At 69.4% G+C, this 56,435-nt stretch carries 52 protein-coding genes (1 of these 52 running past the window's edge); 33 read left to right on the forward strand and 19 right to left on the reverse strand.

Annotation, left to right across the window (positions count from 1 at the left end):
* Window positions 1–676: 676 nt before the first annotated feature.
* The 3 genes from ACIQBL_RS00005 to ACIQBL_RS00015 are packed head-to-tail and all read left to right on the forward strand — an operon-like array spanning window position 677 to window position 2,411.
* Window positions 677–1,006, forward strand: coding sequence for a hypothetical protein (locus ACIQBL_RS00005; protein ID WP_401935103.1), 330 nt, complete (start codon window positions 677–679; stop codon window positions 1,004–1,006).
* Window positions 985–1,620 (forward strand): hypothetical protein, encoded by a 636-nt coding sequence (locus ACIQBL_RS00010; RefSeq protein WP_401935105.1) that lies wholly within the window; start codon window positions 985–987, stop codon window positions 1,618–1,620. Before ACIQBL_RS00005 ends, ACIQBL_RS00010 begins: the two co-directional genes overlap by 22 nt.
* A complete protein-coding gene (locus ACIQBL_RS00015) occupies window positions 1,617–2,411 on the forward strand; it encodes a hypothetical protein (protein ID WP_401935107.1) in 795 nt (264 codons plus the stop codon). Before ACIQBL_RS00010 ends, ACIQBL_RS00015 begins: the two co-directional genes overlap by 4 nt.
* Before the next feature lie 11 nt (window positions 2,412–2,422).
* Here ACIQBL_RS00015 and ACIQBL_RS00020 read toward each other — a convergent pair whose 3' ends face one another.
* A complete protein-coding gene (locus ACIQBL_RS00020; RefSeq protein ID WP_401935108.1) occupies window positions 2,423–3,595 on the reverse strand; it encodes a thiolase C-terminal domain-containing protein in 1,173 nt (390 codons plus the stop codon).
* 76 nt (window positions 3,596–3,671) lie between these two features.
* On the opposite strand from ACIQBL_RS00020, the gene ACIQBL_RS00025 reads away from it, so the two are divergent.
* Together ACIQBL_RS00025 and ACIQBL_RS00030 are read left to right on the forward strand one after the other, a co-directional pair.
* Complete coding sequence (locus tag ACIQBL_RS00025; RefSeq protein ID WP_401935110.1) at window positions 3,672–4,862, forward strand: acyl-CoA dehydrogenase family protein; 1,191 nt, start codon at window positions 3,672–3,674, stop codon at window positions 4,860–4,862.
* Window positions 4,859–5,344, forward strand: coding sequence for a nitroreductase family deazaflavin-dependent oxidoreductase (locus tag ACIQBL_RS00030; protein ID WP_401935112.1), 486 nt, complete (start codon window positions 4,859–4,861; stop codon window positions 5,342–5,344). Before ACIQBL_RS00025 ends, ACIQBL_RS00030 begins: the two co-directional genes overlap by 4 nt.
* 62 nt (window positions 5,345–5,406) lie before the next feature.
* On the opposite strand, the gene ACIQBL_RS00035 is transcribed toward ACIQBL_RS00030, so the two are convergent.
* Window positions 5,407–6,054: a TetR family transcriptional regulator gene (locus ACIQBL_RS00035; protein ID WP_401935114.1), complete on the reverse strand. Its 648-nt coding sequence runs from the start codon at window positions 6,052–6,054 to the stop codon at window positions 5,407–5,409.
* A 122-nt stretch (window positions 6,055–6,176) separates the two neighbouring features.
* On the opposite strand from ACIQBL_RS00035, the gene ACIQBL_RS00040 reads away from it, so the two are divergent.
* The 3 genes from ACIQBL_RS00040 to ACIQBL_RS00050 all read left to right on the forward strand — a co-directional run bounded on the left by ACIQBL_RS00040 (window position 6,177) and on the right by ACIQBL_RS00050 (window position 9,957).
* Window positions 6,177–6,899, forward strand: a complete 723-nt coding sequence (locus tag ACIQBL_RS00040) for a VOC family protein (RefSeq protein ID WP_401935116.1) — start codon at window positions 6,177–6,179, stop codon at window positions 6,897–6,899.
* Window positions 6,900–7,078: 179 nt separating this feature from the next.
* Window positions 7,079–9,424, forward strand: coding sequence for a PQQ-binding-like beta-propeller repeat protein (locus tag ACIQBL_RS00045; RefSeq protein ID WP_401935117.1), 2,346 nt, complete (start codon window positions 7,079–7,081; stop codon window positions 9,422–9,424).
* A gap of 35 nt (window positions 9,425–9,459) precedes the next feature.
* A complete protein-coding gene (locus ACIQBL_RS00050; RefSeq protein ID WP_401935119.1) occupies window positions 9,460–9,957 on the forward strand; it encodes a hypothetical protein in 498 nt (165 codons plus the stop codon).
* Between the two features lie 3 nt (window positions 9,958–9,960).
* On the opposite strand, the gene ACIQBL_RS00055 is transcribed toward ACIQBL_RS00050, so the two are convergent.
* From ACIQBL_RS00055 to ACIQBL_RS00065, 3 genes are read right to left on the reverse strand one after another with little or no spacing between them, the layout of a single operon-like run.
* On the reverse strand, window positions 9,961–10,734 hold the full coding sequence (locus ACIQBL_RS00055) for an enoyl-CoA hydratase/isomerase family protein (protein ID WP_401935121.1): 774 nt from the start codon (window positions 10,732–10,734) through the stop codon (window positions 9,961–9,963).
* Entirely contained in the window at window positions 10,731–11,147 is a 417-nt protein-coding gene (locus ACIQBL_RS00060; protein WP_401935123.1) for a Zn-ribbon domain-containing OB-fold protein, read from the reverse strand. Before ACIQBL_RS00060 ends, ACIQBL_RS00055 begins: the two co-directional genes overlap by 4 nt.
* A gap of 18 nt (window positions 11,148–11,165) precedes the next feature.
* Window positions 11,166–12,314 carry a lipid-transfer protein gene (locus ACIQBL_RS00065; protein ID WP_401936942.1) on the reverse strand — a complete coding sequence of 383 codons (1,149 nt, stop codon included), beginning with the start codon at window positions 12,312–12,314 and terminating at the stop codon, window positions 11,166–11,168.
* Window positions 12,315–12,427: 113 nt separating this feature from the next.
* On the opposite strand from ACIQBL_RS00065, the gene ACIQBL_RS00070 reads away from it, so the two are divergent.
* Genes ACIQBL_RS00070 through ACIQBL_RS00080 form a run of 3 tightly spaced genes read left to right on the forward strand, consistent with a single transcriptional unit; the run spans window position 12,428 to window position 14,706 of the window.
* Window positions 12,428–14,008, forward strand: coding sequence for a FadD3 family acyl-CoA ligase (locus tag ACIQBL_RS00070; RefSeq protein WP_401935125.1), 1,581 nt, complete (start codon window positions 12,428–12,430; stop codon window positions 14,006–14,008).
* Between the two features lie 20 nt (window positions 14,009–14,028).
* The gene (locus tag ACIQBL_RS00075; RefSeq protein WP_401935127.1) at window positions 14,029–14,310 is read left to right on the forward strand and encodes a hypothetical protein; all 282 of its coding nucleotides are present in this window, start codon (window positions 14,029–14,031) and stop codon (window positions 14,308–14,310) included.
* On the forward strand, window positions 14,311–14,706 hold the full coding sequence (locus ACIQBL_RS00080; RefSeq protein ID WP_401935128.1) for a hypothetical protein: 396 nt from the start codon (window positions 14,311–14,313) through the stop codon (window positions 14,704–14,706). It abuts the gene before it with no gap.
* Between the two features lie 77 nt (window positions 14,707–14,783).
* On the opposite strand, the gene ACIQBL_RS00085 is transcribed toward ACIQBL_RS00080, so the two are convergent.
* Together ACIQBL_RS00085 and ACIQBL_RS00090 are read right to left on the reverse strand one after the other, a co-directional pair.
* Window positions 14,784–14,969 carry a hypothetical protein gene (locus tag ACIQBL_RS00085; protein ID WP_401935130.1) on the reverse strand — a complete coding sequence of 62 codons (186 nt, stop codon included), beginning with the start codon at window positions 14,967–14,969 and terminating at the stop codon, window positions 14,784–14,786.
* Window positions 14,970–15,182: 213 nt separating this feature from the next.
* A complete protein-coding gene (locus ACIQBL_RS00090) occupies window positions 15,183–18,137 on the reverse strand; it encodes a BTAD domain-containing putative transcriptional regulator (RefSeq protein ID WP_401935131.1) in 2,955 nt (984 codons plus the stop codon).
* A gap of 210 nt (window positions 18,138–18,347) precedes the next feature.
* On the opposite strand from ACIQBL_RS00090, the gene ACIQBL_RS00095 reads away from it, so the two are divergent.
* From ACIQBL_RS00095 to ACIQBL_RS00120, 6 genes are all read left to right on the forward strand, one after another.
* Window positions 18,348–19,592 carry an amidohydrolase family protein gene (locus tag ACIQBL_RS00095; protein WP_401935133.1) on the forward strand — a complete coding sequence of 415 codons (1,245 nt, stop codon included), beginning with the start codon at window positions 18,348–18,350 and terminating at the stop codon, window positions 19,590–19,592.
* Window positions 19,589–20,512: an LLM class F420-dependent oxidoreductase gene (locus tag ACIQBL_RS00100; RefSeq protein ID WP_401935135.1), complete on the forward strand. Its 924-nt coding sequence runs from the start codon at window positions 19,589–19,591 to the stop codon at window positions 20,510–20,512. Before ACIQBL_RS00095 ends, ACIQBL_RS00100 begins: the two co-directional genes overlap by 4 nt.
* 162 nt (window positions 20,513–20,674) lie before the next feature.
* Window positions 20,675–21,445, forward strand: a complete 771-nt coding sequence (locus ACIQBL_RS00105; RefSeq protein WP_401935137.1) for an SDR family NAD(P)-dependent oxidoreductase — start codon at window positions 20,675–20,677, stop codon at window positions 21,443–21,445.
* A 127-nt stretch (window positions 21,446–21,572) separates the two neighbouring features.
* Window positions 21,573–22,691 carry an LLM class flavin-dependent oxidoreductase gene (locus ACIQBL_RS00110; RefSeq protein WP_401935139.1) on the forward strand — a complete coding sequence of 373 codons (1,119 nt, stop codon included), beginning with the start codon at window positions 21,573–21,575 and terminating at the stop codon, window positions 22,689–22,691.
* Window positions 22,692–22,787: 96 nt separating this feature from the next.
* Window positions 22,788–24,509 (forward strand): amidohydrolase family protein, encoded by a 1,722-nt coding sequence (locus tag ACIQBL_RS00115; RefSeq protein ID WP_401935141.1) that lies wholly within the window; start codon window positions 22,788–22,790, stop codon window positions 24,507–24,509.
* Between the two features lie 14 nt (window positions 24,510–24,523).
* Window positions 24,524–25,987 (forward strand): aldehyde dehydrogenase family protein, encoded by a 1,464-nt coding sequence (locus tag ACIQBL_RS00120; protein WP_401935142.1) that lies wholly within the window; start codon window positions 24,524–24,526, stop codon window positions 25,985–25,987.
* Window positions 25,988–26,023: 36 nt separating this feature from the next.
* Here ACIQBL_RS00120 and ACIQBL_RS00125 read toward each other — a convergent pair whose 3' ends face one another.
* On the reverse strand, window positions 26,024–26,416 hold the full coding sequence (locus ACIQBL_RS00125; protein WP_401935144.1) for a nitroreductase/quinone reductase family protein: 393 nt from the start codon (window positions 26,414–26,416) through the stop codon (window positions 26,024–26,026).
* Between the two features lie 52 nt (window positions 26,417–26,468).
* Between ACIQBL_RS00125 and ACIQBL_RS00130 the strand changes: the two genes are divergently transcribed.
* Window positions 26,469–27,302, forward strand: coding sequence for an endonuclease/exonuclease/phosphatase family protein (locus ACIQBL_RS00130; RefSeq protein WP_401935146.1), 834 nt, complete (start codon window positions 26,469–26,471; stop codon window positions 27,300–27,302).
* Here ACIQBL_RS00130 and ACIQBL_RS00135 read toward each other — a convergent pair.
* Complete coding sequence (locus tag ACIQBL_RS00135) at window positions 27,299–28,858, reverse strand: CehA/McbA family metallohydrolase (RefSeq protein WP_401935148.1); 1,560 nt, start codon at window positions 28,856–28,858, stop codon at window positions 27,299–27,301. The two genes, ACIQBL_RS00130 and ACIQBL_RS00135, sit on opposite strands and share 4 nt — an antisense overlap.
* A 246-nt stretch (window positions 28,859–29,104) precedes the next feature.
* On the opposite strand from ACIQBL_RS00135, the gene ACIQBL_RS00140 reads away from it, so the two are divergent.
* From ACIQBL_RS00140 to ACIQBL_RS00150, 3 genes are all read left to right on the forward strand, one after another.
* Window positions 29,105–31,690, forward strand: a complete 2,586-nt coding sequence (locus ACIQBL_RS00140; RefSeq protein WP_401935150.1) for a bifunctional FO biosynthesis protein CofGH — start codon at window positions 29,105–29,107, stop codon at window positions 31,688–31,690.
* Window positions 31,691–31,770: 80 nt separating this feature from the next.
* Window positions 31,771–32,331 carry a hypothetical protein gene (locus ACIQBL_RS00145; RefSeq protein WP_401935152.1) on the forward strand — a complete coding sequence of 187 codons (561 nt, stop codon included), beginning with the start codon at window positions 31,771–31,773 and terminating at the stop codon, window positions 32,329–32,331.
* A 226-nt stretch (window positions 32,332–32,557) separates the two neighbouring features.
* The gene (locus ACIQBL_RS00150) at window positions 32,558–33,676 is read left to right on the forward strand and encodes an ADP-ribosylglycohydrolase family protein (RefSeq protein WP_401935154.1); all 1,119 of its coding nucleotides are present in this window, start codon (window positions 32,558–32,560) and stop codon (window positions 33,674–33,676) included.
* A 3-nt stretch (window positions 33,677–33,679) separates the two neighbouring features.
* Here ACIQBL_RS00150 and ACIQBL_RS00155 read toward each other — a convergent pair whose 3' ends face one another.
* Both ACIQBL_RS00155 and ACIQBL_RS00160 read right to left on the reverse strand, forming a co-directional pair.
* Window positions 33,680–35,257, reverse strand: coding sequence for a sodium:solute symporter family protein (locus ACIQBL_RS00155; protein ID WP_401935155.1), 1,578 nt, complete (start codon window positions 35,255–35,257; stop codon window positions 33,680–33,682).
* A 135-nt stretch (window positions 35,258–35,392) separates the two neighbouring features.
* Window positions 35,393–36,181: an SDR family oxidoreductase gene (locus ACIQBL_RS00160; protein ID WP_401935157.1), complete on the reverse strand. Its 789-nt coding sequence runs from the start codon at window positions 36,179–36,181 to the stop codon at window positions 35,393–35,395.
* 81 nt (window positions 36,182–36,262) lie between these two features.
* On the opposite strand from ACIQBL_RS00160, the gene ACIQBL_RS00165 reads away from it, so the two are divergent.
* The gene (locus tag ACIQBL_RS00165) at window positions 36,263–37,102 is read left to right on the forward strand and encodes a hypothetical protein (protein ID WP_401935159.1); all 840 of its coding nucleotides are present in this window, start codon (window positions 36,263–36,265) and stop codon (window positions 37,100–37,102) included.
* Here ACIQBL_RS00165 and ACIQBL_RS00170 read toward each other — a convergent pair whose 3' ends face one another.
* Both ACIQBL_RS00170 and ACIQBL_RS00175 read right to left on the reverse strand, forming a co-directional pair.
* Window positions 37,103–38,959 (reverse strand): MFS transporter, encoded by a 1,857-nt coding sequence (locus ACIQBL_RS00170; protein WP_401935161.1) that lies wholly within the window; start codon window positions 38,957–38,959, stop codon window positions 37,103–37,105.
* A 186-nt stretch (window positions 38,960–39,145) separates the two neighbouring features.
* On the reverse strand, window positions 39,146–41,773 hold the full coding sequence (locus ACIQBL_RS00175) for a D-alanyl-D-alanine carboxypeptidase (protein ID WP_401935163.1): 2,628 nt from the start codon (window positions 41,771–41,773) through the stop codon (window positions 39,146–39,148).
* Window positions 41,774–42,050: 277 nt separating this feature from the next.
* Here ACIQBL_RS00175 and ACIQBL_RS00180 point away from each other — a divergent pair, with 277 nt between their 5' ends.
* From ACIQBL_RS00180 to ACIQBL_RS00190, 3 genes are all read left to right on the forward strand, one after another.
* On the forward strand, window positions 42,051–42,803 hold the full coding sequence (locus ACIQBL_RS00180) for a GPP34 family phosphoprotein (protein WP_026150485.1): 753 nt from the start codon (window positions 42,051–42,053) through the stop codon (window positions 42,801–42,803).
* Between the two features lie 369 nt (window positions 42,804–43,172).
* Entirely contained in the window at window positions 43,173–44,030 is an 858-nt protein-coding gene (locus ACIQBL_RS00185; RefSeq protein WP_360070548.1) for a helix-turn-helix transcriptional regulator, read from the forward strand.
* Window positions 44,031–44,258: 228 nt separating this feature from the next.
* The gene (locus tag ACIQBL_RS00190) at window positions 44,259–44,450 is read left to right on the forward strand and encodes a DUF397 domain-containing protein (protein WP_401935164.1); all 192 of its coding nucleotides are present in this window, start codon (window positions 44,259–44,261) and stop codon (window positions 44,448–44,450) included.
* 118 nt (window positions 44,451–44,568) lie between these two features.
* Here ACIQBL_RS00190 and ACIQBL_RS00195 read toward each other — a convergent pair whose 3' ends face one another.
* On the reverse strand, window positions 44,569–45,417 hold the full coding sequence (locus tag ACIQBL_RS00195) for a helix-turn-helix domain-containing protein (RefSeq protein WP_401935166.1): 849 nt from the start codon (window positions 45,415–45,417) through the stop codon (window positions 44,569–44,571).
* A gap of 219 nt (window positions 45,418–45,636) precedes the next feature.
* Here ACIQBL_RS00195 and ACIQBL_RS00200 point away from each other — a divergent pair, with 219 nt between their 5' ends.
* The 3 genes from ACIQBL_RS00200 to ACIQBL_RS00210 are packed head-to-tail and all read left to right on the forward strand — an operon-like array spanning window position 45,637 to window position 46,641.
* The gene (locus ACIQBL_RS00200; protein WP_401935168.1) at window positions 45,637–45,948 is read left to right on the forward strand and encodes a hypothetical protein; all 312 of its coding nucleotides are present in this window, start codon (window positions 45,637–45,639) and stop codon (window positions 45,946–45,948) included.
* The gene (locus ACIQBL_RS00205; RefSeq protein WP_200716965.1) at window positions 45,945–46,142 is read left to right on the forward strand and encodes a DUF397 domain-containing protein; all 198 of its coding nucleotides are present in this window, start codon (window positions 45,945–45,947) and stop codon (window positions 46,140–46,142) included. The genes ACIQBL_RS00200 and ACIQBL_RS00205 overlap by 4 nt, the downstream gene beginning before the upstream one ends.
* A 55-nt stretch (window positions 46,143–46,197) precedes the next feature.
* Window positions 46,198–46,641, forward strand: coding sequence for a hypothetical protein (locus ACIQBL_RS00210; RefSeq protein ID WP_401935170.1), 444 nt, complete (start codon window positions 46,198–46,200; stop codon window positions 46,639–46,641).
* A 28-nt stretch (window positions 46,642–46,669) separates the two neighbouring features.
* Here the strand turns inward: ACIQBL_RS00210 and ACIQBL_RS00215 are convergent, their stop codons facing one another.
* From ACIQBL_RS00215 to ACIQBL_RS00225, 3 genes are all read right to left on the reverse strand, one after another.
* Window positions 46,670–47,563, reverse strand: a complete 894-nt coding sequence (locus ACIQBL_RS00215; protein WP_401935172.1) for a MerR family transcriptional regulator — start codon at window positions 47,561–47,563, stop codon at window positions 46,670–46,672.
* Between the two features lie 66 nt (window positions 47,564–47,629).
* A complete protein-coding gene (locus tag ACIQBL_RS00220) occupies window positions 47,630–48,133 on the reverse strand; it encodes a glutathione peroxidase (protein ID WP_401935174.1) in 504 nt (167 codons plus the stop codon).
* Between the two features lie 216 nt (window positions 48,134–48,349).
* Complete coding sequence (locus ACIQBL_RS00225; protein ID WP_401935176.1) at window positions 48,350–49,315, reverse strand: ArsR/SmtB family transcription factor; 966 nt, start codon at window positions 49,313–49,315, stop codon at window positions 48,350–48,352.
* A gap of 71 nt (window positions 49,316–49,386) precedes the next feature.
* Here ACIQBL_RS00225 and ACIQBL_RS00230 point away from each other — a divergent pair, with 71 nt between their 5' ends.
* From ACIQBL_RS00230 to ACIQBL_RS00250, 5 genes are all read left to right on the forward strand, one after another.
* Window positions 49,387–50,583 (forward strand): MFS transporter, encoded by a 1,197-nt coding sequence (locus ACIQBL_RS00230; RefSeq protein ID WP_401935178.1) that lies wholly within the window; start codon window positions 49,387–49,389, stop codon window positions 50,581–50,583.
* Window positions 50,584–50,720: 137 nt separating this feature from the next.
* Window positions 50,721–51,842, forward strand: a complete 1,122-nt coding sequence (locus ACIQBL_RS00235) for a GNAT family N-acetyltransferase (RefSeq protein ID WP_401935179.1) — start codon at window positions 50,721–50,723, stop codon at window positions 51,840–51,842.
* 181 nt (window positions 51,843–52,023) lie between these two features.
* On the forward strand, window positions 52,024–53,133 hold the full coding sequence (locus ACIQBL_RS00240; protein ID WP_401935181.1) for a DUF475 domain-containing protein: 1,110 nt from the start codon (window positions 52,024–52,026) through the stop codon (window positions 53,131–53,133).
* Between the two features lie 54 nt (window positions 53,134–53,187).
* Window positions 53,188–53,640 carry a helix-turn-helix domain-containing protein gene (locus ACIQBL_RS00245; RefSeq protein WP_401936944.1) on the forward strand — a complete coding sequence of 151 codons (453 nt, stop codon included), beginning with the start codon at window positions 53,188–53,190 and terminating at the stop codon, window positions 53,638–53,640.
* Between the two features lie 135 nt (window positions 53,641–53,775).
* The gene (locus ACIQBL_RS00250; RefSeq protein ID WP_401935183.1) at window positions 53,776–54,147 is read left to right on the forward strand and encodes a hypothetical protein; all 372 of its coding nucleotides are present in this window, start codon (window positions 53,776–53,778) and stop codon (window positions 54,145–54,147) included.
* A gap of 25 nt (window positions 54,148–54,172) precedes the next feature.
* Here the strand turns inward: ACIQBL_RS00250 and ACIQBL_RS00255 are convergent, their stop codons facing one another.
* Entirely contained in the window at window positions 54,173–55,906 is a 1,734-nt protein-coding gene (locus ACIQBL_RS00255) for a hypothetical protein (protein ID WP_401935185.1), read from the reverse strand.
* Window positions 55,907–55,917: 11 nt separating this feature from the next.
* A protein-coding gene (locus tag ACIQBL_RS00260) for a hypothetical protein (RefSeq protein WP_401935187.1) crosses the window boundary here: on the reverse strand, window positions 55,918–56,435 show its 3' portion. 127 nt of this gene lie beyond the right edge of the window; 518 of the gene's 645 nt are visible here — the last part of the coding sequence; the start codon falls outside the window, past its right edge; it ends in the stop codon at window positions 55,918–55,920.

A 56,435-nucleotide genomic window follows, 5' to 3' on the forward strand; every position in this document is an offset into this window, starting at 1 on the left:
GGTCATTTCTAACCGCTCACATGCCATGCCAGTGGTTAGTCTGACACCCGGCTTCCAGCAACCCCCCACCCCGTCCTTCTCCCACCCCACCCGCTACCCACTCGCGGTTGGCCGCCGAACCGGCCCGCCGTGCCGGCGAAACGCACACGCGCCCCACCCACCGGCCCCGCGCACGCAACGCAGCCCGGGCAGCCTCCCCGATACGGACGTCCCCACCAGCCGTTGGCCGCCCAGACGGCCCAGACGGCCCGGCGAAACGCACACGCGCACCACCCACCCGGCGTTGGCCGCCGAGACGGCCCGGCGTGCTGGCGAGACGCAGACGCGCCCCCGCCGCACCGGCCCGGGACGCAGCCCAGGCAAGGGGATACAGGCCCGGGCCCCCCGTCCTTCCGGGCCGCTCGCTCGCTTCTCCAACGGGCTGGAGCGGCCCGAGTCAAGGGTGACCCGAAGGGGCATCGCCGCAGGCGACGCGACCGCAGGGAGCGCCCTTTACTCGGGACGCGGAAGCCCGACACTGACAAAGAAGCGAGTGGCCCAACGGCAACTGCCAAGCGCCCCGGACCTCCCCTACGGCGCAAGGATCCCCGTCTGGGATTCAGGCCGCATCAACCTGTTCGGGAGGGCCGGACATGTTAGTGGGGTGGCCGTTTTGTACACGCTTGCTCTGCCGAAGATGGTGCTCATACGAACCGCGCAGACCGAAGCGGACGCCCGCACTCTGGCTCTGGCAGCACACATACCGCCGTGGACGATGGACAGCCCCGGCCCCGGCCCCGACCCCAGCGTTGCGAGCGAGTGCTTCCTGCGCGTCCTGGAACTGGCAGAGCACTACCGCGACGACCCGGACACCGTGCTGCGCGTGGGAACGGCCTTCGCGAACGGTCAACTGGGTATCTACGACTACCTGTTCAGCTCGGCACGCACCAGCGGCTCATCACCGGCACCGGGAGATACGTACCGCTGCCCGGCACCGAGCCGGACGTGCGCGTCGGTATCTTCCTGAACGAAGAGGAGCGCAGGGGGAAGGAGTTGGCGATTCAGATAGGCATCGCGGACGTCCTGTCCCGGGCCCGCTGGGCGACCGGCCGCCCGGTGAACGCCGTAGAGGTGACGCTCCGGCAGCGCGCGCCCCGAAGACGCACCTTCTTCGCCGACCTTCTGGGCACCACGCGCCTCACTTTCGGCGCCGATGTCGACAGCGTGCGGCTGCGTTCCGACGACCTGTCGCTGCCCCTGCGTACGGGAGACCCTGTGCTCGCCACCATCCTGAACCGTTACGCCGCCTCGCTGCCGCAGGTCCAGGAGCGGCCCACCACCTGGCCCGAGCACGTCCAGCAGACAATGGCCGTCGCGTTCGCGGAGGGTGACGTGTCGCTCGACTCCGTCGCCCGACGCCTGGCGATGAGCGCCCGTACGCTGCAGCGGCGGCTGGCCGAGGCCGGCACCACCTGGCGGCGCGAACTCGAGAACGCCCGCCGGCAACGACTCGACCGGCTGACCGGTCTGCCGGGGATCCCGACCCACCGGGCCGCCGAACTGCTCGGCTACTCCGACCCGCGCGCACTGCGCCGCGCCCAGCGGCGATGGGGCGAGCGGCGGAAGGGGGACCTGCTGTGAGGGCGAGCCGCACGGCCGGCGCCGGTGCGTCCGTCGCCCTCCTGTTCGCGACCCTCACCTCCTGCGGCGGCGCGGCAAAGACGCCCTCGATCACCGCGCCCGAGGTGTTCTACCTCCGACCCGTCGGCGACACGTCCGGCCCTCACGACAAGACGCCGTTCCACCTCTCCACCGACGACGGCACGGCGCACGCCGGAGGCAGAGGGACCGGCGGCCACACCCTCACCGCTGACGTACTGCCCGGCGCGGAGACCGCCGTCGTCCTGCGCAGGAGCGGGAACTGCACGGGCGGCCCCACCCACGTGACCTGTGAGGTCGGCCCCGAGTACGACAACTGGTCGGACGCCCCGCGCGTCACCCCGGTCGCGGCCAAGGTCAGCAAGCCGGGCGACGCGGGTGTCGTCCGTCTCGAACTCGCCGCGGGAGGGCTGGAGTTCGAGGAGCAGTACGCCAACTGCCGTTACCCGGACTTCTCCCACGGCCATATCGCCGTGTGCATGTTCCCGGACCTCCGCATAGCGCCGGGGCAGACCGTGGCCATACGTCCCGCCGTCCGCCTCCGCGTCCCGGAGGCGAAGATGTACGTCTCCGTCGGCAGCGACGTCAACGCCCTGGAACCCGGCGAGATCCAGACCTTCACGTGCACGATGCGCCTCGGCGACCCCGGCGAAGGCACCCTGACCCTCCAGGACAACGGCTCGACCGACGACTGGTACGTCGGCGACCGCGACCCGGACCCGCCAACGACAAGGGCGTCATCAGGGTCCGTTCCAAGGAAGGCCAGTAAATGACCTCGCCGGACTCACCCCCGGCCCAGCACCACCGTCCCCGAGGAGCAGAACCAGCCACCCGTCCCGGAGGCGACCCCGAGGCGCGGCAACTCCCCGTCCGCTCGCGTCACTTGACGCGCGCCGGCCTCTCCCCGCAACTGCCGTACCGCCTCCACCAGCAGGAACAGCCCCCGCATTCCCGGGTGTTGGGCCGACAGACCGCCCCCGTCCGTGTTCACGGGCAGCTCGCCGCCGACCACCCGCAAGCGTCCCTTCTCCACGAAGGCGCCCCCCTCGCCCTTCGCGCAGAAACCCAGGTCCTCCAGGGTCACCAACGTCATGTAGGTGAACGCGTCGTAGATCTCGGCGAAGTCGATCTCCTCCGGGCGGACCCCGGCCCGTTCGAAGGCGAGGCGCCCGCTCACCGCCGCCGGTGACACCGTGAAGTCGGGCCACTCGGACATCGCGGCGTGGGACACGGACTCCCCGGTGCCGAGCACCCATATCGGTGCGGTACGGCAGTCCCGTACGTACTCCTCGGCGGCCAGGAGTACCGCCGCGCCGCCGTCGGACCGTATGCAGCAGTGGAGTTTGGTGAAGGGGTCGGCGATCATCGGGCCGGAGAGCACGTCGTCCACGGTGATCGGGTCGCGGAACATCGCCTCGGGGTTGAGGGCGGCGTTGGCGCGGGCCTGTACCGCCACCTCCGCCAACTGCTCGATCGTGGTGCCGAATTCGAGCATGTGGCGGCGCGCGGCCATCGCGTACTTGGCGATCAGCGTGTGGCCGTAGGGGACTTCGAACTGGAGGGGGCCCCGCGCGCCGAAGGAGAGGTCGCCGGTTCGGCGGCCCGCCTTGATGTCGGCGCGGGCCGTCGAGCCGTAGACCAGCAGTACGGCGTTCGCGTGGCCCGCCGCTATCGCGTCCGCCGCGTGGGCCGCCATGACCTCCCAGGTCGAGCCGCCCACCGCCGTCGAGTCGACCCAGGTGGGGCGCAGGCCCAGGTACTCGGCCACCTCCACGGGGGGCAGGGTCCCCAGGCCCGCCGACGCGAAGCCGTCCACCACCTCACGGTTCAGGCCCGCGTCCGCCAGCGCGCGGCGGGCCGCCTGGGCGTGCAGGGCGTGGGGGGTCATGTCGTCGACGCGTCCGCAGTCGGACAGCGCCACGCCCACCACGGCGACCTTGCGGCTCCCCGGTGTCATGAGGGGCCTCCTCCCTCTGTGCATATCGTGCCCGGACTCCTAATATGACGGACCGTCAGATCTGGAGGGAAGTGCCATGGACGCCAGCTTCACCGCCGAGCAGGACGAGATCCGCCGTACCCTCCGCGAACTCCTCACCAAGCGCTGCGGGCCGGCCGAGTTCCGCGCCGCTCTCGACAGCCCCGCCGGGCATGATCCTGTCTTGTGGACCGCCCTTGCCGATCGGCTCGGTCTGCCAGGGCTCGCGCTTCCGGAGGCCTACGACGGGGTCGGCTGCACGCCCACCGAACTCGCCCTGGCCTGCGAGGAGACGGGGCGTTTCCTCGCTCCCTCTCCCCTTCTCGCCACCGCCGTACTCGTCGCTCCGCTCGTGCTCGCCCTCGGCACCGAGAGCCAGCGCGCCCGGCTGCTGCCCCGTATCGCCGCCGGTACCCTGACCGCCGCCCTCGCCGTACCCGGCACCGCCCTCACCACCGCCCTCACCCTCACCGGCGACAACGACGGGGAGTGGGCGGGGGGCGGGCGCGCGGGCGGGGTGCAGGCCAGGCCGGAGGGGGAGAGCGGGTGGCGGTTGTACGGGCAGGTCGGGCAGGTTCTCGACGGGCACAGTGCCGAGTTGCTGCTTGTCGCCGCCCATGCCGGAGGCTTTGCCCGGTCGCGGACTCTGCTGTTCCTCGTGGCGGGGGATGCCCTCGGGCTCGGACGGACGCGGCAGACCGCTCTTGACGCGACCCGGCCGCAGGCGCGGCTCGAACTGCGGGACGTAGAAGCCGAGTTGCTCGGTGCCGACGACAGTCCTCTCGTCCTGCGGGAGCTCTCCGCACTCGGCGACACCGCCGCCGCCGTGCTCGCCGCCGAGGCCGTGGGGGCCGCCGACCGCGCGTTGGAGCGGACCGTCCAACACGTCAAGCAGCGTGAGCAGTTCGGGCGGGCGATCGGGTCGTTCCAGGCGGTGAAGCACCGGCTGGCCGATGTGTATGTGCAGGTCCAGGCGGCCAAGTCGGCGGCCTACTACGCCGCTTGGGCCATCGGCAACGGGGAGCGGGTCGGTGGGCTCGCCCTCGCTCAGGCCCTGGAGGCGCTGCGGGGGGCTGCCGCCGAAGGGATCCAGCTGCACGGCGGGATCGGGTTCACCTGGGAGCACGAGGCCCACCTCTACTTCAAGCGCGCCGCCGGCGACGAACTGCTCTTCGGGCCGGTCCACCGGCTGCGAGCGCACGCCGCCCAGGGCGCGCACCTCTTCGAGAGCCGCGAGGTGACGGTGTGATCGGTGTGCGTGCGGTGCAGAAGGTGTCGTCGACCCGGGCGTTCGCGCGGATCGCCCCTCATGTCATTCCCGGCCTCGACCGGGCCGTGCACCGGCTCACGCGCGGGAAGGTGCTGCTCAGCGCGCAGATGCTGCCGGGGGTGATCCTGACCTCGACCGGTGCCAGGAGCGGACAGCCGCGCCGCAGTCCCCTCGCCTGTATGCCGGTGGAGGACGGCTGGATTCTCATCGGGTCCAACTTCGGGCGTACCGGCAACCCCGCCTGGACGCACAACCTCATCGCCCATCCCGACGCCGAGGTCAGTTGGAAGGGTGAGGAGATCCCGGTCAGCGCCCGGCTGTTGGAGGGCGAGGAGCGGGCCGAGGTGTGGAAGGCGGCGCTCGCCTTCTGGCCGCCGTACGCCACGTACCAGCAACGGGTGGAGCGGGAGATCCGGCTGTTCCGGATCACACGCAGGGCAGGCGACGGTCCACCTGGGTGAACCGCCGCCCGCGAGACAGGACTTGGGGACCTGAGAAGTCGGAGCCTGGGAAGCGGGAACTCCTACTTCGTCGGCTTCTTGCCGGTCACGCCCAGGTGGACCAACAGCGCCAGGTTCGGCTTGAGTTCAGCCTGCTTGACGCCCCACGTCTGGAAACCCTTCTGGTGCGAGGCGACGGCCGCGAGCATCGCGACCAGTGAACCGGCGACCGCCGCCGGGTTCACGTCCTTGTCGACCCGCCCCTTGGCCTGCAGTTCGGCGACCGCGTCCGAGAGGGAGTTGTTCACGGAGTTGAGGATCTTCATGCGGATCTTGTAGAAGCGTTTGTCGCCCTCGGCCGCTCCGAGGTCGACGACCCGCAGGATCGCGTCGTTCTTGCGCCAGAACTCGAGGAATCCGTCCACGAGTTCCTGCGCGGTGGTCCAGCCGGCCTTGCCGACCCAGGTGCGGCCGGCGAGGAGTTCGGTCAACCCGGCGCCCTCCGCGGCCATTTGCTCTGCGATCTCCAGGACGGCGCCTTCGACGTCCGGGAAGTACTGGTAGAAGGTCGCGGGTGAAGTCCCCGCCTTCCGGGCGACATCGATGACTTTGACGTCCCGGTAAGGGGAGGAGCTGAGCATCTCGCTGAGGCAGTCGAGCAGCTTCTGCCGGGTCGCCTGCCCACGCCGGCCGGCCACGCGGCCGTCGACGGTACGCACTTGTCCTGTCATGCCGTCAGCTTACCGAGGGGTGATCGGAGCGCGATTCGGCCGACTGCAAATGGGGTGCACGAGGGTCCAGAGGGTGGTGTGCCTGGTCTGCGGGGTGCGTGAGTCGCCGTTACTTTGACGGTATGGCCGAAAACAGGGCATCCGAGTACGGAGAGGGCGTCCCCTGCTGGGTGGACGCGCAGCTTCCCGACGTGGAGGCGGGCAGGCGGTTCTACGGTGAGCTCTTCGGGTGGACCTTCGAGGAGGCGTACGGCGGCTCCGTATGGGCCCGCAAGGACGGCGAGCCCGTCGCGGCGCTCGCCCACAAGACGGACGGGCGGATGCCGACCGTGTGGACGGTGTACTTCGCGACACCGGACGTGATGCGGCTGACCGGGCGTATCCAGGCGGCGGGCGGGCAGGTCGTCATGGCGCCGATTCCCTTGGGGGAACTGGGCACGGCCGCCCTCGCCGCCGACCCGGAGGGTGCCGTCTTCGGCCTGTGGCAGGCGGCCCGGCACCCCGGTTTCGGCGTCCGGCACAAGGCCGGCACCTTCGGCTGGGCCGAGCTGTACGCCCGTGACACCGAGGCCGCCAACACGTTCTACGGCGGACTCTTCACCGACGCCCTCTTCGGGCCGGACGCCGTTCCCGACTTCGGGCGGGCGCCGGTCTCGGACGCGTTCCCGGTCGAGATGCCGCCCCATTTCCTCGTCCACTTCCGGGTCGACGACCTCGCGGCCGTTCTGGGGGCGGTGCACCGGCTCGGGGGGCGGGTCCAGGTTCCGCTCTTCGAGACGTCGTACGGAGAAGTGGTCGTCGTCACAGACAATCAAGGGGCGTCGTTCGCGCTGCTGCAACGCTGACACCTGGATGTTTGTCCGTAGATATGGCGAGACACCCCGATTAGTCGCCGGGTTCGCAACCTGTGGCCGGGCCAGGAAGAATCAGGGTGCGTGCCGCCATGGCGGTGCGGTGGTGAGACGCTGCACGGGGTCGCGTACATATGTGGGTGACGCGGCTCGTACGGGGAGGTGGCAGGCAAGTGGTGGATCAGCTGACGCAGCACGATCCGCGGCGGATCGGGCCGTTCGAGGTGCTGGGACGGCTGGGCGCGGGCGGCATGGGGCTGGTCTATCTCGCGCGCTCGGCGTCCGGCCGGCGTGTGGCGATCAAGACCGTGCGGACGGAACTCGCCGAGGACCAGTTGTTCCGGGTCCGTTTCACGCGTGAGGTCGAGGCCGCGCGGGCGGTCTCCGGCTTCTACACGGCGGCCGTGGTCGACGCCGATCCGCGGGCGGCCGTGCCGTGGCTGGCCACCGCGTACGTTCCGGCGCCCTCCCTCGAAGAGATAGTGAACGAGTGCGGGCCGATGCCGGCCCAGGCGGTGCGCTGGCTCGCGGCCGGGGTCGCGGAGGCGCTGCAGTCCATCCACGGGGCGGGTCTCGTCCACCGCGACCTCAAACCGTCCAACGTGCTCGTGGTCGAGGACGGGCCGCGGGTCATCGACTTCGGTATCGCCTCCGGCGTGTCGAACACCCGTTTGACGATGACGAACGTGGCGGTGGGCACCCCCGCCTACATGTCCCCGGAGCAGGCCAAGGACTCGCGCAGCGTCACCGGCGCGAGCGATGTGTTCTCGCTCGGCTCGATGCTCGTCTTCGCCGCCACCGGACACCCCCCGTTCCACGGCGCCAACCCGGTCGAGACCGTGTTCATGCTGCTGCGCGAGGGCCCCGACCTCGCCGGCCTCCCGGACGAACTGCGGCCCCTCATCGAGTCCTGTATGCAGATGGAGGCCACCGGCCGCCCCAACCCGGCCGACCTCCAGGCCCAGCTCGCCCCCCACCTCTTCGGCTCCGGCTCCGACGACAGCGGTACGGCGTCGGCCTGGCTGCCCGAGCGCGCGGTGACCCTGATCGAGACCCGGCGCGGCGGACGCCCGCCCGTGAAACCGACGCCCACCGCCGGCCGCAGCGGTGGCGGACGCGTCCCCGTACCGCCGCCGCCCTCCCACGACCCCGTCGTACCCGTCCCGGTCGGCGCCCCCGACACCGGGCCCGTACGGCTGGCCGGCGCCCCGGTGCCCATCGGCCCCGGGCCGCGCGTCGCCGACGCCCGCGCCGCCGCCGTGAAGGCACCCCCTCCGGAGGCCGGCCTGGTCGCCTCCTGGTCCCGGCCGCGCCCCGGCGTCAACGGCACGGACGCCGCCGTGGGCCCCGCCGTACCCGTACCGCCCCCGCTGCCCCCGGAGACCGCGTCCGGCTGGCGGCCGTGGCGGTTCCGCATGTCGAACGACGTCTGGGGCACCCCGACCGTCGCCGGTGACCTCGTCTACGTCACCTCCTTCGAGGTGCACGCGCTCGACGTCGCGACCGGCCGCCGCAGCTTCAAGACCCGGGACGTCGCCTGGTCGATGGCGGTCGCGGACGGCCGTATCCACGCCTCGGACGGGCCCACCCTCTTCGCCCTGGACGCCCGCGAGGGCGGTGACCTGTGGCGGTTGTCCACGGACGCCTGGGTGTACTCCCTCAAGGCCGAGCGCGGCACCGTCGTCACCGGTACGCGCGGCGGCGGAGTGCAGGCCTGGGAGGCGTCCACCGGCCGGAAGCTCTGGCAGCTGACCGGCGCGCAGACCGACTTCGAGTCACCGGAGGCGGGCCCGGCGCTGCACGACGGCACCGTGTACGTGTGGCAGGACGCCCGGCTGCGCGCCCTGGACGCCCGGACGGGCGACGAGCGCTGGACGTACCCGATCGGCGACGCGGCCTCCTGCGGCGGTGTACCCGTACGGATCACCGCCGCCCCGGACGGCCATGTGTACGTCTCCGCCGGTACCCGCGTCCTGTCCGTCGAGGTGGCGAGCGGCCGGGTCCGCTGGCACTTCGAGGCCCCCGCGGTCTTCCTCTGCCCGCCCACCTTCGCGCCCGGCCCGGCGGTGACGGGTGGGGGGATCTATCTGGCCGACTACCTCGGCACGGTCTACGCCCTCGACGCCACCGACGGCCGCGACCGCTGGCGCATCGCGACGGAGTCCCGGGCGTCGATCGAACCGGTCCTGGTCGCCGCCGGCCATGTCCACGTCGGCAGCGGCAAGGGCCTCTACACGCTCGACGCGGTCACCGGTACACCCAAGTGGCGCTTCCAGGCGGGCGGCGACATCGTGGGCGCCCCCGCGGTCGCCGAGGGCCGGATCCACTTCGGCTCCACCGACCACCTCCTCTACACCCTCAAGGCCGACGACGGCCGCCTGCGCTGGAAGCTCGCCACCGGCGGCGAGATCACCGGGGCACCGGTCGTCAGGGACGGGGTCGTGTACGCGTGCAGCAAGGACCGCTGCGTGTACGCCCTCGACGCGGAGAAGGGGACGGGCACGGCAAGGACCGCGTGAGCGGCGCCGGTTGGGGGATCAGTACCATGATCCCCATGCGGACGCGGGGGCGCAGGCTCAGATTCACGGCGGTACTGGCACTGACGGTTCTCACCCTCACCGGCTTCTCCACCGGACGGCACCACAGCGGCAGCCGTCACAAGGGCGGGAGCGGCGGGGGAGGGTGCAGCAGCTCCAGCCAGGATCACGACAGTTCGACATCACGCCGGTCCACCTACCGTTCCACGCCTGCCGCTACGGCCTCCTCCGGCAGCGGCACCAGCAGCCTGCTGGACGGCACGGCGAAGCTGGTGAGCTGCGCGACGGCGACCAGGCAGTACGCGACGGTCGAGGTCAGCAACCCGAACGACCGCGAGGCCACCTTCTCCGTCGACGTCACCTTCGAGGACGCCCAGGACAACGAGGTCGACTTCAACTACGCGGACGTCAAGGTCCCGGCGAACGGCAGGGCGACCGTGCGGGTGCGCTTCCTCGGCAGCTCCACCCCGGTGGACCACTGTGTCGTCGACCGCCGGGCCACAGCGACGAGTTGACCCTCACCGGGTCCGGAAACCGCCGTTCTTCCGGTCGGCGAACAACTCCGCCTGCCGTTCGGTCGGGAGATTGCCCAGGGCGATCAACGGCGGCGCCTGCGCGTACGCCTGCGCCCGCGCCGCCTCCTTCGCCGCCCACAACGCCCGCACGGTGCCCTGAACGCCCTCGGTCGGATACCCGGCGATGACGGTCGCGCAGGCCAGGGCGGCCTCCAACGCCCCGCCGGGCCCGGTGAGTTCGGAGACCAGCCCGAACTCGTACGCCCGCCGCGCCGAGATCCGCTCCGCCGTCCCCATGAGCATCATCCGCGCGACCTCCCCGTACGGCATCCGGTGCGCCATCAGCACCGACTCGTACGCGCTGACCATGCCGTAGGTGGTGTGCGGGTCGAAGAACACGGCGGTCGGATCGGCGACCACGAACTCGCTCTCGCCCAGCAGATAGAAGGCCCCGCCGCAGGCCATCCCGCGTACCGCTGAGATCACCGGTTTCCACAGGTCGTTGGCCTTCGGCCCGATGGTCAGCAGCGGATCGTCCTGCATGTACGGCGAGTTGGGCTGCGGCACGACCGCGTCCCGGTCGAGCCCGGTGCAGAAGGCGCGCTCCCCGGCCCCGGTGAGGACGACGGCCCGCACGGAGTCGTCGAACCGCAGCTCCCGCCATACGGCGGCCAGTTCGGCGGCCGTGGCGAGGTCGATCGCGTTGAGCCGGTGCGGCCGGTCGAGGGTGACGACGGCGACACCCGTGTCCTTGTCGACGGAGACGCCGAGAGTCATGACCGCTCCAGAACCCACTGAGGAAGCCCCGCCTCGCCGAACACGACCTGCACCCGTGCCCCGATCCGGACCCGCTCAGGAGCAAGGGAGTCGAGGGCGGCCCCCGGCCCGGTGACGAGATTCCCGACCAGCCGGATCCGCGGGTGTTCCACCAGCTCGACCACGACCACGTTGTACGGGGCGACGGCGGCGTAGTCGGGCAGGAGCGGGGGGTGCGGGAAGACGTACGACCACACCCGCCCCTGCCCGCTCACCTGCCGCCATTCACTCGCGAAGGACTGGCAGTGGGGGCAGCAGGGGCGGGGCGGGAAGCGGGGTTCGTCGCAGTCGGCGCAGGTCTGGACGCGGAGTTCGCCTGCGCGGGCGTACTCCCAGAAGGGGGCGCCGTCGGTGTCGGTGACGGGAGTGAGCATGGCGGTCGACTCCTCGTTTCACTTCGTGAGCAGCAGGGCGGAGGTGGGGACACCCTCGCCCGCCGTCACCAGGCAGGTGGCGGCGTCCGGGACCTGGGCGGTGCTGGTGCCGCGCAGTTGCCGTACGCCCTCGTTGATCAGGTTGAACCCGTGGACGTACGCCTCGGAGAGCCCGCCGCCACCGGTGTTGAGGGGGAGTTGCCCGCCGATTTCGAGGGCGCCGCCCTCCGTGAAGGCGCCGCCCTCGCCGCGCCCGCAGAAGCCGTAGCCCTCCAGGGAGAGCGGGACGAGGGCGGTGAACGCGTCGTAGATCTGGGCGACATCGACGTCCTGCGGGGTGAAGTCGGCGTGTTTCCACAGGTGTCGGGCGGCGGTCCAGGCCGGCCCCGTGAGGGGGTCGTCGTTCCAGTAGTTGACCATGCCGTGGTGCTGGGCGGGGAGGCCCTGGGCGGCGGAGTGGATGAGGACCGGGGTGCGCCGGCAGTCCCGGGCACGTTCGCGGGAGACGACCACGCAGGCCAACGCCCCGTCCGTCTCAAGGCAGTTGTCGAAGAGGCAGAGGGGTTCGCTGATCCAGCGGGAGGTCATGTACATCTCGCGGGTGAGCGGGCGGTCGTACATGATGGCCGCCGGATTCTGGTTGGCCCTGTTTCGGCAGGCGAGGGCGACGTTGAACAGGTGGTCCCGGGTGGCGCCGTACTCGTACATGTAGCGGCGGGTGAGCATGGCTATCTCGTCGGCCGGCCGGAGGAGCCCGAAAGGGCGGGTCCACTGGGCGGGGGTGGGGAGTTGGCGGGCGGTGTCGGTCCACGGTCTGGGCCCGCTGCCCCGCTTCCGCGACCGCCAGGCCACGCCCACGGTCGCCTGCCCGGCGGCGATGGCGGTGGCGAGATGGGCGACCGTGGCACACGAACCGCCGCCCCCGTACCCGACCTTGCTGAAGAAGGTCAGGTCCCCGAAACCGACGGCCTTCGCCAGTTCGACCTCGTCGGTCTCCTCCATCGTGTAGGAGGCGAGGGCGTCGACCTCGCCGGGGGCGATCCCGGCGTCGTCGAGGGCGGCGAGCACGGCACGACAGGCCAAGGTCCTCTCGTCCTCGGGGAGTTGCCTGGCGAAGGAGGTCTGTCCGATCCCGACGATGGCGGTCGCGTCCTTCAGTCCGGCCATGCGCTGTCCGGCCATGCTCTGTGCACCTCCGCGTGACACCGGGGCTGCTGACAGGGCGTCAGGCTACAGCTAATCTGACGGGTAGTCAGCTACTGGGTGCAGGGAGGCCGTTCATGCGCGGAGACGTGGAGTGGGGCAGCATCCCGGGCCTGGTGCGCTCGGCCGCGGAACGGTACGCGGACGCCGAGGCGGTGGTGGAGGGCCGGACGAGGATCTCCTACGCCGAGCTGGGCGCCCGGGTGGAACGCGCGGCGGCGGCCTGTCTCGCCGCCGGGGTGGAGGTCGGCGACCGGGTCGGCATCTGGGCGCCGAACTCGACGGACTGGATCGTCTCGGCGCTGGGCGCGGTGTCGGCGGGCGCGGTACTGGTGCCGCTGAACACCCGCTTCAAGGGCAGCGAGGCGGCGTACGTACTGCGGAGCGGCGGGGCACGGCTGCTGTTCGTGACGGGGACGTTCCTGGGCACGTCGTACGTGGCGTCGCTGCGCCGGGCGGCGGGGGAGGGCGTGGGCGACGGTCCCCTGCCCGGGCTCCCGGCGCTGGAGCAGGTGGTGGTGCTGGCGGACGACGCCCCCGCCGACTTCCGTACCTGGAAGGACTTCCTGGCGGGCGGCGAGGGGGTGGGCGAGGAGGAAGTGCGGGAGCGGGCACGGGAGTTGGACGGCTCGACGGTCTCGGACATCATCTTCACGTCGGGTACGACGGGCCGTCCGAAGGGCGCGGTGATCACGCACGCGCAGACGCTGCGGGCGTACGAGGTGTGGAGCGATCTCGCGGGGTTGCGGCAGGGCGACCGCTATCTGATCGTGAACCCCTTCTTCCACACCTTCGGCTACAAGGCGGGCGTGATCGCCTGCCTGATGCGGGGCGCGACGATGATCCCGCAGCCGGTGTTCGACGTCGACACGGTCCTGGCGAACATCGCCGCGGAACGGGTGTCGGTCCTCCCGGGCCCGCCCACCCTGCACCAGTCCCTGCTGGACCATCCGGCCCGGGACTCCCACGACCTCTCGGCGCTGCGGCTCGTGGTCACGGGCGCGGCGGTGGTGCCGTTGCGGCTGGTGGAGCGGTTGCGGGGCGAGCTGGGGGTGGGGACGGTGCTGACGGCCTACGGGCTCTCGGAGGCCGGCGGCATCGTGACGATGTGCCGGCGGGGGGACGATCCGGCGGTCATCGCGTCGACGTCGGGGCGCGCGATTCCGGGGACCGATGTCCGGGTGGAGGCCCCGCTCGGCTCCCCGGGCGAGGTGCTGGTCCGCGGCTTCAACGTCATGCGCGGCTACTACGAGGACGCGGCGGCCACGGCGGAGGTCCTGGGCGAGGACGGCTGGCTGCGGACCGGTGACGTCGGCGTCCTGGACGGCGAGGGCAACCTCCGGATCACCGACCGCATCAAGGACATGTTCATCGTCGGCGGCTTCAACGCGTACCCGGCGGAGATAGAGCAGCTCCTCGGCGTCCATCCCGATGTGGCGGACGTGGCGGTGATCGGCGTACCGGACGCGCGGCTCGGCGAGGTCGGCAAGGCGTATGTCGTACGGCGGCCGGGGGTGACACTGACCGGCGACGACCTGATCGCCTGGGCCCGCCGGGAGATGGCGAACTACAAGGTGCCGAGGGCGGTGGAGTTCGTGGGGGAGCTGCCCCGGAACGCGAGCGGGAAGGTGGTCAAGGGGGAATTGCGGGGGGCGTGACGCGCGGTATGGTGATGGGTATGGCAACGAAGAAGTACACCGTCACGCTTCCGGAGGAGCTTGCCGAGGAGATCCGGCGGGAGGTCGGGAGCGGGGGGTTCAGCGCGTATGTCACCAAGGCCATAGAGCGTCAGCACGAGCGGGATCGGCTGGGGGAGCTCGTCGCGTGGATGCAGGAGGAGAGCGGCGGGCCGCTCACTCCCGAGGAGCTGGCGGCGGCGGAGGCCGAGCTGAGCGATGTTGAACACCAGTTCGATGAACCTGCCTCGTCCGGTCATCACGAGCTTCCGTTGGCGGGCTGAATGTCACTCGACTGTTTGGTGCTGGACAGTGAAGGCCTGTCGCGGGCGGCGCTGCGGGATCGCGGGATGGCGGCTCTGCTGGCAGTCGCCCACAAGAAGGGTCTTCGGGTGGTGACCAGCTCGATGACCCTGATCGAGGCCTACCACAGCCAGGTCCGACGTGAGGCCTGGACGTGGGTGATGTCCCGCATCGTGGTGGAACCCGTGACGCGGGAGATCGCCGACGCCGCGATCGACCTCCTCAGGGAGACGGGCCTGCACGGCCACAAATACGCCATCGACGCCGCACTCGCGGTGATCGCGGGCCGTCAGCCCGGGAACGTCGCGCTGTACACGTCCGACCTGGACGACATGCGGAAGCTGTGCGCGCCGCGAGTAGCCGTAAGAGCGCTCTAGCTCCCGCCTCCGGACACACATCGGCCGCGACGGTCCCCCCTGGGCCGTCGCGGCCGATCCCCCGTGTGGGAGAAGGTCTAGCTGGGGTCGGACGTGATGTGCGTGTTGTCCGGCGTGTCCGTGCCGTCGCCGTCGGCGGCCACGACGGCCTCGACGTCGGTGATGTGCGTGTTGAGCGGCTTGAGGTCGCCGGTCAGCTTCGTGTCGGTGATGTGGGTGTTGTCCGGCGTGACGACCGTCTCGTCGTTCGTGATGTCGCTCATCCTGCTGTTCTCCTTGGAGATCGCGGTCGAAATGTGGCGGGCCCACCCGGTCACTCCCCCGAGGATGACCGGATGGGCCGCTGGCGCCGCCACTCTAGATCTCGAAGGAGGCGGCTTCACCGACGGTCCGTCTGCCCCCCGACGCGACGGCCCGATAACGAGAAGAGTGCCGTGCGGCGATAAACGATTGATGAACGCCCCGACGCTCCCGGTTCAGGCCGCCGCGGCCGGCGTCAACAGCGCCTGGACCTCCGCCGCTTCGGGCGACTCCAGCCGCTGGTAGATCTCCAGCGCCTCGGTCCAGCAGACCTGCGCGCGGCCGGACTGCCCGATGCCGTTCAGGGCCTTGCCGAGGACGGTGAGCACGTTGCCCCGCCGCCACTCGCCGCCGATCTCCCGCAGCGGGGTCAGGGCCATCTCGGCGTTGGCCGCCGCCTGCGCGGGGCGCTGGGCCAGCAGGTCGACCTCGGCGAGGCGGAAGAGGGTCATGCCCTCCCACAGGCGTTGCCGGCTCGCGCGGAACACGCTCAGGGCCTGCTTGAGATGGGCCGCCGCGTCGGCCAGCTGCCTGTTCTTGCCGAGGGCCAGGCCGAGGGCGTAGTGGCCGTTGGCCGCCTTGAGCGTGTGTCCGAGTTCCTCGTACATCTCCGTGCCCTGCCGGGCGAGGCCGACCGCGCTGTCGGCGCGCTCCGTCTCCAGGTGCAGGCGGGAGAGGTTGCACAGCGCGGACGCGGCGCCGGAGAGGTCGCCGCAGGCGCGGAAGCTGGCGATGGCCCGCTCCAGGAACTCCTCGGCCTCGCCGTAGCGGCCCTGGTAGAAGGAGTAGATGCCGAGCAGGTTCGCGGCCCAGCAGCACGGCAGCGCGTCGGCGGCGGCCTCCGACAGGGCGAGTGCCTGTCGTGCCTCTTCGTAGGCCTGCTCGAACTGCCCGGAGAAATGGCGGGCGTTGGCCAGCACCAGTACGGCCCGCCCCTCCGCCCGGCTGTCGGCGGCGGCCCGCGCGGCGTCGCGCAGGGCGGCACCGGCGGCCTCGTACTCCTTGAAGTTCGCCCCGGACTCCGCGAGGTCGACCGCGGCCCACAGCAGATCGACGGCCCGCCGCAGCGACGCGCCCTTCGACGACTGCCGTACACAGGCCAGCAGCGGTATCGCCTCGGAGTAGAGCCAGTCCTGGGCGGCGCGGCGGTCGGGGAAGACCAACCCGGGGACGCCGGTCTCCTCCAGGTGGTCGACCAGGCGGTCGCCGGGGCGTTCGATGCCGTAGACGCCGGCGGCCGTCGCCAGGTAGAAGTCCAGCAACCGCGAGAGCGCCGCCCCCGTCTCCGTCGGCGGCCACTCGTCCCGCTCCGCGCACGCACGCGCGTAGAGCCGCACCAGGTCGTGGTACCGGTACCGCCCCGGAGCCGCCGACTCGACCAGTGAGGTGTCCACGAGGGACTCCAGCACGGCCTCGGTCTCGTCGACGGGCAGGTCCACCACGGCCGCCGCCGCGGCCAGCGAGATGTCCGGGCCGTCGGCCAGCCCCAGCAGGCGGAACGCCCGCGCCTGCGCCGGCTCCAACTGCCCGTAGCCCAGCTCGAATGTCGCCTTCACGGCCAGGTCGCCGGCCTGGAGTTCGTCCAACCGCCGCCGTTCGTCGGCGAGTTTGGCGGCGAGGACCGAGACCGTCCAGGTACGGCGGGCCGCCAGCCGGGACGCCGCGATCCGGATCGCCAGCGGGAGGAAGCCGCACGCCGCGACCACGTCGAGGGCGGATTCCCGTTCGGCGGCGACCCGTTCGGCGCCCACGATCTTCGTGAAGAGCTGCAGCGCCTCCTCGGGGGACATCACGTCGAGGTCGACGAGATGGGCTCCCGCGAGGTCCACCATCCGCACCCGGGAGGTGACCAGCGCGGCGCAGCCCTCCGTTCCCGGCAGCAGGGGCCTGATCTGGGCCGCGTCCCGCGCGTTGTCCAGCAGCACCAGCACCCGGCGGCCGTCCAGCACCGACCGGTACAGCGCCGACCGTTCCTCCAGGGAGTCCGGTATCGCGGAGTCCGCGGTGCCCAACGCCCGCAGGAACGCGCCGAGTACGGTCTCCGGTTCGGCGGCGCGGGAGCCCGCGCCCTGGAGGTCGACGTACAACTGGCCGTCGGGGAAGGCGGATCGCGCCTGGTGGGCCACGTGCACCGCGAGGGTCGTCTTGCCGACGCCGCCGATGCCGGCCAGCGCCGAGACCGCCATCACGCGGCCCTCGGCCGACGCCAGGACCTCGCTCAGTTCCGATACGAAGGACACGCGGCCGGTGAAGTCCGGGACCGTCGCCGGGAGTTGGTGGGGGCGGACCGGTGCCGGCACGGTCTCCGCGGCCGGTGCGGACGGCTCCGCGAGGCCGGGGTCGGCCTGGAGGATGCGCTGCTGGAGTTCGCGCAGGCCGGGGCGCGGGTCCACGCCGAGTTCGTCGGCGAGCAGGCGCCGGGTGTCCGCGTAGACCGCGAGGGCCTCCGCCTGGCGGCCGGAGCGGTACAGGGCGAGCATCAGCAGCTCGCGCAGCCGCTCCCGCAGCGGGTGGGCCGCCGTGAGCGCCGTCAGCTCGCTGACCGCCTCCGCGTGGCAGCCCTGCTCCAGGTCCATGTCCAGGCGGGATTCGAGGAGTTGGAGCCGCCACTCCTCCAGGCGGACCCGCTGCGCCTCCGCGTACGGGCCCGGCAGCCCGGCCAGCGGCTCCCCGTCCCACAGGGCCAGCGCCCGGCCCAGCAGGTCCCGCGCACGGCACAGGTCACCCGCCGACTTCGCCTTCTCCGCCTCGTTCGCCAGGTCGTGCACCTCGGACACGTCCAACGCGCCCTCGGGCAGCCCCCGTACGGCGTACCCGCCCGACTCACTGACGAGGACCCCGGCGTCCAGCGCCTTGCGCAGCCGGGACGCGTAGGTCCGCACCGCGGCCAGCGCCTGCGACGGAGGGTCGTCGCCCCACAGCGCGTCGATCAGCTCGCCGGCGGTCGCCGTCCGGCCCTCGCGCAGCAACAGCGCGGCCAGCAGGGCGCGTTGCTGAGGAGAGCCCGTGGGCAGCGGGACAGGGCCCCGCCAGGCACGTACCGGACCGAGCACGCTGAACCGCAGCGCCGTCGACTCCTCCGAGCCGGATTCGGGGCGCCGCTGCTCCGGTACTCGCGGTCCACCGTCCATCGCCGTTCCCCCTAGGCATGCCTGATAACTACGACAGTTTGCCTTGTCCGCGCCGGATGCGTCAGCTCTCGGAGACACCGCTCACACGTGGCCGCGCGGGATATCACAAGGCCCTCACACGGCCCGCGCCCAGTTCCGCACACAACAGGGCACCCCGAACCCGTATCCAGCTAGCTGACGGGTCGTCAGATCGGCGCTACCGTGAGCGCCATGGACACCCACAACGCCGCCCCGACGCCTCTCCCGCCGATCATCTCCGTCGACGACCACACCGTGGAGCCCGCCGACGTCTGGCAGCACCGGCTGCCCAAGAAATACCTGGACACAGGACCTCGGATAGTCCGCGCGCCACTGAAGGAAATGACCTTCCTGGGCGGCCGGTTCAAGCCCGTCATGGGCGAGCCCGGCGACGACGGCCCCATCGGCGACTGGTGGGTGTACGAGGATCTGCACCGCCCCCTCACCCGCCTCGACACCGCGGTCGGCTACAGCAGGGACGAGATCAAGCTCGAAGTCATCACGTACGAGCAGATGCGCCCCGGCTCCTACGACGTACCGGCGCGCCTCGCCGACATGGACGTCAACCACGTCCAGTCCGCGCTCTGTTTCCCCACCTTCCCCCGCTTCTGCGGCCAGACGTTCACCGAGGCCGCCGACCGCGAACTCGGGCTGCTCTGCGTCCGCGCCTACAACGACTGGATGGTGGAGGAGTGGTGCGGCCCCGACGCGCACGGCCGCCTCATCCCGCTCCCCCTGATCCCGCTGTGGGACCCGGAGTTGGCCGCCGAGGAGGTCCGTCGCAACGCGGCCCGGGGCGCCCGTGCCGTCGCCTTCTCCGAGATACCCCCGCACCTCGGCCTGCCCTCCATCCACACCGACGACTGGGACCCGTTCCTCGAAGCCTGCGCCGAGACCGGCACGGTCATCGCCATGCACATCGGCTCCAGCAGCCGCATGCCCTCCACCTCCGCCGACGCCCCGCCCGCCGTCGGTTCTACGATCACCTTCGCCAACTGCTGCTACTCCATGGTGGATTGGCTGATGAGCGGCAAGTTCGAACGCTTCCCCGACCTCAAGGTCATGTACGCCGAGGGTCAGATCGGCTGGATCCCCTACATCCTGGAGCGCGCCGACGTGGTCTGGGAGGAGAACCGCGCCTGGGGCGGCGTAGCCGACAAGGTCCACCGCCCGCCGTCCGAGATCTTCACCGACCACGTCTACGGCTGCTTCTTCGACGACGCCTTCGGCCTGAAGAACCTCGACTCGATCGGCGTCGGGAACGTCCTCTACGAGACCGACTACCCCCACTCCGACTCCACTTGGCCCAAGTCCCGCGAGGTCGGCGAGGCCCAGATGGGGCACCTGGCGCCGGACGTGGTCGAGCGGATCGTACGAGGGAACGCGATCGAGTTGCTGGGCCTGACGCCGGACGGCCTGTGGGAGGGCCCCAAGTGAGCGGCCTCGCCTACGGCATCCAGCTGCCCGTCCAGTCCCAGAGCACGATCTACGCCGAGCCCTGGGAGGCCGACGCCGGCGCCGCCGACCTCGTCGCGATCGCCAGGGCCGCCGACCGGGCCGGCTTCGCCTACATCGCGGGCTGCGACCACGTGGGCGTCCCGCGCCGTCTCGCGTCCGCCATGAGCACGATCTGGTACGACCCCGTCGCCACCCTCTCCTACCTCGCCGGAGTCACCGAGCACGTCCAACTCCTCAGCCATGTGGCGGTCGTGGGCCTGCGGCACCCGCTGCTCACCGCCAAGCAGTACGCCACCCTCGACCATCTGAGCGGGGGTCGCCTGATCCTCGGGGTCGGCGCCGGGCACGTACCGGAGGAGTTCGAGGCGCTGGGGGTCGACTTCGAGCGCCGCGGGCCTGTCCTCGACGAGACGGTCGACGCCCTGCGTGCGGCCCTCGGACCGGACGAATTCCCCGAGCACCACGGCAAGTTGTACGACTTCGAGGGACTCGGACAGCGGCCCCGCCCCGCGCAGGAGCACGTCCCCCTCTGGGTCGGCGGCTCGTCCCCCGCCGCCGTACGCCGGGCCGCGCTGAAGGGCGACGGCTGGCTGCCGCAGGGCGACCCGCGCCACAAACTGCCCGCGCAGATCGAGCGGATACGGCGACTGCGCGAAGAGGCCGCCGTCCAGGGGTCGTTCGTGTTCGGGGCCATCACCGAGCCGCTGTACATCGGTGAACCGGGGTGGGAGGTAGGCCGCCGTACGCTCACCGGTGCGCCCGAAGTCCTCGCCGAGTCGCTGCGCGCCTACCGGGCGATGGGCGTGGACCAGATCCAGGTGCGGTTCCGCAACCGGAGCCGGGCCGAACTCATCGACCAGATAACCGAGTTCGGCAGCGAGGTGGGGCCTCTTCTCTGAGGTGTGCGCCGACGGCGGCAGGGTGACGATCACCCCGCCCGTGGCGAGCGCGGCGCCGACCGCCGCGTGAAGTGTGCGTGTGCAATCCGCCCCCTTCTATCTGACGGTTCGTCAGATGCGGCGCTACGATGACCTGCATCCACCGATCCCGAGGAGGCCCGCATGGGCAAGCTGGACGGGCGTGTCGTTCTGGTCACCGGAGCGGCGCGCGGGCAGGGGGAGCAGGAGGCGCGGCTGTTCGCGGCCGAGGGCGCGAAGGTCGTCGTGGCGGATGTGCTGGACGAGCAAGGGGAGTCGCTGGCCAAGGAGTTGGGCGCGTCCTACGTCCATCTCGACGTCGGCGAGGAGGCGGACTGGGGTGCCGCGGTGAGGGCCGCCAAGGAGGCGTACGGGCGGATCGACGGGCTGGTCAACAACGCCGGGATCCTGCGGTTCAACTCCCTTGTGGACACGCCTCTCGACGAGTTCATGGAGGTCGTGCGGGTCAACCAGGTCGGCTGCTTCCTCGGGATCAAGACCGTGGCGCCGGCGATGGAGGACGGCGGCACGATCGTCAACACGGCCTCGTACACGGCGGTGACGGGGATGGCGGCGGTGGGGACGTACGCCGCCACCAAGCACGCCATTCTCGGGCTCACCCGGGTGGCCGCGCTGGAGCTGGCGAGCCGGCGGATCCGGGTCAACGCGGTCTGCCCCGGGGCCGTCGACACCGCGATGTCCAACCCGGCGCGGCTCGACCCGGACGCCGACCCGGAGGAGATGACCCGGGCCCTGGACGAGCTGTACCGCAAGCTCGTGCCGCTCGGGCGGATCGGGCGGGCCGACGAGGTGGCGCGGCTCGCGCTGTTCCTGACGTCGGACGACTCGTCGTACATCACCGGGCAGCCGTTCGTGATCGACGGGGGCTGGCTGGCGGGGGTCAGTGTCATCTGACGTCGGCCGGCGTCATCCCGTGAGATCTGACGGGCCGTCATCTATTGACGAATCTGACGCTACGTCAGAAAGTCGTAGCACTCGCAGGACTCGCAGGAACCATCTGGACTTTGGACGGTGAACCTCCTTGGAATTCGGGCTCTTTGTACAGGGATACGTGGGCAAGCGTGCCGAGACGGACCCGCTGGCCGAGCACAAGGCGCTGATGGAGGAGACCGAGTACGTCATCCAGGCGGACAAGTCCGGCTTCAAGTACGCCTGGGCGTCCGAGCACCACTTCCTGGAGGAGTACTCGCACCTCTCGGCCAACGACGTCTTCCTCGGCTACCTCGCCCACGCGACGGAACGCATCCACCTCGGCTCGGGCATCTTCAACCCCCTCGCGCAGGTCAACCACCCGGTGAAGGTCGCCGAGAAGGTCGCCATGCTCGACCATCTCTCCGGCAACCGCTTCGAGTTCGGGAGCGGGCGGGGTGCGGGCAGCCACGAGATTCTCGGGTTCATACCGGGCGTCACCGACATGAACTACACCAAGGAGATCTGGGAAGAGACCATCGCCGAGTTCCCCAAGATGTGGCTCCAGGACGAGTACGTCGGCTTCCAGGGCAAGCACTGGCAGCTGCCGCCGCGGAAGATCCTGCCGAAGCCGTTCGGGAAGGCGCATCCGGCGATGTGGTACGCCGCCGGGTCGCCGCCGTCGTATGCGATGGCTGCGCGGAAAGGGCTCGGTGTCCTTGGGTTCAGCATCCAGAAGGTGTCCGACATGGAGTGGGTGCTGGAGCAGTACAAGACGGCGATCGTGAACGCCGAGCCGGTGGGCGCGTTCGTCAACGACAACGTGATGGTGACGACTACGGCGATCTGTGCGCCTACGCACGACGAGGCGATTCGGATCGCCACGAGTGGGGGGTTGCATTATCTGCCCTCGCTGGTGTTCCGGTACCACGACACGTTCCCGCGGCCCGAGGGGTTCCCTGTGTGGCCGGAGACGCTGCCGGAGTACACGCCGGAGTTTGTCGAACTCCTCGTGGAAGAAGAGCTGTTGATCTGTGGGGATCCTGACGAGGTGCTCACGCAGTGCAAGCGGTGGGAGCAGGCCGGGGCGGATCAGTTGAGCTTCGGGTTGCCGGTGGGGGTGCCGAAGGAGGAGACGTTGCAGACGATTCGGTTGATCGGGGAGCACGTGATTCCGAAGATCGACACGGATCCTGTTCACCGGACGTCCCGGTTCCGGGCTGCCGCGTAATCGCCGTTGCGGGGTGCGGGTGCGTGGGGGCTGGTCGCGCAGTTCCCCGCGCCCCTAGGCAGATGCCCCTGGCCGGAGTTTGAGGAGGTAAGCCTCGTGCTTGATCACGTCATCAAAGGTGTCACCGTCGTTGATGGGACCGGGGCGCCTGGGTTCATCGCCGACGTCGGCATCCGGAACGGTCGTATCGCCGTTATCGGTACGGTGGTTGAGGAGTCCCGTAGCAGTGAGGACGCCGCCGGGCTCGTCCTCGCGCCCGGGTTCGTCGACCCCCACACCCACTACGACGCCCAGCTCTTCTGGGATCCGTACGCGACGCCCTCCCTGAACCACGGGGTGACGACCGTCGCAGCCGGGAACTGTGGGTTCACGCTCGCGCCGTTGAAGCCGGGGGACGCCGACTACACGCGCCGGATGATGTCCAAGGTCGAGGGGATGTCGCTGGTCGCGCTGGAGGAGGGGGCGCCCTGGAGCTGGCGTGGCTTCGGGGAGTATCTGGACGCGCTCGAAGGGCGGATCGCCGTCAACGCCGGGTTCATGGTCGGGCACTGCGCCCTGCGCCGGTATGTGATGGGGCCGGATGCCGTGGGTGGGCAGCCCAGCGAGGAGCAACTCGCCCAGATCGTAGGGCTGTTGCACGAGGCCATGGACGCGGGCGCCTGGGGCTTCTCCACCACCCAGTCCTCCACCCACTCGGACGGCGACGGACAGCCCGTCGCCTCCCGGCACGCCCGCCCGGAGGAACTGCTGGCCCTCTCCCGGGCCGTCGGCGAGCACGAGGGCACGCAGATCGAGGCGATCGTCGCCGGGTGTCTGGATCAGTTCAGTGACGCGGAGATCGATCTGTTCGTCGAGATGAGCGCGGTGGCGGGGCGCCCGCTGAACTGGAATGTGTTGACCGTCGACGCCGCTGTGCCCGAGCGCGTGCCTCGGCAGCTCTTCGCGAGTGAGCGGGCGCGGAAGGCCGGGGGGCGGGTCGTCGCCCTGACCATGCCGATCCTCACGCCGATGAACATGTCCCTCGGCACCTTCTGCGCGCTGAACCTGATACCCGGGTGGGGGCCGGTCCTGAGCCTGCCCGTGCCGGAGCGGATCGCGAAGCTGCGTGAGCCGGACGTGCGGGCCGAGATGCTGCGGAACGCGAACAGCAAGGAGGCCGGGGTCTTTCGGCGGCTCGCCAACTTCGGGCGGTATGTGATCGGGGATACGTACAGCGCGGCCAATGAGGGGCTGACCGGGCGGGTCGTCAACGACATCGCGGCGGAACGGGGTCAGGAGCCCTTCGAATGCCTGGTCGAGATCTGTGCGGCCGATGAACTGCGGACCGTGCTGTGGCCCATGCCGTCCGACAACGACCCCGCCTCCTGGGCCCTGCGCGCCGAGACCTGGCAGCACGAGGACGTGCTGCTGGGCGGCTCCGACGCGGGGGCGCATCTGGACCGGATGTGCGGGGCGCCGTACACGACGCGGTTCATCGGGGACTGTCTGCGCGGGCGGAAGCTGGTGGGGCTTGAGCAGGCGGTGCGGATGCTGACCGACGATCCGGCGCGGCTGTTCGGGCTGCGGGAGCGCGGGCAGGTGCGGGAGGGCTGGCATGCGGACCTGGTGCTCTTCGACCCGGAACGGATCGACGCCGGCAAGGCCACCCTGGTGCACGACCTGCCGGGTGACAGTCCGCGCCTCGACTCGAAGGCGATCGGGATACGGGCCGTGTGGGTCAACGGAGTCGAAGCCATCCGGGACGACGTGGTGAGCGGGTCCGTGCCGGGGCGGGTGCTGCGGTCGGGGCGGGACACCAGGACGGTGAGTACCCGGTGAGTTTCGTGACCCCCGTGACCTCCCAAGTGGCGGACGGGCAGCGGCTGTTCGTCGGTGGGGAGTGGGTCGAGCCGGACGGTGGGCACTACGCCGTGGTCGACCCCGCTACCGAGGAGACGGTGGGGTGGGCTCCGGAGGCTTCGCGGGAGCAGGTGTTCGCCGCCGCTGCCGCTGCCCGGGAGGCCTTCGGGGCGTGGTCGCGTACGGCGCCCGGGGAGCGCGCGGCGATCCTCGGGCGGGCGGCGGACATCGTCCGCGGCCACCTGGTGCCGTACGCCGAACTCGCCCAGGCGGAGACCGGCGCGACCACCGGGACCGCGCGGGGCATGCAGGTCGGTGTGGCCGCCGCCCGGTTCCGGCGGTACGCGAGCGTGGAACCGGCCGAGTGGGCGATCCCGCCGCAGGTCAACGAGGCCGGGCCGTTCGGGCGGGCGACCGTCATGGGCGCGCTGGCCGTACGGCAGCCGGTCGGTGTCGTCACCTGCATCACCTCGTACAACAACCCGTGGGCCAACCCCGCCGGAAAGATCGCCCCCGCCCTCGCCATGGGCAACACGGTCGTCGTGAAACCCGCCCCGCAGGACCCGCTCTCCGTCTACCGGATGGCCGAGGCGCTGGAGGCGGCCGGGGTGCCGCGCGGGGTCGTGAACGTGGTCAACGGGCGTGCGGTGGAGGTCGGCGAGGCGGCCGTGGAGTCGGCCGATGTCGACATGGTCAGTTTCACCGGTTCCACGGCGGTCGGGCAGCGGATCGCCGAGGTGTGCGGGCGCGACATGAAGCGGCAGTTGATGGAGCTGGGCGGGAAGGGCGCGGCTGTCGTCTTCGACGACGCGGACCTCGCGTCCGCCGTCTCCGGGATCGGTACGACCTTCTCCTTCTACAGCGGGCAGATCTGCACGGCGCCGACGCGGGTGCTGGCCCAACGGGGCGTCTACGACCGGGTGGTTGAGCAACTGGCCGCCTACGCGGGCCGGTTGAAGGTCGGGGACCCGCGTTCGCCGGACACGGTGGTCGGGCCGGTGATCTCGGCGGCGCACCGGGAGCGCGTCGAGTCGTACGTCGAACTGGGCCGGAAGGAAGGCGCGGTGGTCGTCGCGGGCGGTGAACGCCCCTCCGACGGACCGGGGTTCCTCGTGGCCCCCACCGTCCTGGCCGACTGCGGTGCCGGGATGCGGGTCGTCCGGGAGGAGATCTTCGGGCCGGTCGTCGTGGTCGTCCCCTTCGACGAGGAGGAAGAAGGGATCGCCCTCGCCAACGACAGCGACTACGGCCTCATCGACTACGTGTGGTCGGGGGACGTGGCCCGGGCGTTCCGGGTGGCCCGGCTGCTGCGGGCCGGCGGGGTGGGCGTGAACACCGTGGGGCGCAACATGGAGGCGCCGTTCGGGGGGTTCAAGAAGAGCGGGGTCGGGCGGGACGTGGGGTCGTACGCGCTGCACGCGTACAGCGAGGTGCAGGCGATCGTCTGGCCCGGGTGAGGCCGGGTCTTCGGTACTCCGCCCGTTGCCCCCGGCTCAGTCCCGCAGATCCACCCGCACCGTCAGCAGACTCGACCCCATCGCCTTCACCGCCGCGCTGTTGAAACGGGGCAGGGTGCGCAGGCGCGCCTGGGGGTCGTCGTCCGGGAGCAGGTGTGCCGTACCGGTGTGCCAGCGGCCCATGACCCGTACCCGTACCTCCGGGTTCGCCTTGATGTTGCGGATGTACTGGGAGAGTTCGCCGAACTCCGAGACCAGCCAGAAGGTGTCGCCGACGCGGCGTCCGCCGAGTGGGGTGCGGCGGGGCTCGCCGGAGACGCGGCCGGTGGTCTCCAGGACGGTCTGGGTGGGGAGGTGGCGGGTGACCGTGTTCAGCAGGCGCTGGATGCGCGTGATGGTCCGGTACTTGGACTCGGGAGTGCTCGGCATCGGTTCTCGGATCTCCTGTTGAGCGGCGGGGGGCGTGGCCTTCAATAGTGCCGTGCGCGTCGTGACGTGGAACCTCTGGTGGCGGTACGGGCCCTGGGAGGCCCGGCAGAAGGCGATTCTCGCCGTGCTGCGGGAGCTGCGGCCCGATGTGGTCGGGTTGCAGGAGGTCTGGGACACCGGCGGCGGGAATCTCGCCGGATGGCTCGCCGGGGAACTCGGTATGCACTGGACCTGGGGAGCCTCCCACGACCCCGGGTTCTGGCAGCGGCGCCTCGGCGATCCGACCGTCGGCATCGGCAACGCCGTGCTCAGCCGCTGGCCCGTCGCCGAGCAGGCCGTACTGCCCCTGCCGCCCGGGGACGGGGACGGCGGCCGGCTCGCGCTGTACGCGGGGCTGGACGCGCCGGGGCACCGAGTCCCCTTCTTCACCGTCCACCTCTCCTCCGCCACCGACGCCTCGGCCGTACGGTGCCGACAGGTCACCGCGCTCGCGGAGTTCGTCGCCGAGCACCGCGGCGACGGGCCCTTCCCACCCGTCGTCACCGGCGACTTCAACGCCTGGCCGGACTCGGACGAGGTGCGGCTGTTCGGCGGCTACAGGACCGCGCCGCCCGTGCCCGGCCAAGTCCTCATCGACGCCTGGGACTTCGCCGAACCGGGCGCGCCCTCGGCCACCTGGGACCTCGCGAATCCGTACGTCGCGGGCACGTTCGGGCCCAGTGTCCGTATCGACTACGTCTTCGTGGCGCCGACGGGGAAGGGCGGGCCCGGACATGTGCGGGGCGTACGGCGGGCGGGGGACGGGCCGGTCGACGGGGTGTGGCCGACGGATCACGCGGCCGTCGTCGTGGATCTGAGTGACGATCCGAGCGGGGGAACAGCCTAGTTCTTGGCCTCGCCCAGGAAGATCGGGTTCGTGAACGCGGCCATTGCCCCCGGCACCGGTCCCGCCGCCGTCTCGTGCCTCAACTCGGCCCGTACGTACGCCGCGTAGGACGGAGTCGTCCGCCACTCCACGGTGCCCGCGCCCGCGACCGGCAGCGGATCGCTCGTCAGCAGCGTGCCCTGGTCCGTCACGAACCGGACCGAGCAGCGCGGCGCACCGGTCACTTCCAGCCGGACGGTGACCGGGGTGTCCCGGGCGACCTCCAACCGCTCGCCGATACCCGCGTGTTCGCCCTTCGGGCCCGTCGCCGTGAAGGCCAACGAGACGTTCTTCGACTCGGCGACATAGGAGTGCCCCGCACGGATGCCGTCCTGGATGGCCTGCCTCGTCAAGTCCTCGGCGAGGACGACGGTCTGGGGCAGACCGATCGCGTCCGGGGCGCGGTGGGCGTCACTGTTTCCCATCGCCGGGAGCCACTCCCGGTTCTCCCGGTTCTCCCGGTTCTCCCGCACGGACGCCACCAGCGTCGCGTCCCAGGAGGCCAGGGCGACCTCGTCGTCGGGCGTGTAGGGCCCGTTCCACACCTCGACGGCGTCCGCCTCGCCGAAGCCGAACTTCCAGGCGCAGCCGACGCAGGTGGCGTGCGGATGGGCGGGTACGACCAGGCCGCCGGCCCGGCGGATCTCGCGGGCGAACCGTCCGAAGCGGTTGTCGCGGGCCCGGTACCGCCAGTCGACGAAGGTGCCGGGCTCGGTGCCGAGGGCGACGACGTGACCGTTCCTCGTCGTCACCTCCTCACCCACCATGATCAGCAGGTCGTCGCCCGCCTCCGAGGCCCAATGGGCGTGCGAGGAATGGGTGTTGTGCTCGGAGGAGTTGATGAAGTCCAGGCCCGCCGCACGCGCCAGCGCCGCGATCTCGGCGGGGGTGCGGCGCCCGTCCGAGTACCAGGAGTGCAGGTGGCAGTCACCCCGGTACCAGGCCCGCCCCCGCCCCTTCGCCCGCTCCGGCGGGTACACCGGCTGCGGGGCGACCCCCGGTTCGCCGTACGTGAGCGTGATCGTGAGCTCGTACGACAGTCCCTGCGGGGACACGGTGTACGGGCCGAGCGCGATGTGCCAGACGCCCGCGTGCACGGGTCCAGGGATGTAGCCGGGCGTCGCGTCGTCCACCCGGAGGAAGAACTCCGTGCGCGCCCCGCCCGACCAGCCCCGGAAACCCCGGCCGCCGAGGTCCGTGCCGTGCTGGTCGAAGACGCCGATGTCGAGGGCGTTGCCCTGGGTGCCGGCCGGTACGGACGGCTTGTCGTACGTGTAGGCCACCTTGATCTCGTTGACCCCGGAGGGGACCTCGACCGGTACGTACACGAAGTCGGGGGAGCCGGCCGGGAGCGTGCCCCGTACCGTCCGGGTCTCCTGGGCGCCGCTTGCCGGGGTCGCCGCACCGCTCGCGAAGGTCACGCTTCCCAACGTAAGCGCGGCGGTGGCGCCCGTCACGATCAGCGCGCGTCTGTTCATCCCGGATTCGTGACCGGTTCCGTGATCGTCGTCGCACATGCTGCTGCTCCCGAGGTGCCGTGAGTGACAGGGATCGTGCAGGAGTGACTCGCAGGACTGCTACGACTCTGGTGGTCGGCTGTGAACTCCCGTGCAAGGGAAGGAAATCGACACCTGTCCGGAGAACGACGGCGGGTGTGTCGTGGGCCACACTTCCGCAGATGGTTACATCGTGTAACGGTCTGCGCGGCGAATCGATTCGGGAGTCCCTCTTTGGCCTGATCAGACCGATCGTATGCTCGAAGGATGACGACTTCCGCGAGCTCCGGAACCGGCCCGACCGAGAACTCCATGCGTCGCGCCCTCAAACGCGCCCGTGACGGCGTCGCCCTCGACGTGACGGAAGCGGCCGTGCTGCTCCAGGCCCGCGGCGAGGCCCTCGACGACCTCACCGCGTCCGCCGCCCGGGTGCGCGACGCGGGCCTGGAGGCGGCCGGCCGCCCCGGCGTGATCACGTACTCGAAGAGCGTCTTCATCCCCCTCACCCGCCTCTGCCGCGACAAGTGCCACTACTGCACCTTCGTCACCGTCCCCGGCAAGCTCCGCCGCGCCGGCCACGGAATGTTCATGTCCCCGGACGAGGTCCTCGACATCGCGCGCAAGGGCGCGGCCCTCGGCTGCAAGGAAGCCCTGATCACCCTCGGCGACAAGCCCGAGGACCGCTGGCCGGAGGCGCGCGAGTGGCTCGACGCGCACGGCTACGACGACACGATCGCGTACGTCCGCGCCATCTCCATCCGCATCCTGGAGGAGACGGGCCTGCTGCCCCACCTCAACCCCGGGGTGATGACCTGGACGGACTTCCAGCGCCTCAAGCCGGTCGCCCCGTCCATGGGCATGATGCTGGAGACGACCGCGACGCGCCTCTGGTCCGAGCCGGGCGGCCCGCACTACGGCTCCCCGGACAAGGAACCCGCCGTACGCCTAAGGGTGTTGGAGGACGCGGGCCGTTCCTCCGTCCCTTTCACATCCGGCATCCTGATCGGCATCGGCGAGACGTACGAGGAGCGCGCGGACTCCCTGTTCGCACTGCGCAAGATCTCCCGTTCGTACCACGGCATCCAGGAACTGATCATCCAGAACTTCCGCGCCAAGCCGGACACGGCGATGCGCGGTATGCCGGACGCGGAGCTGGACGAGCTGGTGGCGACGGTCGCGGTGGCGCGCCACATCATGGGCCCGTCGGCCTGCCTCCAGGCACCCCCCAACCTCGTCGACTCGGAGTACAAGCGCCTGATCGGCGCGGGCATCGACGACTGGGGCGGAGTCTCCCCGCTGACCATCGACCACGTGAACCCCGAACGCCCGTGGCCGCAGATCGAGTTGCTCCGCGAACAGTCGGCGGAGGCGGGCTTCGCACTACGCGAACGCCTCTGCGTCTACCCGGAGTTCGTGGGCCGCGGCGAACCCTGGCTGGACCCGCGCCTGTTGCCGCACGTACGAGCACTGGCGGACCCGGAGACGGGCCTGGCACGTGCGGACGCGACCGTCGAGGGCCACCCGTGGCAGGAGCCGGAGGAGGCCTTCGTCTCGTCCGGCCGTACGGATCTGCACGCGTCGATCGACACGGAGGGCCGCACGTCCGACCGCCGCGACGACTTCGACGAGGTCTACGGCGACTGGGCCGCCCTGCGCGAGGCGGCGGCGCCCGGCATGGTCCCCGAGCGCATCGACACGGACGTACGCCAGGCACTGGCAACGGCGGCCGACGACCCCACCCGGCTCACCGACGCGGAGGCCCTCGCCCTGCTGCACGCGGACGGCCCGGCGCTGGACGCGCTGACGCGGATCGCGGACGACGTACGGAAGTCGGTGGTCGGCGACGAGGTCACGTACATCGTCACCCGCAACATCAACTTCACGAACGTCTGCTACACCGGCTGCCGCTTCTGCGCCTTCGCCCAGCGCCGCACGGACGCGGACGCGTACACGCTCTCCCTGGACCAGGTGGCGGACCGTGCCCAACAGGCCTGGGAAGTAGGGGCGGTCGAGGTCTGCATGCAGGGCGGCATCCACCCCGACCTGCCCGGCACGGCGTACTTCGACATCGCGAAGGCGGTGAAGGAACGAGTCCCCGGCATGCACGTCCACGCCTTCTCCCCGATGGAGGTGGTGAACGGCGCGACGCGCACGGGCCTGTCGATCCGCGAGTGGCTGACGGCGGCGAAGGAAGCGGGCCTGGACACCATCCCCGGCACGGCGGCGGAGATCCTGGACGACGAGGTCCGCTGGATCCTCACGAAGGGCAAGCTGCCGGCGGCGACATGGATCGAAGTGGTCACGACAGCCCACGAGTTGGGCATCCGCTCTTCGTCAACGATGATGTACGGCCATGTCGACCAGCCGCGCCACTGGCTGGGCCACCTCCGCACCCTGGCCTCCATCCAGCAACAGACCGGCGGCTTCACGGAGTTCGTGACGCTGCCGTTCATCCACACGAACGCGCCGGTGTATCTGGCGGGCATCGCCCGCCCGGGACCGACGATGCGCGACAACAGGGCGGTGGTGGCGATGGCGAGGCTGCTCCTGCACCCCCACATCCCCAACATCCAGACGAGCTGGGTGAAGTTGGGCTCGGAGGGCGCGGCGGAGATGCTCCGCTCCGGGGCGAACGACCTCGGCGGCACGCTGATGGAGGAGACCATCTCGCGGATGGCGGGCTCGTCCTACGGCTCGTACAAGTCGGTACGCGACCTGGTCGCCGTGGCGGAACTGGCAGGCCGCCCGGCCCGGCCGCGCACGACGCTGTACGGCGAGGTACCGGAGGAGCGGCAGCGGACGGCGGCGGTCTCGGACGGGCACCTGCCGGAGCTGCTGCCGGTGCTGGACTGAGGTCAGGGTGTGCGGATGGGGGCCGGTACGATGATCCGACCCCTGTTCGATAGGGATGTGGGGGCTGTGTAGCTGAGGAGATGCGTGCCGTGCCTGCCTCGAAGGTCTGGGTGACCGGTCTGACGGTGGGAGCGATCGCCGCGGTCACGGTCCTGGCCGTCCAGGCCGACAAGGGGCCGCACCCGAAGGCGTCCGCCGCCCACCCGAACGCCTCGGCGTCCGCCCACGCGTCCACGTCCCCCAAGCCCCACGCGACGACAGCCGCCGTACCGGCCGCCTCCGGCACCGGCCGACGCATCGTCTACGCCGTCGGCCAGAAACGAGTCTGGCTGGTGGACGCGAGCGACAAGGCGGCCCGCACCTTCCCGGTCTGGCCGGGCACGGTGAGCCCCGACCCCGGCAAGTACACCGTGTCGTACCGCAAGGACGCCACCACGGGCTCCGACGGCGTCCAGATCGAGAACATCGTCTACTTCGCCACCAAGTCCGGCCTCAACATCGGCTTCTCCAACGCGGTGGACGGCTCCTCACCCCCACCGGCCACCGGCAAACAAACGGGCGGCGTACGCATGGCCAAGGCGGACGGCGCGGCACTGTGGGCCTTCGGCACGACGAGCACGAAGGTCATCGTCGTCAAGTAGCGAAGCCCGCCGCCGACACCTGAACGACGACCAGCACACCCCCTCAAAAGGCTGGGGCCCCCACTCGCGGTTGGCCGCTGAGCCGACCCGGCGTGCTGGCGAGACGCGAGTGGCCCAACGTTCACTCACCACTCGGAGCCACAGCAACCCCCTCAACCCACCGTCCCCGTTCGATTACAGTGCTGAACTGACTCGCACGTACAGACGGAGCCCCGAGGAGGTTTTGGTGAGTACGGCAGCCGGGGCCGTCTGGGGCCGGGTCGAGCAGCAGGACTTTCGGAGCCGGGTGCGGGGAACCCTGTTGGGGGCCGCGGTCGGCGACGCCCTCGGCGCCCCCGTAGACCTGTTGGCGATCGACGAGATCCGGGAGGCCTACGGCGCGGAGGGCGTCGTAGACCTCGTCTTCGGGTACGGACGCCGCGGCGCCGTCACCCACCTCACCCAGCTCACCCTCTTCACCGTCGACGGACTGATCAGGGCGCAGGTCAGACGGGACACCGGTGCCTGGCATCCGCCCACCGACCTGCACCGCGCGTATCTGCGATGGGCGGCCACCCAGCACGACTGGGGACCCGACGAGCGCCGTAAGGACGACGGATGGCTCGCGCGCGAGGAGTGGCTCTACGCCCGCCGCGACCCAACTCGCGCCTGCCTGCTGGGATTTGGGGACGAGCGGATGGGAACCCTCGACGCCCCCAAGAACCCCGGCGAGGCGGGGGGCGAGGCCACCGCCCGTTCCGCGCCCTTCGGACTGCTCGTGGGATGGGAGCCGCAACTCGTGATGCAGCTCGCCGTGGAGTGTGCCGCCCAGACCCACGGGCATCCCGTCGGCTACCTCTCCGCCGGCGCCTACGCCGTCATCGTCCACGGCCTCGCCCGAGGCGAGACCCTGGACTCCGCCGTCCAGCGAGCGCTCGCCCTGCTGGCCGCCCGCCCCGGACACCACCCCGTCTCCGACGCCCTCCAGCACGCCCTCGGCGCCGTACGACAGGGCATGCCCACCTCCGGCCGGGTCGAGGAACTCGTGGAGGACGGAAGCGCGGAGGGAGTGCTCGCCGGCGCCGTGTACTGCGCGCTCGTCGGCGACGACGTACGGCACGGGCTGTGCCTCGCCGTGAACCACGGCGGCCCCTCCGGGGTCACGGGCGCGCTCACCGGCGGCCTGCTCGGCGCGCTGCACGGCGAGACGGCCCTCCCGCCGGCCTGGCTGGCCGAACTGGAGGGCCGTCCCACCCTGCTCGTGCTCGCGGACGACTTCGCCGTGGAGATGACCCAGGGCCCCGCGCTGCACGGGCCGGCCGGATCCTCCCCGGGCTGGATCGCCAGATACCCCAGAGGCACGTAGCCGTTACGACTGACTGCCCGCCACGTCCTCCCCCGCCCCGGCCTGAGCCGGCACCGCGACAGCCGCAGCCTCCCCGTCGTCGTCCCCGCCCCCGTTGATCCGCTCGATCAGCGCGTCCCGCTCCGGGGTGTCCTCGGGCTTCACATAGCCGATGAGGATGTAGAGGACGAGCGACACCGCGAGCGGTATCGACACCTGGTACTGGAGCGGCACCCCGCCGTCGACCTCCCAGTTGATCGGGTAGTTGACCAGCCAGAAGGCGAACAGCCCCGCCGCCCAGCTCGTCAGCGCCGCCGTGGGACCGGACTTGCGGAACGGCCGCAGCAGACCCAGCATCATCGGGATCGCGATCGGGCCCATCAGACCGGCGACCCACTTGATGACGACCGTGATGATGTCCTTGAACGTGGGGGAGTTGATCTGCGTCGCCACCGACATCGACAGGCCGAGGAAGACGACCGTGGTCACGCGGGCCGCGATGAGCCCCGAACGGTCGTTCCACGCACGGGCCCTGGCCGACACCACCGGCGCCACGTCCCGCGTGAACACGGCCGCGATCGCGTTCGCGTCGGACGAGCACATGGCCATCGTGTGCGAGAAGAACCCGACGACCACCAGGCCCAACAGGCCGTGCGGCAGCAGCTGTTCGGTCATCAGGCCGTAGGAGTCGGAGCCGTCCGGCTTCTGCGCGTGCACCAGGAGCGGCGACATCCACATGGGGAAGAACAGCACCGTCGGCCAGATCAGCCAGAGCGCCGCCGACAGGCGCGCGGACCGCTCGGCCGCCTGCGGGCTGGTGGTGGCCATGTACCGCTGGGCCTGGTTGAGCATGCCGCCGTTGTACTCGAAGAGCTTGATGAAGAGGAACGCGAGCAGGAACACCGTGCCGTAGGGGCCGACCAGCGGTTTGCCGTGGCCCTGCAGCGCCGGTTCGTCCCAGGCGCCGAAGAACCCGATGCCCTTGTCGTTCAACTTCAGTACGACGGCCACGAACATGGAGACGCCGGCGAGCAACTGGATGACGAACTGGCCGAGTTCGGTCAGCGCGTCCGCCCACAGACCGCCGATCGTGCAGTAAATGGCCGTGATCCCACCGGTGATGAGGATGCCCTGGTTCAGGGACACACCTGTGAACACCGACAGCAATGTCGCGATCGCGGCCCATTTCGCCGCCACGTCCACGATCTTCAGCAGCATCCCGGACCAGGCGAGCGCCTGTTGGGTCTTCAGGTTGTAGCGGTTCTTCAAGTACTCGAGCGGGGACGCCACATGGAGCCGTGAGCGCAGCCGGTTGATGCGCGGCGCGAACAGCTTGGAGCCGATGGCGATGCCCAGCGCGATCGGGAACGACCAGGTGATGAAGGACGTGACGCCGTAGGTGTAGGCGATGCCCGCGTACCCGGTGAACATCACCGCGCTGTAGCCCGACATGTGGTGCGAGATGCCGGACAGCCACCAGGGCATCTTCCCGCCGGCCGTGAAGAAGTCGCTCACATTGTCGACGCGTTTGTGCGACCACACACCGATCGCCACCATCACGCCGAAATAGCCGATGAGCACGGCCCAGTCGAGCCCGTTCATATGCGCCCTCCCACGGTTGAGCCGGTTCAGCCCGGGGCTCATCGTGGGCGGTCGTGCGTGAGCACGACAAGTAAGCGTGAGGTCAAGGGGGCGTAAAATCGTTCGGATTGATGTTCTGCGTTCACCTACATGAACTCAGCGCATCAGCTCCCCGGCGTTGACCAGCAACGACTGACCCGTGATCGCCCGCGCCCGTTCCGACGCCAGGAACACCGCCGCGTCCGCCACGTCCCCGTCCGTCGCCAGCTCGGGCAGCGCCATCCGCTCGGACAGCCGCTTCAGCACCTCCGCCTCCGGCACCTTCTCCGTGTGCGCGGTGAACTGCACGTACGCCTCCACCGGCGGCCCCCACATCCACCCCGGCAGCACGGTGTTCACCCGGATCCGGTACGGCCCCAACTCCCTTGCCAGCGAGTACATCGCGCTCGTCAGCGCCCCCTTCGACGCCGCGTACGCCGCCTGCCGCACCTGCGACGGGGCCGCCACCGACGACTGCGTCCCGATGATGACGACCGAGCCGCCGCCCGCCTCCTTCAGGGCCGGCAGACACGCCCGCGTCATCCGCAGGGTCCCCAGCAGATTCACGTCGATCACCGACTGCCAGGTGGCGAAGTCCGCGTCCTCGATCCCGCCGAAGTAGCTGTCCCACGCGGCCACATGGACCACCGCGTCGACCCGCCCGAACCGCTCCCGGCCCACCGCCACGAGCGCCTCGCACTGCCCCTCGTCCGTGATGTCCGTCGCCCGGTACGCCGTGTGCGACCCGTCGGGATCGATCTCGGCCGCCGACTTGGCGAGATTCGCCTCGGTCCGCGCGCCGAGAACGGCGTTTCCCCCATCCCGTACGACGGCCGCGGCGACCTGGTGGCCGAGTCCGGCCCCTACCCCCGAGACGACGACGGTCTTGCCCGCGAGCAGCGACATCCGATCCCTCCCGGGGTCTGGCGGTTTATCTGACGGGGCGTCAGAGTATGGGCGACCGGCGGAGGACGGAAGGGGAGCGACGTGAGCGAGGACACCCGGAGCGACGTGTACGCCGAACTGGCCGCCGTAGGACCGTACGGAGTCCGGCCAGGGCACGCCCTCATCACCATGGTCGAACCGAACCCCGGCCACGAGTACGCCTACAACCGCTGGTACGAGGACGACCACTACTACGCCGGCGCGATGGCCATGCCCTGGATGTACGCCGGCCGCCGCTGGGTCGCCACCCGCGACCTCCAACTCCTGCGCTCCCCCGAGAAGTCGGCGATCGCCCAGCCCGTCACGGCCGGCTGCTACCTCTCCACGTACTGGGTCACCGAGGGCCGCTACGACGACCACATGAAGTGGACCGTCGGCATCAACAAACGGCTCAATCGCGACGGTCGCGTCTACCAGGACCGTACGCACGTCTTCACCGCGTTCCAGGACCACGAGGCGACCGTCTACCGTGACGGCGCGGCCGGGCCGAGGGACTTCCACGCCCTCGACCACCCTTACGCCGGGCTGGTGTTGGAGGTCGTGGACAGTGAATCGGCCGAGCAGCGGGCCGAGTTGCTGGAGTGGCTCCGCTCCCGCCACCTGCCGAAACGGCTCGCGGGCTCCCCGGCCGCGATGGTGACGGTCTTCCGCCCCACCCCGCTGCCCGGCGACCGCATGACCTACGTCAAGCAGGTCGAGGGGGTCGACACCCGGCTGACGCTGCTCTGGTTCCTGGAGACGGACCCCCGGGACTGCTGGGAGCCGTACTTCACGGACCTGGAGACCCCCGTGGCCGAATCGGGCCTGGGGCGGGTGGAGTTGGTGGCGCCGTTCATCCCCACGGTGCCGGGCACGGACAAGTACGTGGACCGGCTCCGCTGACTACTTCAGCTCATCAGGACACGGTGTACCCCGAGGCAACTGGTACGGCGCCGCGAGTCGATACGTGCCGACCCGCGGAGCGAGCAGCATCGTCCACTTGTCGCCCTTCGAGTCCTCCGCCGTCTCCATCAGGCACCCGTTGAGGTTGTCGTACGTCTTCGGCGTGCCCTCGGCACGGTGCTTGGACGCGTCGGTCTCCTGCGGGGGCTTGAGGCTCTTGCCCTTCGCGTCGACGATGCTCAGCCAGGGCGAGTACGGGATACGGATGAGGATCCGGCCCTTCTTCTTCACCTCGATGGTCAACTCGCCCTGCTCCGCCCGGTCGACGACCGCGTTCGGCTCGGCGAGCGGCGCCGGGTCGGTGACCTGGAACAGCTGCCAGTTGGCGTCGCCCCAGATCTGCTTCAGATACGGCATCCCGCGCTGCACCAGGGCCCGTTCGCGCTCGCCGCCGTCGCCGTCCGGCTCGTCCTTGGGCAGGACGACGTAGTGGACGGCCCAACGCTGAAGCCACTCGTGGTAGTTCGCCGAGTTGAGCGTGTCGTCGTAGAAGAGGGGGTTGCGCTCCATGTCGGCCTGGCGGTTCCAGCCGCGCGCGAGGTTGACGTACGGCGCGAGCGCGGAGGCCTCGATGTGGGAGCGGGCCGGGACGACCTCGACGCGACCGCGCTCGGCGCCGACCTCCTGGAGTTCGTTGACGAGCGGGGCGAGTTCGTGCGACCAGGACGCGGCCGGGGCGGTGTTGATGACGTCGTCGACCGACTTGAAGCCGATCCACGCGGTGAAACCGACGAAGGCCAGCACGATCGCGTACCACTTGCGCGAGCGCGGCACGGCGAAGGGGAGCGCGGCGATCAGGGCCACTCCGGCGAACAGCATCGCCAGCCGGCTGATGTTCGAGCCGATCTGCGAACTGACCAGCCAGACGAGGACGACCCCGATGCCGTAGACCGCAGCCGTGATCCGTACGGTCGTCCACTCGCGCGGCACCAGGAAGTAGACGAGGACCCCGGACAGCAGCGGCAGTATCACCGAGCCGATCGTCATCGGCTGGGTGCCGGAGAACGGGAACAGCCAGGCGGACACGGCCACCACGGCCGCCGGCGCGAGGCCGAGGGCCCAGGCGCCGGGGCGGCGCTTCTGCAGGAAGAGGGACACGGCGACCAGGCCCACGAACAGCCCGGCCACCGGTGACGACATGGTCGAGAGCGCGGCCAGCGGGGCCGCGCACAGGGCCTTCGCCCAGCGTTTGTAGCGCCAGCGGTAGGGCCAGCAGAAGACGACGGCCACCGCGCCGAGCCCGAACATCGTGCCCAGGCCGTACGTCACCCGGCCCGACGCCGCGTTGCACAACAGCGCGAAGACACCCGCGAGCGAGGCCCACAGCGGATTCTTCACGGAGCGGCTGCGGATCAGGATCAGGGTGAGCAGGCCCGCCGAGATCGTCCCGGCGATCATCATCGTCGTACGGACACCGAGGACCGACATCAGATACGGCGACACCACGCTGTACGACACCGGGTGCATGCCGCCGTACCAGGCGAGGTTGTACGCCGAGTCCGGGTGCCGGCCGACGAACTCCGCCCAGGCGTCCTGTGCCGCGAGGTCGCCGCCGCTGTTCGCGAACGTGAAGAACCAGACGATGTGGAGGACCCCGGAGAGGAGCGTGAAGCCGATCACCGGGTGACGGAGGAAGGGTTCGCGGAGGCGGTCGATCAGACGCGCCCACCGGATGCTCCGGGAGCTCGCGCTAGGTGTTCCGTCGTCGCCCGTGCGGTGTGCGGGCAGCTGTATTCGCGGGCCGGCTCCCGGGCCCGGATCGGCATCGTCGGCGCGTGTCGGCTCCGCTGTGGCCACCTGAAGGCACTCCCCGTGTCCCGTCTTCTGTTCTCGGCCGCGTCCTGTCCCGTTCCCGGCCTGTTCGACGCCGCGTCCCGCTGACCGGCGACGTGCCCCGATTCGCGACGCTAGCACGCAGCCCGCCGCAGGGCTCCCGGGTGGGTGCCCAGCGGCGGGACGCGGTGACGTACATCGCCTCGTGGGTCAGCCGAGACGGGTCAGCTTGGCCGTCAAGGCCGGTTCCGCGAGATCCTTCTGGAGAGCGACCGGCACCTTGACCGCGCCGCCCGAACCGTCACCCACGGTGAGCGTGCCCACCTTGGTGCCGGCCTTCGCGGAGTGCGGTACGGCGTCCGAGGTGAACGACAGCTTCACCTTGAGGCCCGCCCAGCCGACCGCCGCGACGTCCTTGGTGACGACGACCGGCGTGTGACCGCCGAGCCGGTCGTCGACGTACCCGACGACGTCACCCTTCTTCAGGATCTTCGCCGACTTCATCGCGTCCTGCGCCGCGAGCATCGCCGTCTTGCTGACCGCGTTGACCGTGTCGATGATCGGCGCGGTGTGCTGGCCAAGGATCGCGCCGACGACGACGGCCGTCTCACCGCCGACCTGCTTGGTGGCGGCGAAGAGCAGGTTGCCGCCGGCCGCGGTGGTGGTGCCGGTCTTGATGCCGAGCGAGTTGTCGTACGGCACCAGGCGGTTGTAGTTGGTCCACTTCTTGCCGGACGGGTCGACCCAGCTCGGCAGCTTGGTGATGTCCATCAGCGCCTGGATTCCGACCAGTTGGTTGCCGAGCTTCACCTGGTCCTCGGCGGTGGAGACGGTGGTCTCCTTCAGGCCCGAGGCGTCCGTGTACGTCGTGTTCGTCATCCCCAGCGCCTTGGCCGTGTCGTTCATCTTCTTGATGAACGCCGCCTCGGTGCCCGCGTCCCAACGGGCCAGCAGGCGCGCGATGTTGTTCGCGGACGGGATCATGATCGCCGACAGCGCCTGCTTCTCGGTGAGGACGTCGCCGGTCTTGACGGTGTTGAGCGTGGACTCGCCGTCCTTGTCGTAACCGCCCTCCTTCTCGGCGGTCGCGTCCACGGTGATCTTCGCGCCCTCCGCGCCCGACTTCAGCGGGTGGTCCTTGAGGACGATGTACGCGGTCATCGCCTTGGCGACCGAGCCGATGGCGACCGGCGTCTGCTTGCCGAAGCTGCCCATCGTGCCGATGCCGTCGACGTCCATCCAGCCCTGGCCCTCGCTGGGCCACGGGAGGCTCGCCTTGCTGCCGTCGAAGGTGTACGAGTCGTCGGCGGTGAGGGTGAGAGAGGGGGTGGGCAGCGGCCGTACGGCCTGTACTACCGCAAACACGATCGCCAGGAGGATGACCAGCGGAGTCCAGATCTTGACTCTGCGGATCGCTGTGCGGACCGGGGTCTGCGGGGGCGGCGGGGTGTTGGTCAGCTCGGCGAGGAGGTCCAGCGGGGGCTTCGGAGGAAGCGGTTGCTGGGTGGTGTGCTCGGGGCCGAGGTGGGGGACGGGGCGGGTGGTGTCCTTGCGGGGCGTATCCCTGCGGGGCTCGTCGAGGGGCTTCAGCGCGACGAACTTGCTGGTGCGCTCGGCGGGGGTCTCGGGGGCCTCCGGGACCTTGGGTGCCTTGAGCATGGTGGTGGGCTGGTCCACCGCGGGCTTGGGCGGGCGCGGCGCCTTGAACACGGCGGTGGGGTGATCGACGGCCTCGGCTTCGCCGTCGGCCGCCTTCGTCTTCCCACCGGCACCACCCGTGCGGGTCTCGTCGTCGGCCGCGGGTGCCGCCTGTGGGGCGGAATCGCCGTCGGCGGCTTTCGGCGGGGCGTCGGCGGGGGCCGCGTCTTCGGGGTCGGGGTCGGTGTCGGCGTCGGTGGCCGCGTCCGCAGACGGGGGTTCCGTGTCCGCGGCTACGTCCGTGCCGGCTTCGGCCTCGGCTTCGCCGGCTGTCTCGCCCGGCTCGGGAATCGCGTCCTCGGGGGTATCACCCGAGTCGGTGTCGGCGACCTGCTCGACCTCGACCTCGGTCACGTCGCTGTCGGGCTCGGACTCGGGCTCGGCGCCGGCCGTATCGCCAACCTCCGCCGAGCTGTCACCGGAGCCGCCGCTACCAGCCTCCCCGGCCTCCTCCCCGGCGTCCTCGCCGGTCTCCGCGCCCGTGGCGTCGGCCGAGGACGTTTCCCCCGCGTCCTCGGCCTCCACGTCTCCAGCGGGCTCCTCATGGTCCTCGGCGTCTGCGACCAGCTCCGAGCCCTCGGAACCCTTCGAGGCCTCGGCCTCCGTGGCGTGTCCCGAAGCCTCTTCCGAGTCCTGGCTCCGCTGATCCGACCCATCGGCCTCGTCGGCCTCGTCGGCCTTGCCGGCAGCGTCGGCGTCGGCGGCCTCATCGGACCCGCCGGCCTTGTCGACCTCGTCGACCTCGTCCGCCGAAGCCACCCAAGCCGCCACAGCCTCACGCAACCGTGTGTCGCCCCCCTTGCCGCCCTTGGCGGAAGGGTTCTGCGCGGCGGTGGGCTCAGGGTCCTCGGAATCGCCGGAGGCGCTCTCCTCGACGGTCTCCGTCTCCTCCGTCTCGGTCTCCGCCCTCAACTCCCGGATCGAAAAAACCTTCGTCGCCGTGTCCACACCCCCACGCTGGACCGCCGCAGCCGTGGACGCCGTGGACGGCGTCGCGGCCTCTCGGGCCACCGCCAGCCGGGGGTCCCGCTCACCCCGTGCCTCGGGAACCGGACTCGCGCTCCCCGACGTCGGTTCTGCCGACGACTCGCGCTGCTTCGACCTGTCGGGGGACTCGCCCGCCACCGATGCCTCCTCCATGCGCCGCACGCGCCGCGTGCGTCAACCGAACCGACCGAGATAACCGAGTTAGCTACAAAATCAGCTGGAAAATCAGCTGGAAAATCTCATACCCGCCGCCCGGACAACGCATCAGCACCGCTGTCCGAACCATGTACCAGTGTCCTGTGTGCGGGCTTAACCCCTGCGGTAGACGAGAACGACATACTTACCGGTTCCACTACGAAGCGGTCACGCACTCTCGACAGACCAATGTGAGAGGGGTCACCCTGTCATTCATCCACGCGGGGAGGCATGGATGGGCAGGAGCCGCAGAACTCTTCCGGAAGAGCTTCTACTGCTGGCATTGGACCCGGCCACGGGTACCACTGCACAGCCGCAGTCGCTCGACCTCGGTCTGGCCGGAGCACAGCTAGTGGAGCTGGCGCTGGCCGGACGGATAGCCCCAGACGGGGATCGTATCGCCGTGGTGGTACCACGGCCGACCGGAGATCCAACTTTGGACTGTGCGTTGGAGTTGCTGCGAAGGCGTGGCGCTCCCGTGCGTGCAGTGAACTGGATTGGCGGGCCCCGACTGGGACTTCGCCAGACCTACCTCTCGCATCTGGAGCGGTGCGGCATGGTGCATGCCGTGGCGGGACAGATGTGCGGGGTGCTGCCGACGACTCGCTACCAAGCGACGGACAACGAGATCAGCCGCGAGATCAGGGGCCGACTCGATTCCGCGATCCGCACCGGCGTACCGCCGGACCCGCGGACAGCCGCGCTCGCCGCACTGGCGCACGCGGTCGGTCTCGGCAAACACCTGTATCCGGGTAATGAGGGACGTTCGTCCCGCTCCCGGCTGCGGGACCTGATCAGGCACGACCCCATGGGCGGACTCGTGGCGCACGCCGTGATGGACGTCCAGAACGGTGTGGCCGCACAGCCACGCCGTAGCCCGGCCCCGGCCGGCCGTCAGGCCGCGCCCGGATCAAGGCCACCGGAACCGGCTCGTGGTGTTCCGATGCAGCCGCACCGCGGCACCATGGCGCGCGCCGTGGCTCACTGAGCCGCAGTCCCACGGCACACGCCCGCATCAGGACAGGACCGCACCACCGCACGACCGCAGCACACGCAGTACCGCCGCACCGCCAGTCCCCAAGACCCGGTTCGGGAGCCGCTGGTCCGAGCGGGGTGGAGCAGACGTAACGTCTCTCCACCCCGCTCGGCCGCATCTACGGACGCCGCAGGCAACCGGAATCTGGCCCGTACCTGCCGCATATCCACCGTTTCCCAGCGGTAGAAACCACCTTGGTGGCAGTCTGCTCAACAGCAGATACGCAAAGTGGCAAGCACTGAGCAGCAAGTAGCGGCAATCAGTGGCAAGCAGCAGTAAGCAGTGGCAAGTACAGGCATGCAGCCGGAGGTGCACGTTCCCGTGGCGTCAAGTGTCAATCCCACCGTCAGGCGACGCCGGTTGGGCCAGGAGTTGCGTCGGCTCCGCGAGCTCAAGGGCATGACGGCCGAAGAGGTCGCCGAGCGGTTGCTGGTGTCGCAGTCGAAGATCAGTCGGCTGGAGAACGGACGGCGCAGCATCAGCCAGCGCGACGTCCGCGACCTGTGCGGGGTCTACGAGGTCGAGGACGTCCGCATCGTCGACTCGCTCATGCAGATGGCCAAGGACTCGCGCCAGCAGGGCTGGTGGCACTCCTTCGGCGACATCCCCTACAGCGTCTACATCGGCCTGGAGACGGACGCGGCGAGCCTGCGCGTCTACGATCCCCAGGTCGTCCCGGGCCTGTTGCAGACCCGGCAGTACGCCGAGGCACTGATCACCGGGGCGTTGCCGGAATCGGCCCCGGCGGACGTCGAGAAGCGCGTTCAGGTGCGCCTGCGCCGGCAGGAACGCATCTCGGCCGCGGAGAACCCGCTGCGCCTGTGGGCGGTGCTCGACGAGGCGGCGCTGCGCCGCGAGGTCGGCAACAAGCAGGTGATGATCGGGCAGTTGGACGGTCTCATCGAGATGTCCCAACTGCCGCATGTCACCGTGCAGGTGATCCCGTTCGCGATGGGCGCGCACCCAGGAGTCAGCGGCCAGTACGCGATCCTGGAGTTCCCCGACGCGGCCGACTCAAGCGTGGTCTACATCGAGGGCGTCACGAGCGACCTGTATCTGGAAAAGGCGCAGGACGTGCAGAAGTACAGCGTGATGTACGAGCACCTCAGGGCCCAGGCCCTGAATGCCGACCAGAGTCGTGAGTTCATCTCGAACGTGGCGAAGGAATACGCGCGCTGAGGGCTCCTCCGGCGGAAGGTGCCGCACAATACACCTTCCGCCAGGTGGAATGGAAGACACCAGGGGAATATGCCACCCGGTCGAGTGAATGGCCGCTTCGCCCGCCGATGTTGGCGAGTAGCGTCGATCACGCCATCGAGCAACAACGTTGGCGCAAACCGTGTCCTGCGGACAGAGCGATGCGCGGGCACGGCGACAGCAACTCAGCAACTGGTAATCGGAGCGAAAATGGCAATCAAGCAGGGCGCCGCGGACGAGTGGGTCAAGTCTTCCTACTCGCAGGGCAACGGCGCGTGCGTCGAGATCAAGTCGCCGGTTCTGTCGGCGATGGCCGTTCGGGACTCGAAGGTCTCCGAGGGACCCACCCTGGCCTTCCCCGCCGACGTGTGGAAGGCCTTCGTGGCATCGGTCTGGATGTAGGGACAAGATCCGACAGCCCGCCAACTCGACATACCTCAAGACAACTCAACAAGCATTACCGAAGAGCCCTCTCGACTGGCCGCCGTCCTTGCCGAGAGGGCTCGGCTTTTGTCGCGGTTCACGAGGTCAGGCGGTCGAGGAGCCGCACGGACTCCTCGACCGGCAGTGCGACATCGGTGGTCAGTGACTTCATCGCCTGTTGGTAGGCGGCCACTTCGCTCGATTCGTTCGACATTACGCTGGACGCGAGCAACTCGTTGTAGACCGTCGCGCCACCGCCGTCGTACGACAGGATCGTGAAGTCGCCGTTGCAGCCGGGGTGAATCGACCGGCGTAGCGGCACGACCTGGATCGTCACGTTGGGCCGAGCGGACAGCTCCAGGAGCCTGCGGCACTGGTCCCGCATGATGTGGGGCTGCGCCTCGAACTCGTGCAGCAGGGCGGTCTCTTGGACGACCGCGTGCAGTTCGAACGGTGTCGACATCCGGGTCAGGATCGACTGTCGGGCCGAGTTCATGTCCGCGATGACGTCCGCCTTGTGGGCCGTCGCACCCGGAGCGCGCTGTGCGATCACCACCGCACGCCGGTACTCGGCGGTCTGCAGCAGCCCCGGAATGAGCAGCGTGTGGTAGACGAACTCCCGCACGGCCTGCGACTCCAGCTCGATGAAGTCGCGAAACCCGTGCGAGATCACATCGCCGTAGCGGGTCCACCAGCCGGCCTCGTCCGCGTCACGGCACAGCCGCTCGAAGTACAGGCGACTTTCGTCCTCGACTCCGTACAGGTCCGCAAGCCTGGAGTACGTATCGAGCGACAGCTTCGTACTCCCCGTCTCCCAGCGGCTCGCCGTCGCCAGGCTGACCTCAAGCCGGTCCGCGACCTCCTGAAGCGTCAGCCCCTCGCCTGTACGCCAGTGGCGGAGCTGCGCGCCAACTCGTCGCCTACGGGCAGATGTTCCTTCACTCATGCAGCAGACCTCCTGGCCGAAGTCTGGCATTTCCGGGCCCCCTCTCGCATCTCACTGGAGAGTGAAAGTTTTCAGATCTTGAAGATCTACTTGCGAGTCCTGTCGAAAACGCGGCACACTCCCAGTCATCGTCAAGCCCGTGGTCGTCGTGGGGGAACCGTGAACCAATCAAGACCCGCAACCCGGAAAGTCGTCGTCTACCTCTGCACCACCGTGCACTTGAACCCGCAACCACTCCTGCGGGCCTGTGACGCCTATGCGGGCAGACGCGGTTGGCGGGTCGTCGACTCCTTGCACGACGCGACGGGCCAGAGCGACCCGACCAAGGCACGCGAACGCCCCGCGCTGGCGCGTGCCATCGAGACCTTGACGACCACCGACGCGTCCGTCCTGCTCACCATCTCGCCCGAGATGATCTCGACGCTCGCGACGGAGTACGCCCAGATCACCGACCGGGTGGCACACGCCGGTGGGTTCATCCACACCATGGGCTGGCCGGAGATGCAGCCCGACAACAGGAGGTCGGCATGAGCAAGTTCGAGTTCCGTACCGCTGCGGCCTGCGGCGGCCCCTGCACCGAAGGCTGTGTCGAGGTGGCCACCAACATCCCGGGAATCGTCGCGATCCGCGACACGAAGACCGAGTCCGTCATGCAGTTCACCCCGAAGGAGTGGGAGGACTTCCTGAGCGGCGCCAAGGGCGGCGAGTTCGATCTCAGTGCCTGACTCGGGTGCCGTGCGGCCGTGCCCCTCTTCGGGCGCGGCCGCCCACCCGCGGCGCGTGTCATGCCCCTACGACGCCTGGCGGCACAGCGAGCCGACCGTCTGGCGTGAACGCTCCCTGCACTGGCACGCCTACTCATGGCGGGGCGACGGAAAACGGCTCGGCGACAACGCGGCCCGCAGGGCGACGGCATCGGACATCGTGCCGTTCGCCCTGCGGGACTGGCTCATGAAGCCGGCCCGCCTCATCAGGGCCGCACCCGCCACGCCCGAGGAAGCGCTGCGCTGGCTTCGTGAGCAGTTCGACGCCTGTGCCCCCGTGATGTGCCCCGCTCAGCAACGCACGTTCATCCCGGACGAGTTCAGGTTCGGCCTCGCCCTGTACGAACTGCGCTGCGGCAACGACCTGTCGTGGGGCTTCTGGCTCACCAACGCCTCGTACCAGGCGATGTCGCTGATCGCCGTGGGTGATTCCACGACGGGCGCGTGCCATACCCAGTGACCCGGGGTCGGAGCGAGGGGGAGCGCGGCTACTGCTTCCCCTCCACCGGAAACGCCACATCGCACACCGGATCCCCGGGACCCGCCGCCTCCCAGTCCGCGAAGTACACCTCGCGGCACGGCCCGGCGTACCGCAGCCCCTGCCCGGCGACCCACTGCTCCACCGCCTCGAACGCGGCCAGGATCTGCGGATGCGCCACCTGTGCCTTGGTGATCCGGGCGTACGCCAGCCGCCGTGCCGGTTCCACCCGTACCGCCGTCTGCCGGCCCCGCCCCTGTCGCGCCGCCCAGGCCCGCGCCGCCGCCTCGTCCGCGACCGGCACACAGGCCTCGGCCGGGCCGTCGCTCTCCATCGACACGTCGGCGTGGTAGACGACGAACGGCGCGGCGCTCACGCCCCCGCACTCCTTCGCCGCCTCGTCAAGTCGCCCCAGCGAGGCGGGAATCCAGGCCGGCAACTCGTCCGCGAGGATGTGCCGGGTCTCGGTGACCAGCACCTGTTCCGGTACCTCGACCGTCTCGACCACGAACGTTCCGTACATCTCGGAGCTCCTCCCCGAAAGGCGTGCACGGAGGTACTCGGCGAGCGTGCGCTGCCCGGCGACCCGGGTTTCTACGTCCGTCCAGTACGCGCCGAGGAGTTCGGCCGCGTCGGTCCCGTCGGTCCCGCCCGTCCTGTCGGCCTCGACCACCTCGGCGATCCGCGCCAGCGGCATGTCCAACTGCCGTAGCAGCGCCACGAGTCGGGCCCGCTCGACCTGGCCGGCACGGTAGTAGCGGTAACCGCTGACTTCGTCGACCCGATCCGGCGCCAACACCCCCAGCCGGTCGTACAGCCGCAGCGCCTTGGCCGAAAGCCGTGCCCGCGCCGCGAACGCGCCGATGGTGAGCAGTTCGTCGTCCACCCTCGCATCCTCCGTCACCGGGCGGTTCCTGTCCGCCCGGCGACAAGGACGCTCAGCCCTGCCCCAGGGGCAAGGTCAAGGCGCTTATACGACGGCCTGCTCCACCGCCGCCACGACCTCCGCCGACTCCGGCTCGGTCTGCGGGGAGAAGCGGGCGACGACCGTGCCGTCGCGGCCGATCAGGAACTTCTCGAAGTTCCAGCGGATGTCGCCGGTGTGGCCCTCCGCGTCGGCGAAGCCGACGAGGCGGTCGTACAGTTCGTGCCGGTCGTCCCCGTTGACCTCGACCTTCTCGGTCAGCGGGAAGGTCACGCCGTACGTCGCCGAGCAGAACTCGGCGATCTCGTCGGCGCTGCCGGGCTCCTGCCCGAGGAACTGGTTGCAGGGCACGCCGAGCACGGTGAAGCCCTGTGCCGCGTACCGCTCCTGGAGTCGCTCAAGGCCCGTGTACTGGGGGGTCAGCCCGCACTTGGAAGCCACGTTCACCACGAGGACGGCCTTGCCCGCGTACTGCGAGAGGTCCGCCGAACCGCCCGTGAGCGACCCGATCTGGACACCGAGGGGACCCGTGTTCTCTGTAGTCGTCATAACCGGATGCTAACTCCGGTAAATGTCGTTCTCCCCACGGGCCCATGCCCTTCCGTCCCACGGGCCCATGCCCTTCCGTCCCACGGGCCCATGCCCTTCCGTCCCACGGGCCCTTGCCCTTCCGTCCCACGGGCCCTTGCCCCTACGCCGCTACGAGCCCACGCCCCTACGCCTCCCCGGCCGACAAGCCTCCCCCCACCGGCCCACCCACCCCCCTCACAAACCAGCCGCCTTCACCACAACCTCCCCCGCCGCCGTCCGCGAATACAGCACCGCCCGCCCCGCCCGCCGCCGCTCCACCAGCCCCGCGTCCAGCAGCACCCGCAGATGCCGGCCCACCGAACCGAGTGCCTGGCCGGTCACGGCGGTCAGTTGGCTGGTGCTCATCGGTGAGCCGAGGAGCATGAGGACGCCCGCCCGTGCGGGCCCCAGCAGCGCGCCCAGGCTCTCCGGCGCCGCCCGCCCGCCGCGGTCGGCGAGGACGCCCGCGCACGAGTAGACGAGGGCGTACCGGTCCGGCTCCTCCCACGACACCCACCCGCCCTTCGGCGTGACCGGCATGAAGAACAGCTCCGCGCCGGAGATCTCGCGCGGCGGATTCCGGTGCAGGTTGATCTGCAGCCCGCTCTCCCCGAGCCACCGCGTCCGCCCAGGCCGCAGCGCGTCCAGCACGGCCGCCCAGCCGCCCTGGCTCACCTGTGCCGTCCGGGCCACCACATCGGCCTCCAGGACCCGCCGGCGCCGCGCCCAGTACGGCCGTACGGTCTCCTCCCAGACGTACTCCAGGAGCCGGGCCGCCCGTTCGGGCAGATCGTCGCGCTCCAGGGCGGCCGGGAGCGGTCCGGCGAGGGAGACCGCGAGGTTCGCCCGCGCGTCCTCGGGCCGGGTCTTCCGCACGCGTGCGACGGTCTCCGCGAACGACTCCCGGTCCGTCTGCGTCGGACAGAGGAAGTCGGCGATCCAGGACCGCCCGAGCCCCGCCCGCACCAGCAGCCCGGTGACCGGATCGGTCGCCAACAGGCCCTGGTAGCCCGGCAGATGGTCCCGCAGCCACAACTGCCCGCCGGAATGCGCGGCCACCCCCACGTGCAGCAGCTTCAGCGCGGCGAAGGTCTCGGCGAACGACGAGACGACGAACCGGCTCCGGGCCAGCGTGTCCGCGTTGAGCTGCCACAACCCCATCCGCATCCCCCACGTTTCGCGTCCGCGCGAAAGAATAGAACCCCCCGCGCCCACCCCCGCAGACTCCGCCCATGCGCAGCTACCGCGAGCTCTTCCGCACGCCCGAATACACCCCGTTCTTCTTCTCCTTCGCCGCCCAGAACGCCGCCCTGACGATCAGCGGCCTGGCCCTCGCCACCCTCGTCTACCGGGCCACGGACTCGCCCCTGCTGTCGGCCGTGAGCATGTTCGGGCCGCAGCTCGCCCAGATGATCGGCGCGACCTTCTTCCTGTCGGGCGCCGACCGCCTGCCCCCGCGCGCCACCCTCACCGGCATCAACTCCGCCTTCGCCGTCTGTACGGCGCTGCTGGCGCTGCCCGTTCTGCCGATCGGGGCGGTCTTCGCCGTCGTGTTCCTCCAGGGCCTGATCGCCTCGCTGGGCGGGGGCGTGAGCGGCGGCCTGCTGAACGAGATCCTGCCCAAGGAGGGCTTCGTACTGGGCCGTTCGGTGTTCAACATGGCCTCCGGCCTGATGCAGGTCACCGGGTTCGCGACGGGCGGCGCCCTGCTGACCCTCCTGTCCCCCCGCACCTGCCTGCTCCTCTCGGCGGCGCTGTACGCCACCACGGCCCTGACCGTCCGCCTGGGCCTGACCGCCCGCCCACCCCGCTCCACGGGCCGCCCGTCGGTCTCGGCGACCTGGCGCACGAACGCCCTCCTGTGGTCCTCCCGCCCCCGCCGCCTGACCTACCTCGGCATGTGGCTCCCCAACGGCCTGGTCGTCGGCTGCGAATCCCTCTACGTCTCCTACGACTCCGGTTCCGCCGGCGCCCTGTTCGCGTCGGCGGCGCTGGGCATGTTCGCCGGCGACCTGACCCTGGGCCGCTTCGTACCGTCGGCCCTACGCGCCCGCCTGGACGTCCCGCTGCGCCTCCTGCTGGCCGCCCCGTACCTGTTCTTCGCACTCCGTCCGGGCCTGCCGTGGGCGGCCGTGGCGGTGTGCGTCGGCTCCGTGGGCTTCGGCGCGAGCCTCGTCCTCCAGGAACGCCTGATGGCCCTCACCCCCGACGAACTCGCGGGCCACGCCCTCGGGTTGCGCTCCGCGGGCATGCTCACCCTGCAGGGAGTGAGCGCGGCCCTCGCGGGCACGCTCGCCCAACTCACCTCACCGGGAACGGCGATGACCCTGATGGCGACGGCGTCGACGACGGTCACGCTGACCCTGGCGGTGCTCGCCCGGCAGGAGCGGCACCTTCACCAGGGGCGGGTGATCCGTACTTTTCCGTAGTCAGAGGCATCCTTGACAGCGTGCGTACTGTTTCGCGACGTTTGGGCCCTGCCGAACTGTTCGTGTCTCGTCGTACCTTGGGATATGTAGGAAGGGCGCGGACGACGCGTCGTGGGGGAATGGGGGGACGGTCGCCCATGCGATCCAGCAGCAAGGCGGACATCACGATCCACAGACCGGAGGAGCTCACTACCACGCTCCGTCAGGCCTGGCACAAGGCGATGGACGAGTCGCCGGACTACGCGAACCCTTTCCTGGCACCGGAGTTCGCGGACGGCGTCGGCCGGTACCGCGGTGGGGCGCAGGTCGCGGTGCTGCACGAGGGCGGGGAGCCGGTCGGTTTCTTCCCGTACGAACGCAACCCCTTCGGCGTCGGCCGGGCCATCGGCCTCGGCCTCTCCGACTGCCAGGCCCTGGTGCACCGGCCCGGAGTCACCTGGGACGTCCAGCAACTCCTGCGGGCCTGCGGCCTGTCGGTCTTCGAGTTCGACCATCTCGTCGAGGAACAGCAGCCGTTCGGCCGCCATGTCACCGGCACCTTCGCGTCCCCGGTGATCGACCTCAAGGACGGCGACGGCGAGGGCACCTACGCCGAGTGGCTGCGCGCCGCCTACCCGGGCATCGCCAAGACGACCCTGAAGAAGGAACGCCGCCTCGGCCGCGACCTCGGCGAGATGCGGTTCGTCTACGACGAGCGCGACCCCGAAGTCCTGCACACGCTGATGCGCTGGAAGTCGGCGCAGTACCGCAGGACCGGCCGCATGGACCGTTTCGCGCGCCCCTGGATCGTGGACCTCGTGGACCACCTGTTCCGCGTCCGCGAGGAACACTTCACCGGCGTCCTGTCGGTCCTCTACGCCGGGGACCGCCCGGTGGCGGCCCACTTCGGGCCTACGTCCCGCACCCTGTTCGCGGCCTGGTTCACGGCGTACGACCCCGAACTCCGTTACTACTCACCGGGGTTGATCATGCACCTCAGGATGGCCGAGGAGGCGGGCCGGCACGGTGTGCGCCTCATGGACCTGGGCCGCGGCGACAAGGAGTGGAAGGACTGGCTCAAGACCCGCGAACTGCGCGTCGGCGAGGGCTTCGCCACCCGCCCCCACCCGGTGGCGGCGGCCCACCGCCTGTGGCGCCGCCCGGTACGCGGCCTGCGCAACACGGTCCTGGCCCACCCCGCCCTCCGGGACCCGGCGGACCGCCTGCTGAAAACGGTGGGCACGCTGCGCACATCGGGCCGGGCGGCGCTCAAGAAGTGACGATGCGGCGACACCAACCCCGATGGGGCCCTGGACCGACGAGGTCGAGGGCCCTTTCCGCGTTCCGGGCCGGTCCCCGACACCCGCACGACAGGCGGCCGTGGTAGACAACGCCGATGATGGTCTGGGCTGTTGGTGCCCGGCCCGCGGGCGACCGCGCGACAACAGGAAGGGGCAACCCGTGCTTCTGAAGACCTTCCGCTGGTCGTTCGCGGTCACCGCGCTCGGCCTGGCCCTGGGAGTCTGGTACGGCGGCTGGACGGCGTTCGGCGTCATCGCGATCCTCGCCGTTCTGGAGATCTCGCTGTCGTTCGACAACGCGGTCGTCAACGCCGGGATCCTGAAGAAGATGTCGGTCTTCTGGCAGAAGATCTTCCTCACGGTGGGCGTCCTGATCGCGGTCTTCGGCATGCGCCTCGCCTTCCCGGTGGTGATCGTCGCGGTCACGGCGAAGAAGAACCCGATCGACGCGGTCGACCTCGCCCTGACCGACAAGGACCGCTACCAGCAGCTGGTCACCGACGCCCACCCGGCGATCGCGGCCTTCGGCGGCATGTTCCTGCTGATGATCTTCCTCGACTTCATCTTCGAGGACCGGGACATCAAGTGGCTGGCCTGGCTGGAACGCCCCCTCGCCAGACTCGGCAAGGTCGACATGCTCTCGGTCTGCATCGCCCTGATCGTCCTGCTCATCACCTCCTTCACCTTCGCGGCCCACGCCCACCAGCACGGCGGCACCCACGCGGACAAGGCCCAGACGGTCCTCGTCTCCGGCATCGCCGGCCTGATCACGTACATGATCGTCGGCGGCCTCTCCGGCTTCTTCGAGGACCGCCTGGAGGCGGAGGAGGAACGGGAACGGGAGAGCGACCGCTCGGCGGTGGTCCTGGCAGGCCAGGCCGCGTTCTTCATGTTCCTCTACCTCGAAGTCCTGGACGCGTCCTTCTCCTTCGACGGCGTGATCGGCGCGTTCGCCATCACCAACGACATCGTCCTCATGGCCCTCGGCCTGGGCATCGGCGCGATGTACGTCCGCTCGCTGACGGTGTACCTGGTCCGCCAGGGCACCCTCGACGACTACGTCTACCTGGAGCACGGCGCCCACTACGCGATCGGCGCCCTGGCCGTGATCCTCATGGTCACCATCCAGTACCAGATCAACGAAGTCATCACGGGCCTGGTGGGCGTCGTGCTGATCGCCTGGTCGTTCTGGTCCTCGGTACGGCGGAACCGGGCGCTCGCGGAGACGGAGGGGGAGGCGGAACCGGTGGACGCGGCGCGGGTTCCCTGACCGCTCGCCAGGCAGAAGGCCACCTACCGAGAACGGCAGGTGGCCCTGTGCTTGGTGCGCCTGGCCGACTCCCTTTCGAACCCGAGTACACCCCTGTTGCGCCTGATCAAGACGCTGGAGAGGCGCGGTGCAGAGGTACGTGTGCAGCGGGAGCCTGTCGTTGCCGACCCTGCCGTGGCGACGGAGATCAAGGAAAACCGCAAGCTGTCGCCGGACAAGGTGGCTGAGTTGGTGGGGGCGTACCGGCAGGGCGCAACGTTGAGCGCACTGTCCCGGCATTACGGCCTACATCGACAGACTGTCGACCAGCACCTGACGCGAGCGGGAGTGGCCAAGCGATCGATGGTCAAGATGACATCGGCGCGGATGGCCACAGCCAGGAAGCTCTACGAGCAAGGCTGGAGCGCACGGCAGATCGCGGTGGAACTCGATGTCTGCGCCAGTACGGTCAGTAAGAAACTCAAGCGGGCTGGCGTAGAGATGCGTGACCCGCATAAGCACGGCTGACCACAAAACGCAGGGATCAAGAAAGACCCACTCGGCCATGACGGCGAGTGGGTCTTTCTCTTCTTTGTGGACGAGTTCTTACGCTCACCCGGCTATAAATAAGAGCTATCAACCACTAACCGGAAGGAGCTTTCAATGAGCGAACAACAACCAGAAATGCAACCACAGGTCTCACCAGCCGAAGAGGAACGGAAGGTTGTCGTCTTTGCCGTACGTATTGACCCTGTCCTGCGTGAGCAGATTGAGGGATTACGCGGTATCACCGGGCACAGTGTGAACGACGTTGGTGTCGAAGCCCTCAATGACTGGGTTGCAAAGACCCTCGAAGACGAGACCGTCCAAGAGAAAGCCATGGCCGAGTTAGACGCCGAAGAAAAACGGCTTCAGGAACGGCGAGCTGCTATTGCGGGGATTTTGGGGAGCAAGGCCAGTGAGGGGGCTGCCTCAGGCGAGACCGTAGCTGAAGCAACTCCTACGAGCCGAAGCGGGCGACGGAAGGCTACATAGAATTGGACGCCTCAGCAGGCCGACGTTAGAACCAGTAGCTATCATTCATGTCGGGGTTTGCTATCAAATCAGACTTAACCATCCGGAAGTCGAGATTCTCTTCCTCCCACTCATCTACCTTTGCACGCGCCTGATTGAGCATTTCACACTGCCGATCAGACAGATAGAAACATAGCGACTTGGCCATATCCCATGCTCTATTCGTCTCGCGTACATCCAAGGGATCGACTGAGGCCGCCGCAAGGTAGCTTTCCACTGCTTCAGTTACCGCATTTTCGTCAACCCGAGGGTGCAACTGCGGAAGAACATTGATTGCCCCATCCGCGCTATAGACAATCACAATTGTCGCAGGCGGGTTGCTACCCAAGTAGCGGACGGCATTGTTGAATCGACTACCACGAGCCGGATCGCCTTTACCTTGAGCCTTACCATCCAAGATAACGCCGATAGCATGGCAACGACCCTGCGGGTCTACGAGCACACCGCCGTCCATGTCCGTGAGTTGTGTGAGCAGACCCGCAGTAAGAAAGGCCGGTTCGATCGACCATGCTTGTGGCGACAGGCGTTGCGCCTCCCCAGTTGCGTCATTTGAGATGATGAGCATCGCGCCATGCCTGTGGTCGCCAGCAGCACGAGCAGCAGACAAAAGCTCGCCAAAATCAGCGTCTGGGAAAAAGCGTTCTACCAAATCTTCAAAATAGTCCTCATCCAGCACACGCTTCGGCAACTGAGGCACGCCATCACGAACAGTCACTAGAGCGTTTCCAGCGTGCGATAGCTCCCAAACGCCACGCGCCGTCACAGCAATAACAAATACCGTCTCACTTCCGGCGTCGTAATCTGCGCGAACAGCACCCAAACCATAAACGAATTGCCCATCAGACAACAGGTCAGCTTCAGCCCCCGTGGCCTCCAAGAGTTTTCTAATTGCAGAGGTATCTCGCAACTCCACTCGATCGCGAATTTCAAGAAGCACCTCGACTGCCGAGTCTTCTGGTTTCGAAATCACAATCCGACCGAAACCTGGACGCCCCTCGTACGGCAAAGTGGAAAGACTACTCATGGTCAAATGGCTATCGGCACCAAACAAAAAGCCAGTACGAAAGAGGACTGATCGCATCATCGCCTCAGTTGCACTTCGAACTATCTCATCCGCGCTTACAGATAGAGCAACTCCGGAGTCGGCATCCGGAACATATAAGGCACGTTTGGCCTGCTTCAGCACTTCATCGATGACAGCGTGTACAAGAGAGCGGGACACTGGAAACCCAGCGATCTCTTGCGATGCGAGTTGAGGAACTCCATCGAATTCCTGCTTGCCAACGCTCATGATTATGTGAATCTCGTAATCATCCACTCGTACGGACCCACTTGAAAAGAATCGCCGATTCTGACCATTAGGATTAGAAGCCAGTACCTCCTCAATGGCCTTCGCGCGCATCTGGTCTCGTAGTTGCCGGTGATATTTTTCATGCGTGCGGGCATCAGTGTGGAACACCTCGCTGCGTGCATGCTCCGCATAAAGCTCAGCTCCTCGCTGAACTACTTCGCGCAAATCGTGAGGTGAGTAGGGACCATCCTCGGGCTCTACACATATTCCAAATTTGTGTTCACCGGCCACTTGGAACCCAGCGAGTACCACATTGGGTTCGCCATAAAATCCGATGGCTTCCAATGCGGATTTCGCTGCAACTTCTACACCTACACGAAAGTGAGCCTGATAACTCCACATAAATTGTTCAATTACATACTCGTCCACTCGTGTTCCCTCTACTTATTCCCAACGAAGGGTGTCGCATGGTTAAATCCATCCGCGGCAAGCGCAGAGTCGGCGCTGCCATATCGGGCCTGGGACCATTCAGTAAAACGAAGCTCACCATCCGTACGCCGATCGGTGAAATACGCCCCTTCGAGCCCCTCGCCAGGCTGAGAACCGATGTACACCTCAGCCGCCCCCTTGTGACGCTCGCTACGCTCACGCACACCAGGACGAGGTGTATTGACGTACTGCCAACTCAGCCGCCATCGGCCGTCAGGGTCGTGGATGAGTTTGGCGTTTTCCGAGACCGACTTTGACTCACCCGTGAAGAGTGTGACGGTCACAGCAGAAGCCGCCTGCGAGACATATACAGCCGTGGGAATCGGTGGAACGGTAGAACCATCGGGGTGCACATAGGAGGACACGAGCTGGCCACGCCACGTTCCCGCAACCAAGGGAACGCCCGTAAAGTATCGTATAACCTTCCACTTCCAGATGAATCGCTCCCACAGTGCGAACACCAGGGCGG

Source organism: Streptomyces sp. NPDC088350, from assembly GCF_044753545.1.
GTDB lineage: Bacteria > Actinomycetota > Actinomycetes > Streptomycetales > Streptomycetaceae > Streptomyces.

Excerpts from the sequence above, each read along its gene's own strand:
- ACIQBL_RS00005 (WP_401935103.1), top strand. The coding sequence starts at position 677 with ATGGTGCTCATACGAACCGCGCAGACCGAAGCGGACGCCCGCACTCTG.
- ACIQBL_RS00020 (WP_401935108.1), bottom strand. The coding sequence starts at position 3,595 with ATGACACCGGGGAGCCGCAAGGTCGCCGTGGTGGGCGTGGCGCTGTCC.
- ACIQBL_RS00025 (WP_401935110.1), top strand. The coding sequence starts at position 3,672 with ATGGACGCCAGCTTCACCGCCGAGCAGGACGAGATCCGCCGTACCCTC.
- ACIQBL_RS00035 (WP_401935114.1), bottom strand. The coding sequence starts at position 6,054 with ATGACAGGACAAGTGCGTACCGTCGACGGCCGCGTGGCCGGCCGGCGT.
- ACIQBL_RS00040 (WP_401935116.1), top strand. The coding sequence starts at position 6,177 with ATGGCCGAAAACAGGGCATCCGAGTACGGAGAGGGCGTCCCCTGCTGG.
- ACIQBL_RS00050 (WP_401935119.1), top strand. The coding sequence starts at position 9,460 with ATGCGGACGCGGGGGCGCAGGCTCAGATTCACGGCGGTACTGGCACTG.
- ACIQBL_RS00055 (WP_401935121.1), bottom strand. The coding sequence starts at position 10,734 with ATGACTCTCGGCGTCTCCGTCGACAAGGACACGGGTGTCGCCGTCGTC.
- ACIQBL_RS00060 (WP_401935123.1), bottom strand. The coding sequence starts at position 11,147 with ATGCTCACTCCCGTCACCGACACCGACGGCGCCCCCTTCTGGGAGTAC.
- ACIQBL_RS00065 (WP_401936942.1), bottom strand. The coding sequence starts at position 12,314 with ATGGCCGGACTGAAGGACGCGACCGCCATCGTCGGGATCGGACAGACC.
- ACIQBL_RS00070 (WP_401935125.1), top strand. The coding sequence starts at position 12,428 with ATGCGCGGAGACGTGGAGTGGGGCAGCATCCCGGGCCTGGTGCGCTCG.
- ACIQBL_RS00075 (WP_401935127.1), top strand. The coding sequence starts at position 14,029 with ATGGCAACGAAGAAGTACACCGTCACGCTTCCGGAGGAGCTTGCCGAG.
- ACIQBL_RS00080 (WP_401935128.1), top strand. The coding sequence starts at position 14,311 with ATGTCACTCGACTGTTTGGTGCTGGACAGTGAAGGCCTGTCGCGGGCG.
- ACIQBL_RS00085 (WP_401935130.1), bottom strand. The coding sequence starts at position 14,969 with ATGAGCGACATCACGAACGACGAGACGGTCGTCACGCCGGACAACACC.
- ACIQBL_RS00090 (WP_401935131.1), bottom strand. The coding sequence starts at position 18,137 with ATGGACGGTGGACCGCGAGTACCGGAGCAGCGGCGCCCCGAATCCGGC.
- ACIQBL_RS00095 (WP_401935133.1), top strand. The coding sequence starts at position 18,348 with ATGGACACCCACAACGCCGCCCCGACGCCTCTCCCGCCGATCATCTCC.
- ACIQBL_RS00105 (WP_401935137.1), top strand. The coding sequence starts at position 20,675 with ATGGGCAAGCTGGACGGGCGTGTCGTTCTGGTCACCGGAGCGGCGCGC.
- ACIQBL_RS00125 (WP_401935144.1), bottom strand. The coding sequence starts at position 26,416 with ATGCCGAGCACTCCCGAGTCCAAGTACCGGACCATCACGCGCATCCAG.
- ACIQBL_RS00135 (WP_401935148.1), bottom strand. The coding sequence starts at position 28,858 with ATGTGCGACGACGATCACGGAACCGGTCACGAATCCGGGATGAACAGA.
- ACIQBL_RS00140 (WP_401935150.1), top strand. The coding sequence starts at position 29,105 with ATGACGACTTCCGCGAGCTCCGGAACCGGCCCGACCGAGAACTCCATG.
- ACIQBL_RS00145 (WP_401935152.1), top strand. The coding sequence starts at position 31,771 with ATGCGTGCCGTGCCTGCCTCGAAGGTCTGGGTGACCGGTCTGACGGTG.
- ACIQBL_RS00155 (WP_401935155.1), bottom strand. The coding sequence starts at position 35,257 with ATGAACGGGCTCGACTGGGCCGTGCTCATCGGCTATTTCGGCGTGATG.
- ACIQBL_RS00160 (WP_401935157.1), bottom strand. The coding sequence starts at position 36,181 with ATGTCGCTGCTCGCGGGCAAGACCGTCGTCGTCTCGGGGGTAGGGGCC.
- ACIQBL_RS00175 (WP_401935163.1), bottom strand. The coding sequence starts at position 41,773 with ATGGAGGAGGCATCGGTGGCGGGCGAGTCCCCCGACAGGTCGAAGCAG.
- ACIQBL_RS00180 (WP_026150485.1), top strand. The coding sequence starts at position 42,051 with ATGGGCAGGAGCCGCAGAACTCTTCCGGAAGAGCTTCTACTGCTGGCA.
- ACIQBL_RS00190 (WP_401935164.1), top strand. The coding sequence starts at position 44,259 with ATGGCAATCAAGCAGGGCGCCGCGGACGAGTGGGTCAAGTCTTCCTAC.
- ACIQBL_RS00195 (WP_401935166.1), bottom strand. The coding sequence starts at position 45,417 with ATGAGTGAAGGAACATCTGCCCGTAGGCGACGAGTTGGCGCGCAGCTC.
- ACIQBL_RS00205 (WP_200716965.1), top strand. The coding sequence starts at position 45,945 with ATGAGCAAGTTCGAGTTCCGTACCGCTGCGGCCTGCGGCGGCCCCTGC.
- ACIQBL_RS00220 (WP_401935174.1), bottom strand. The coding sequence starts at position 48,133 with ATGACGACTACAGAGAACACGGGTCCCCTCGGTGTCCAGATCGGGTCG.
- ACIQBL_RS00225 (WP_401935176.1), bottom strand. The coding sequence starts at position 49,315 with ATGGGGTTGTGGCAGCTCAACGCGGACACGCTGGCCCGGAGCCGGTTC.
- ACIQBL_RS00230 (WP_401935178.1), top strand. The coding sequence starts at position 49,387 with ATGCGCAGCTACCGCGAGCTCTTCCGCACGCCCGAATACACCCCGTTC.
- ACIQBL_RS00235 (WP_401935179.1), top strand. The coding sequence starts at position 50,721 with ATGCGATCCAGCAGCAAGGCGGACATCACGATCCACAGACCGGAGGAG.
- ACIQBL_RS00250 (WP_401935183.1), top strand. The coding sequence starts at position 53,776 with ATGAGCGAACAACAACCAGAAATGCAACCACAGGTCTCACCAGCCGAA.